This is a genomic window from Hyalangium gracile (genome assembly GCF_020103725.1).
GTDB classification, from domain to species: Bacteria; Myxococcota; Myxococcia; order Myxococcales; family Myxococcaceae; genus Hyalangium; species Hyalangium gracile.
Genome location: NZ_JAHXBG010000030.1, coordinates 55,875 through 113,545, shown reverse-complemented (window position 1 = coordinate 113,545; position 57,671 = coordinate 55,875). Strand labels below are relative to the sequence as shown.

The window sequence follows — 57,671 nt, the reverse complement described above, 5'->3', positions numbered from 1 at the left end:
TCGGCCACCCACGCCTCGGCCTCCTGGATGAGCTGCTGGCGCTCGCCGCCGCTCTGGGCGACCTTCGACGCCGGAGCCTTCTTCGCGCCCTTGCCCTTCTTCGCGCCCGAGCCGTTGCCCGTGGCGGTGTCATAGGCGGCGACGAAGGCCTCGTACGCCTCGGCGGCCTTCTTGAACTCGGCCATCTTCTCGTAGAAGCCGGCCAGCGTGTAGCGGACCTTCAGGTTGAAGACGCTATCCGGATACTCGCGCAGGACGCGCTCGCCGGCCTCGACGCCGCGATCCAGCTCGGCGGCCTCCTGGAAGATGATCATCGCGTAGGTGAGCGCCCGGTCCGCGTTCTCCGACTTGGGGAACTCGGTGACGAACTCCTGGAAGAGCTCGGCGGCCTTCTTCGGGTTCTTCTCCTTGCGGTAGACGACCTCATCCACCCACTTGTACTGGCTGCCCTCCACCACCTTGGCCACGCGGGTGGCGAACTCGGTGCCCGGCTTCGTCAGCTTCTTGTTGGCCATGAACTGGCGCGACAGCTGGTTGAGCTCGTACCACTCCTCGCGGCTCTCGAGCACGAACATGGTCAGGTCCGCCGCGTCCCGCGAGCGCCGCTCCTCCGGGTACTTGACGATGATCTCTCCGAAGCGCCGCGCGGCGTCCACGAAGTGGTTCCGGTCATACAGGATGACCGCCGCCTGGTAGCGCAGGTCCACCTCGTCCGGGTTGTCCGGATAGAGCTTGTTGTAGACGTCGCACGCGGCGACCAGGCGCTCCTCGAAGCGCGTGAGCGGCTGCTCCTGCTGCTCCTTCGCGTCCTTCTTGACGATGCGCTTCTTCTCGACGTCGCCCTTGTACTTGTTCTCGTCGACCTTCTGGCCGTCCTTGAGGTCGCTCTTGGTGAGCTGGCCGCGCTCGATCTTCACCAGCTTGTCGTAGGCCAGCACCGCGGCGAACGAGGCGCTCTTGCGGTAGGACTCGTTGGACACCTCACGCGCCGAGTCGCGGTCCGGGATCTGGAACGCCACCACGGAGTCGTACTGGGCGGCGGCCGCCTCCCACTCCTCGAGCGTCCAGAGGATCTCCGCGTAGAAGAAGCGCAGGTTGAAGGCCGAGTCCGAGATGAACTCCGGATCCTTGCTGGAGGCGAACGTGTCCACGTACTCCTTGTAGATGTCGCGCGCGAGCCGGTAGGTCTCCACCTGGCGCGTCTTCTGCGCCTCCTGGTGGTACTCCGTCACCATCACGCGCATGGCCTCCTCGGTGACGTTGAAGGCGTTGCGCAGCACCGTCTTGTTGCCGGTGTTGGCCTCCCACCACGTCCCGCCCGGCCGGTAGAGCTCCACCATCTTCTTCATCTCGGAGCGCACCTGCGTGCGCTGGCGCAGCCCCTCGTAGGCCCGGACGATGGCCTGCTGGTACTCGGGCGCGCCCGGCCCCATCGGCTTGTCCTCGATGAGCCAGCGGAACATGTGGATCGCGCTGTCGAAGTGGCCGGCGTCCGCCAGCCCCACCGCCGTCTTGGAGATGAGCCGCGCCTGCCGCTTCGTCGGCGCCTTCGCCTTGAAGTAGGCGATGGCCTCCTTGGGCTGATCGAGCTGCACGAAGAAGACGGTCAGGTCATTGAGCGCCTCCGTCTTGAGGTCGCCCAGCTCCTCGCCGCGCGTCTCCGCGAACTGCACCGCCTCCTGCAGCTTCTGGAGGCCCTGCTCGTAGTCACCGCTGTTGTAGTCGCACCAGGCCAGCTTGTAGATGGCGTAGGCGTAGATCTTCGGCACGCCCGTGTCGCGCGCCTTCTCGTAGTTCTGCTTGGCCGGGACGAGCTTGTTGTTCTCGAAGTAGTGGTTGCCCAGCTGGATGTACGCGTCCGGGACGAACTGCGACTTCGGGAAGTCGCGGATCAGCTCCTCGTAGCGCTTCACCGCCTCCGGGCCGCGGTTCAGCTCCTGGAGGTTGTAGGCCTGCGAGAAGAGCACCTCGTCACGCAGCTCGTACTGCGGATAGTCGCGCAGGATGTCCTCGTAGAGGCTCATCGTCTCCGCGCGGTAGCGCTCGCTATCGCGGTGGTCCTCCTTCGGGGCCTCCACCTTCTCGCCGCGCGCCACCGCCGCGTCGTACTTCTTCTCCGCCTCCAGGTACCGGTCCATCTCCAGCCGGTAGAGGTACTTGGACTTCTCCCAGTACAGCTCCGAGAGCCGGTACAAGAGGTCGGCCTTGCGCGAGGTGCCGTCCTGGATCTTCGGGATCAGCCGCTTGAAGCCCTCGATGGCCTCGTCGCGCTTCTTGTCCGCCAGCGCGTCCTTCTTGCTGTCGGCGATGCGCGGCAGATCGGCGAACTTGCCGGCGGCCGGGCTCACCCGCGCGGGGCCGTTGCGCCGCTCCTTCTCCTCGGGCTCACCCGGGATGGCCGACACCGGCCTGGTCGCGGCGTCCTTGGACGCGGACCTGGAGGCCGTGGACTTCTTCGACGTCGCGCCCGCCTTGGCTGCCGCCGCTGGAGGCTTCTTCGCCGCCCTCTTGGAGGCTGCCGCCTCCCCCACCCCGCTCGCGGTGAGCGCTACACCCACCGCCAGCGCACCGAAACGAAGGAACGCCTTCATGCGAACTCCTGCCATCGAAGGGACGACCGAAGGTAGACGCGCACTCCTGGAATGAGAAGTGCTGCAACCGTGCCAACACGACGGAATGCGCCCCGGAGGGCACTACGGCTTTCGACGGCTGAACAGGAAAACGGGGCGGCCACGGCGCGGAACAACGCGCGGGCCTGCCCCGTTACTCCTGACCGCCCGAGTGCTACCCGAGCCTATCGCGCGCCCAGCTCGGAGCGCTCCTGGGCCGGCTTCGCCGGACACCCCCGCTTGAGGGTGTACTGGTAGTAGCCGATCTCGTCGATCCAGAACTCGCCCTGGAACTTCCAGTAGTTCCAGGCGGCCCCGGGCATGGCGGGCCGGTAGAGCGACTGCCGGGTGAGCAGTGCCTTCTGGTCCACGCCGGCCTGGAGCAGATCCTTCTGATCGAGCGCCGTCTGCACGCGGATGATCTCCGCCTGGTCCGAGAAGGTGCGCAGGTTGTCGGCCGCCTCGCGCAGGCGGCTCTTGGCCAGCGTGCCGCCCACCTGGAGCAGCGTGTTGCGCACATCCTCCAGCGCCGCCATCGTCTGCGTCGCCAGCGCGCTACCCTTCCAGGAAGACATCCCAGCGATGGACCGCTTCTCCGCGTCCACGTTGGCCAGCACCCGCATCACCTCGCGGACGCGCTCGTTGTTGCGGATCCACAGGTAGACGGGGCGCGGCAGCCGCCGGTTCTCCGCGGCGGACACCAGGTTGAAGGCCGGGATCAACTCCATGTCCTCGCCCACGAAGGGCTGGAGCTGCTGCGCCATGGGCCCGTACACCTCGTCATACGCGGCCAGCGTCGTCTTCACCTCGTCGAAGAGGCAGCTGTAGTAGTAGACGGTCGCCTTGAGGATCCACGACTCGGGCTGGAAGGCACCGGCGAACTGGGGCGCATGCAGCGCCTGGAGGCTGCCGAGCGCTCCGCCGAAGTCCTCGTTCTGGAAGCGGGAGAAGCCGTTCTCGAAGAGGGCCTGGTCCCAGTAGCGCGAGTAGCGCGGCACGCCCTCGTAGGCGTCGCTCGCCTCCTTGTACTCCCCGCGGCCGTAGTGCAGGCGCCCGAGCCCCAGCATCGCCAGCTCTCGCGTCTCCTTGAGCTCGAGCTGCCGCTCGGCCTGCTCGCCCTTCTGGCTCAGCACCTTCTGGAAGGCGGCCAGCGCGGCCTTGTCCAGCGTCTCGGCCTCGCCCGGACGGCCCGGGAAGCGCGGATCCGCCAGGACGATGCCCAGCAGGTACTGCGCCTTGGCGTAGACGCGGCTCTCGGACGGCACGGCCTCCAGCAGCGAGCGCGCCTCCTCGAAGCGGCCGCGGCGGTGGCTGATGGTGCCCACCAGGTAGTTGATGCGCGCGAGCACCTCGCGGGGCAGCGTCACCCACTGATCCCTCACCTCGTCCGTGTAGGCCTGGTTCAGGAGGCTGGGGATCAGGTTCTGCTCGTCCAGCTGCTGCTGCATGTCGACGAGCCCCTCCACCGCCTTGAGGTACGAGGGGTGCTTGGGGCCTTCCTTGATGATGGCCGCATAGGTGACGAAGGCGCTCACCGGGAGCCCCTTCTTCGCGAAGGTCTGCGCCAGGTAGTACTCGGCCTTGCCCTTCGTCTCCGGATCCGAGCCACCCTCGGAGGCCTCGAAGAAGAGCGGCGCGGCCGTGTCGAGATCCCCCGCGTTGAAGGCGGCGAGCGCGCGGTTGTAGGCGCCCGCGTCCTGGGCGGACGCCGTGAGCGGAACCAGGGCGATGGCGACGAGTGCGAGCAGTCGGGACATGACAGGGGTTTCCATCAGAAGAGGATCGAGAAGCCGGCGTAGAAGCTCACGTTGTTGAGGACGTCCGAGGAGGGCTCGGCCACCAGGTCCCTCCCGAGGATGATGTCCTCGCGGTAGTTCTTCTTCGTCTTGGGGTCCACGCCGTCGAACTTCTGGAACCGGCAGCTGCCGCTGAGCGCCAGCTCGGAGAACGGGGCGTTGCTGGCGCGCGCGGCCTCCATCTTCTCGAAGTCGGCCAGGTTGCAGCCGTCCACCCGATCCACGCGCGCGGTGTAGACGAGATCCTTCACCTCGAAGCGCACGGCGTAGGAGTCGCCGAACTGGATGCGGAAGCCTCCGCCCACCGAGCCCAGGAACTTGGTGCCCGTGTCGCCGAAGCGGGCCGGGACGGTGAACGTCTCGCCCTCCACCTCGTTGTCCACCTCCGGGCGGATCAGGTGCCGCGTGCCGCCGAAGCCCGCGCCGCCGCTGATGATGAGGCTGAACTGCGCCAGGTGGTTGTCGTAGAAGGCGAACTTTCCATAGAACGGCGTCACCTCGACGCCGGCCTGCGCGCCCCAGTTCAGCAGCAGCGAGGAGGCCGCCTGCGCCTGCTCGCGCACCTTGTCGATCAGCTCCAGGTTGAAGCCGCTCTCGTTGGAGTACCAGTTGTACTGGCCCGTGAGCTGGACGGCGAAGTTCTCCTGCAGGTGGTACGTGTAGTTGAGCGCGCTGCCCGCGTGGTTGGTGAAGCGGCCGTTCACCTGCACCGCCACCGGGTAGAGCGCGAACTCGTGCCTGCCCTCGTCCGCGAAGCGCTTCTTCTGGACGATGTGGACCGAGACGTTCGGGTTGTAGAGCGGCGCGCCGTGCACCAGCCGCTGCTGCTCCGGCGTCGTGGTGCGCAGCTCCGTGTCCACGTCCGCCACCGCCACGGGAGCATCCGAGGCGGGCTGCTCCGGAGCGGGCGCGGCGGCCTCGGTGGGCGCCGGGGCCTCGGTCTCCTCGGCCTCGTCGGCGGAGGGAGCTCGGGGCGCGGGGCGGGACTGCTCCGTGGGGACGGTGGTCCCCATCTCGTGCGCGGGCGGCGTCTGAGGACGGGCCACGGGCTCCGAGGGCGCGGACACCGAGGGCGGAATGGAGGTCTCGGCGCCGGGCGCGGGCACCGTGGGCTCGGCCTGCGCGACAGCGGGCTGCGCGCCGGCGACCGTGGACAGAAGCACCGCGAAGGACAGGATCGTTCGCATGGGTTCTTAGAAGAGGAAGGTGTAGCCGATGTCGAACTGGACCAGGTGCGTGAAGCCCGGGCTCGCGGCGGGCGTGCCCGTCTCGCGGCCCGCCTCCCAGTCATCCCGAGACAGCTCCACGCGGTAGGCGTCGCGGAACACCCAGTCCCGCAGCTCGAACTTCACGCCGTGCCGCTCGAAGGCGAAGAACCGGAAGCCCACCGCCGCGCTCACCACCGGAGCCACCCGCGACTCCTTCACCCAGAAGTTCTCGGAGGAGGTGGAGCGATCGAGCGGATCGGTGCGGTCGTCGCAGATGCCCAGGTCCCGGTTCACCACCTGGGAGCACTGGATCAGCGACTGGCGCTGGAACGAGGCCATCCCGCCGCCGCCCCACAGGTACACCTGGAAGTGCGCGGGGACCTCGGCCAGCAGCGAGAGCTTCCCGTACACGGGAGCCCAGCGCACGCCGAAGATGCCGTGGAGGTTCATCCGCCACAGGTCCTGGAGCTCGTCGGTGACCTTCTTGTCGTCGCGGCCGAGGAAGCTCTCGGAGATGGAGCGGGCCAGGCCCGTCTGCCGGCTGAAGGCGTAGCCGGCGCGGCCTTCCACGGCGATGGTGTCGAAGAGGTTGTAGGCCACCCCCACGTCGAGCGTGTAGTGGGCGGTGAGGTAGGTGAGCATCGAGACGCCCACGCTGGGTGAGAACTCCAGGTTGCCCGCGGGCCGGTAGAGGCGGTTGCGGACGACGGCTGGCTCGAGGAGCTGCTCCTGCTGCCCGGCGGCGTTCAGGGCCGTCAGGGCCAGGATCATCGTGGTGAGCACGCGAAGTGAACGGACGGTCAACATAGGGTCCCGGCGCGGCCGTGTGGGGGCAGGCCGCGGTGTACTGTGAGGATCAGCGCCCCCTCGGAGACCGGAGCGTCCCAGCGACGCGCGGCTTCCGTGTTGGCGCATCCAAGTGCACATCCGATGCCCCACGGGCAAGGTGCGGAGTACCCCGGACCGTGCATTTTTTTCACGGGTGAAACCCGCAGCGCACGGTGGATGACGTTTCGGCCACCCTCCGCGCCACGTCGGCGGGGCTCAGGCTGAAGAAACGAACGTCTGGCCAGGAGCGGGGGTCGGGTTCCGGACGGAGAGGGTTTCGGATCAGGTGGGGACGAGCTGGCCCTCCTGGTCCCACACCCACCTACCCTCTGCGATCAGATTGCTCCTCCGATTCGCACGGCGCGAGCGCCCCCTCCTCCACGGCCGTTATGCCAGACTCGGCTTCCTGCGGAGGAAGCATGCGTCTCCTGGTCGTGTCCGTGTCCGCGGTGGCCCTGGCCGCCGTCCTCCTCTCCAGCGCGGCTGTCGCCGGCGGCGATGATGGTCCCCGGTCGAAGGCACCGCCTGCCGATACGTCGCGCCCGCGGAAGAAAGGCGCCGAGGATAAGCGGGCCAAGAGCCTCTCCGAGGCCTGGCACCTGCTGCCCCAGGCGAGCGGACCGCGTTGCGGGGACGACCTTGCGTTCGACTATGGCGACGAAGGGGGCATGCGGAACTTCTTCTGCCGCGCGCTCTCGGTCATCTCCTGGAAGACGTTCCTCTCGCTGGCGCCAGTGAAGCCCTTCCGCTCGGGCCCGCACCAGAACGGCAAGCTCAACCTGCAGAGCTCCAAGGACTTCGGCCGTTACGATCCCGCCTTCGTGAAGTGGGCGACGACGGCGCTGGTCCCCGCCGCGACGGACGAGGCACTGCGCCAGGAGACCCAGGCCGTCTACGACCGCTCCGCGCGCACGCTGGCGCGCACGTACTACCGCGTCTGGCGCGCGCTCTCCGCCAACTCCAGCTGGGTCCAGGCCGAGAGGAAGACGTACCTGAGCGCCGCCCAGCGGGGTGCCACCGATGCGTTCGGCCCGACCCTCGACTTCTACCATGAGGTGCTCGGCACCGCGGACGAGAACTGGGGCGGTCACGATCCGAACCATGTGCGCTCGGCAACGGCGTGGTGGATCCGTCGATCCATCGACGACACCGCGCCGCTCTGGGCTGAGGGGCTCGAGCGGCTGCTCACGACCTATGACGGCGAGTGGCTCTCCGCCGAGAAGAAGGCCATTCCGCGCCCCCTCCCCGCTCGCTCCGCTCGCACCGAGCCCGAGTACAAGTAGTCGTCACCGCTCGCTGGCGTTGGGCAATGGCTCCCGGGCAGTGAGCCAGGCCGAGGGAATGCTCTCGGCACCGCAAGCGAGCACCACGATGCTTCCCACGATGGCGCACGTGGTGTCCCGGTCTCCGCCTCCGCTGACCGTGAGCCAGAGGGCCTGTTCGAAGTCGTCGAGCCGCTCGCCCGCGCACCAGAGCGCGAAGGGCACCGTGTCCTGCGCGGACAGGTTGGTGCCATTGCCGAGCACGCTCACGGCGAAGGGGACGCTGGAGTTCGCGGGCAGATCCCGCGCCTTGCGTAACCGGCTGTGGACATCGCTGGCGGGGACGAAGGGCAGCAGGCGGTCCAGGAAACCGGCGCGGCCAGGCCGCGGACTCTCCAGGCGGCAGTTCCAGGCCAGTGCCGCCGCGACGGCGACGGCGATGGCGCCCGCGAGCGCCTCGGGATGTGCGTGGGTGACTTCGGCGGAGCGGCGAGCCTGCTCGACGACGGCGTGCAGGTCTTCCGCGAAGTAGGCCCCCAAGGGGCCCACACGCATGGCCGCCCCATTGCCCCAGGACCCCTGCCCCGAGAACTCGCGCCGCGTGACCTCCGCCCACGGCTGTCCTTCACGCAGGGCGTTGAGGACCCGGTGCATCGCGGGGCCATAGCCGCGCGAGGGGTCATAGCCACGGGCGAAATCGAGCGCGAGCGGGTCCTGCTCGATTCTCCCGTGCCGCCTCAGCATGGCGACCACCGACAGCGCCATCTCCGTGTCATCCGTGTAGGGCCACGGCCCGGGAGGAGCCATGCGCTCGGCGACGAGCCGTTCCTCCTGCTCCGCGAAGCGGAAGAACTGATCGCCGAAGGCGTCTCCTACGGAGAGGCCCATCAGGGACAGCGCCGCGCGCTCGTTCGCGTCCAGGCTCATGCCCTGGGAGTCTACTCTGACGCTTGACGGCATTCTCCAGGCGGGGATCGAGCCTGGAACGATCCTGGTCAAGCCTTCTCGGCACCCAACGGTGAAGGTTCTTTGCCGCCCTGCGCTTCAGGCAACGTTCAGATCCGGTTCAATGACATGGCGAGTCCACACAGCATGAGAGGACCTGCAAAGGCAAGCACCCATGCTCTCCACCAGCGCAGAGAGAAGAAGATCTGAAGGGCGTGAGCCCTCAGTGTGCCGCACCAGAGCCACAGCACCAAGAACCAGAGGGGCAACGCACCCGCGCAGATGCTCCACAGCCGAGATGGTTGCCAGGTCACGAGCAGGAGCGTCCCGAGCAACGCGAAGACCACGGACGAGATCATCGGGGCACATGCCAGGGCTGTGGCACGCAGGCACGCACGAAAGCTGGCTCGCCGGCCGCGAAGCACGAGCCAGTCCATCCACGGAAGCACACCGAAGCCCCCCAGCATCACGAGGATGGCCAGCACCGGACTGGTCCCCCAGTGCACCATGTCGAGGAAGAACGCGAGTGGCGCGGGAGTGGGGACATCTAGGGTGGTCGTTGGGTTCACGCGAGCCAACAGTGACTCCGCGATGAAATAGACCGAGCACGCCTGCAGTGCGAAGCGTAATGAGCCGCGCGCAGTGGGAGTCGGCGGCGCGAGTCCAAGGGTATGTCGTGGCGCGCGGAGGAGCGCCCAGCACGTCGCGAGGAAGAGGCTCCAGCGCGCATCGGCGCGGTCCCATGGAAGAAGCTCGCGAGCAGGTGGACGAAGGCACCGCTCGCACAACAGCTCAGGCTCCGACCCCTCACGGCGGCAGGCCTCGCACGCGAAGCTGCCACACCGAGCACATGTGAAGACCGATGGATGGCCAGGATGGAAGGCGCATTCAGCATGCATCGGAATGGCCCCTATCACGGCGGACGCTTGACGGCCTTTTCCGCGCGGAAGACTCCTGGCGCGCAGGGGGCGCCCCTTGCAGGCGCGGGGAGCTCCCATGGAACGGTCCGCCCTCCTGCCGGGCGCAACCGGTCCGTACTGGTCTGCTTGTCATACCAGTTGGGCACCGGTCCGCGCACAGGGGCGCCTCCGTGGCCAGGCCGCTCCCTTGGCACAGGCGCCTCCCTCCAGCGCGCAAGAATTTCTTCGGACCCACCTGGACCAGGCGTTGCGGTCATCCTCCCCAGTTCCTCGAGGACAGGGAGCGTACAGCGCCCGCGTCGCATGACGGGAGCGCCTGTGTGATAGGCTCAACCCTGGAGGTTCTGCTTCGTTGACCCGACCCATCACGTGGTTGCTCCTCGTTCCCCTGCTGGCTGCGAGCACCGCCGCCGCCCAGCCTCAGCCCGCGCGGCAGCGCCAGGACCGCCGCGCCTCGCTGCCCTCTACCCCCGCCGACTCCCTCCCCGAGGTGTATGTGGCCGCGGGCAACTCCACCGTCGTGGCCTTCAACGGCCCCCTGGACAAGAACAGCCTCATGGTGGACCGGACCCGCTTCCGGTGGGTGGACGTGGGCGACAACACCCTCGTCCTGGAGCCCATTGCGGACCTGAGTCCCGGCGAGCGGCTCATCCTTCAGGTGGGGTTCAAGGACAAGGCCCTGCCCGCCAAGGCCGTCCTCGCCGTCCTCTCCAAGGCGGACGTCGTGGACGCCAAGGTGGAGGTGGACCGGCGGGCCCATACGCCCGAGGCACTGATCGCTGCCCTCACTCAGAAGGAAGCGGAGTTGGAGGAACTCAAGGCCCGGAGCACGGAGCTGGGGCCCGCCAGCCTCGTCTTCTCCGGGTGGCTCACCGAGGGAGTGCAGAAAAGGGATCTCCACGTGGGCACACCCTCACCGAGTTCCATGGGCTTGATACCCAAGCACGGCTCTGTCTACCGGGGAACCCTCTCGACGCTGGTGGTCATCTCACTCTGGAACCTGCCGGGTCAGCCGCCCTGGACGCCAGGTCAGGCGCGCATCACGGGTCTACCAGGAGCACCCGTCAAGGTGATCTCGGTTCGAATGAAGCCGGAGCAACTGGCTCCTGGTGAGCATGGGTCGCTGGTGGTCGAGGCGGTGCTGCCTCCCTTGGAGAAAACGTCCTTTGCCGTGGAAGTCCTGGACGCCAGTGGCCAGCAGCGCATCTCCTTGAACCTCGAGGCAAAGTAGTGAGGACGCGCTCATGACGACGGAGGCGTTTCACCCCGACCACCTCAAGCCGGGGGACAAGGTGGGCCCCTGGCACATCGTCGCCTCGCTGGGCAGCGGCAGCTTCGGGCATGCATTCAAGGCCGAGTTGGCGGGCGAGTTCTTCACCTTGAAGATGGCGGTGCGCCCAGCCCCCGAGCTCTCCGAGGACACGCGCGAGAAGAACCTGGAAGAGAGTCAGGTGGATGGGCGCATGCGCCACGAGGGCGCCGTCCTCCTGGCCAACAGCAGCGCCGACGGACTGCCTCATGTGCGGGCCATCGGCCGGTGGCCGCATCCCAAGAAGGGCTATCTCTTCATCGTCACCGACTTCGTGCCCGGCGAGCCGTTCCATGACTGGCGTGAGCGCACCCGCCCTACCGCCGCCCAGTTGGCGGACATCTTCATCGCCGTGGTGCGCGTGGTGGCGGGGCTGCACCGCCGCGGCATCCTCATCCGCGACTTCAAGAGCGCGCACGTCCTCGTCCCGGAGGACCAGAAACCGGTGCTGGTGGACATGGGCAGCGCGCGATTGCCGGGCGGCTCCACCCTCACCGTGGGACTGGCTCCCGGCACGCCCCACACCTTTCCGCCCGAGTCCATTGCCTTCCTGCGCGAGGGCTCCTGGAAGAAGGGCGCGCGCTTCACCGCCACGCCGGCCGGCGACCTCTACCAGGTGGGCGTCTTCATGTACGAGGCGCTCACCGACTGCTGGCCCTTCGACGCGCGGATGCCCGCGGACGAGCTGCTCACAGCCATTCAGACCGTCGTCCCGCGTGCGCCCCACCGCCTCAACCCAGCCGTGCCCGAGTCGCTCAGCCGCATCGCCATGCGGCTGCTCGAGAAGCGCCCGGAGGACCGCTACGCGAGCGCCGAGGTGCTGCTGCAGGCGCTGTGGGAGGCCAACAAGCGGCGCTCCACCCAGCAGTGGAAGGCGTCGCTGGCCCTGCCCTCCGGAGGCCCCGCTCCCAGGACCCAGGACGAGGAGGAGGAGCGCCGCCTTCACCAGCAGCAGGCCGAGCACCGGGGCCAGGAGGCTCGGCAGCAGCAGCAGGAGCGCTCCGCCGTGCAGACGCTGGAGCAGTTCTCCGCCGCCATCCAGCAGATGGAGGCGGAGGTTCGCACCCTGGAGGAGAAAGCCGCTCTCCGCAGGAAGCGATGGAGGAGAATCGGCCTGGGGGTGGGGCTGGTTCTGCTGAGCCTCGGCCTCCTCACCGCCGGCTGGGAGTGGTTGGCTCCCGCCTCATCCGAGAAAGGAAGTTCGCTCGTGTCCACCCTCCGCAACTCGTGGCCCGTCAGGACCGTGGCCGCCTGGCTGTGCACCACCTTCAGCGTCGGCTGCGCCGCGCCCCAACTGCGGCCCATTCCCGAGGACTGTCCCCCGGAAACCGTCCAGCGCATGAAAGAGCTGAACCTGTTCAAGAGGGACATGATCGGCAGCAATGTCCTCCCTGTCGTCATCGACATCCACCAGCCCGGCGGGAGGGGACAGCGGCGAGTGGGCGTCTACCACGCGGGAAAAATCGTCAGCCGGGTCGAGCTCCCCGAAGGATGGAAGCACGACTATCCCGTGCCCGACGGGACCCTGCTGTACGGGCAGCTCTGGACGGAAGGCCTCTCTATCGAGGGAAGAGAGGCCGTCTACGGCCGCTACACGGAGATGCTCCTGCCGGACGGGCGTCGCTTCCCGGTGTGCTACACCCTCGGCACGGATGGCTACTCCATCAAGGAACCCGGCTCGAAGCCCAACGAGCCTCTCTTGCATACGGAGAACCTTGCCATCCCTGTCGAGCGATGGCCGTAGATATGAGGCCTGTAGACGGCATTGTTAATTCGATGGTTTTTAACGGTCGTGTCGACCGTCGGAGCGTCTAATTCAAGAAGAATCCGCCAGGTCATGCGCCGGAAGTAGGGAACTCAGGCTCACGATGGAGGGGCACCCGACCGTCATTTTCTTCATCGGATTGCGGCTGCCGTTCACATGAAGAAGTGGTTCGAACTCTGCCCTAGTTGTCGTAAGGCGAGAGACGACATGCAAGGCGGGATTCATGGCTAGACATTGCTCACTAGCCCAGAGGCAAGCCCTCGCTCTGGAGCTGCCTCAGCGACAGGACAGGCATGGGGAGATGGACGAGTAGCGGGGATATGAGTTCCTTATCGAGGACGACGACTCCCTGAACCTTCCATTTCTTCCCCTTCGCTGCGGGCAGCCCGAAAAGCGCCAGAACCGCCTCTCGATGTTTTCGGAGCCATTCCACCCGTTCCATGTGTCGGTCGATAGCTGCGGGACGGTCGCCGCGCGCATGGAACGTGCTCTCAAGTTCGATCGATAACTCAACGGGAGTACGTGCCATAGCGAGGCACTTGGTTTCGACGGCGACAATGTACCAACGGTCCGGGATCGCCACCAACACGTCGATATCGCCCAGATCTTCTCCATTGTCGCGTGCAAACTTGAGAGAGCCGACCTTCGCGACTCTGGGCCGAACCAAGTATCCAGGCATGCCCGCCAGAACCTTCGTCACCGTGTCATTGAACCCGCGACCCCACCGGTTGTTCAAATGTCCGTTGCAGCGCCGCATCTCGGGCGTGCGCGCGCGCAGCTGACCATCCACGCAGATCCGCTGAAGATACTCTCCCGCGACGGTCACGGCCCGGGTGCCCCAGATCACCTCCTCGACGTCGCGCTCACGATACAAAAGCAGCGGCTTGCGGAGATACGAAAGCGCGCGGTTGAATCGCCAGGGGTACACATCCTCACGGCTAAATGGAGCCGGCGGAGACAGGAAGGCCTCCCGTGGAGGTAGCGCGAACAGTTCGAAGGCGAGCCGCACCTTGTCGACCGTCCAGCCCAGCCTCGCCGCCATTTGTGACATGAACCAGCCGAGTTCACAGCGCTTCGGCTCATGTTCCATCTCCAAACCGACGTTCATGACCTCGACTAGAAATGCGAAAAGTTCGGATAAGGTGAAGCCGAACTCCTTCAGAGCCGCGTCATCGATCCTGCGAATGAGCGCGGGCGCTTCGCCCTCGCCAGATGGCTCCTCGACCTCTTCCCAGCGCTCAGGGAACGAGCGAATGCTCGCGTCGATTTGACCTAGCAGGTGGCTCCCGAGGAATTGATCTCGCGCCTTGTCATAGGTCCTCCAATCAATGCCCAATCGACCGGAGCGAAGCATGTCGACCCGAACGTCGCCGAGTTTGTAGTACACCATGTCGCTCGCAAACCCCCAATTGAAGACCATGGACGCCAGCGAGATCAACCGGTCGTAGACGCTGAAGCTCATAGGCCGCAGCCCCTTGGGAGGACACGCTGTCGCAAATTCGATAAGAAACCGACTAGGCAGCCACGTGCTGTTCAACTCCGGAACCTCTTCCACGAGGCGCTGAACCATTGCCGTTTGGGTCGCAAAGCAGGCCATTCGCGTGGCGGCAGAGAAATCCTTGTCGCGCCATTCACGAATGATGCTCTCGTTTTGCGCGACCAACCAGTTCAGCAACTGCACTGGCTGAAGTGTGGAGATCAGCCTCTTCAGCGCATCGAAGTAGTACGCCACGGCATCTCGGAGCACCGCCGACACGATTGATTCCGGAATCGGCCCAACCCGGAGGTTGTACTTCTTGGCTACGACGTTCGCCATGCCATCCAGTAGTTCATCATCGTGCGACCGATGTAGCTTCCGATAGGAAGGCAAGCCATCAGCCATTAGGTCGAAGGCAAGCCTCTTCGGTACGATGACCATCTTTTTCTTCAACCCCAGGGGGGCATGGACGTCGATAACTTGAGCCAACTCCTCGCGCGCCAAACCGGACGCCTCGACACCATTCCTAGCCAGAAGCTTGGCGATTCCCGCCAGAACGGAGATCATGAGGTCGCGCTCGCCCCGATTGTCCGGGCCCGCCATCAGGGTCAGAAGTCCCGCGTACAAGCGGAGAGTAAGCCGCGTCGGTCCGGTGACTTCGCACGTAATCTCATCCTTGGGCAATTGCGACTGCACCCCCTCGTCCGCTCGGAACCAAGTCTCACCGGGCTGAAGGTCGACCTCTATCTGGATTTCTTGGACCGGCGCGCAGCGCTCAAGCATCTTCGCCAACACAGGAGTAAATTGCCAGATCCAGTAAGCGATCGTGTCCGCGAAGTTGAACTGAAGCGAGCGATAGCGTTTGTCCGCCGTCTGCTCCGGTCCAGTCACCCAGATGGGCAGCGGGAGTCCTTCGACTAAGAACATCGCTCGTTCCCTAAGCGGAAATGGGACGTATGTCGGGATGGAGCGATCGTCTGCGGAGAGGGTTACCTCACCGAAGCCGGACGTGCCAGGGAAACGGACACCGTGCACGTCACGTTTCTCTATGACTTGGCGCCGAAGTTCCTCCGCGAACCCCGCCTGTACACTAAGCATGTGGGGCTGCCATTCGTCAGAGGCGTAATAACTGTACTTGTTCTTTCTATACATTGCGAACTCATCGAGCACCCCCCACACGAAGATGTTCGTTCTGCCCCGAGTCCATTCACGTGCACGCACAAAATCATACAGCGCAAGTTGGTGCCCCATCTCCAGTTGGGCGATGATCTCCAGTTCCGCCGCTGACATCAGGAGAATGGGAGCCTCGATAGAGGACACGCCAGAACGAAGCCCCATACTGGCCATGAGCCCAGCGCTGTGAATCACGATCACATGAAGGATCTCGTTGGGTGGTGTCTTCTGTTGCATCACCGACGACTCCACGCAACGGAGCCGCTGCATCACCACATCCTCTAGCGAATCAGGGTTCCATGTGCCAACGATGGGTTGTCCCTCGTAATCAGCTAAAGAATTGGTTGCAAGCATGACAGACAAGATCTTATCGGTATCGAATTGAAAGAGGCGATCCGAAGAGATGAGCCCTCCCTGAGTCGTTGTACTCAACGGAAATGGGGCAGGCCGAGCGCTCATGAACTCGAATGAGTGATCGACAGAATCGAGGATCGCAAGGTGGTAGCGCTTGGCGAGTTCTTCGGAGCATCCTGCCTTGGACGCTTCTGACAAGATGTGATGCCGGAGCGCGGCCAAGAGGGCATGAGGCGCTGCGACCACGATCGTGTCGCCGCAGTCCACAAGCGGCTGTGGAAGCAGAGGATTTAAGGATGGATCAACGGAGTCAAACCGGATTTCTCCCCACTTGGCCATCAGAGGCACCAGGATGGAAACGCCGTCCTCAATGTCGGACAGAAGCTGGCTCAAATCCTCCTGCGTGAAGGCCACGGCACGCCTGAGTTCCTCGAACCGGGCTGATGGCGGAATCGTCACACCCGTCCCCTCATGCGACGCGAAGGTCCCCCGGGTCACTCCCGCTCGTTTGGCGACGCAATCACTGATTCGAAGCACGGCGCCACAGATCTGGCGCATCGAATCAGCGAAAGCGATATCGGGAAAATCTCGCGCGAGAAACATCGCCTTCAACAGGTTTCGAATGATGTAGGCCGATTCGTCAAAGGAGCCAGGAAATACCCTGAATGAGCCTCCGTAGAACACGATCTCCTCGACGAGCGGGTAGGCGAACGGATCTTCGCTGGGCGCCACTGCTGCTACTAGTTTAGAATCGTTCAGCCACGTACCCCAGCGATGTGGCGTCATCCGAGCGCCGTCCCGCTTAGGCGGCATCGAGGCCACGAGAGCTGCCGCAGCCTCCAACCTGAGCACACGATCCACGTTCTCCCGCATCAACTGGAGCCCGGCAGTTCCCGACAGGAGTTCCCAGCCGTTGTATGCGTTCAGCGACTGTGCCCATCGATTCATCTCCACTTCGCTCATGGTCCCCCTCGTCTCGCTTACTGCCACCCGGCCGGGAATCACCGAGCGATTTGGTGGAGAAGATCGCATGTCCGTACCCACCCCATCGAATTCAGTGGCTTTCCACGGCACCCTTCCGAGTTGTCCATAGTTCCCACCTGTCCACCAGCGCCACTTTCGTCTAGGAGTCTGTCAGGGAATCCCAACAACCCACTATAGGATGAGTGGTGCGATCTTTGCATACCGCTATGGATCGTATGTAGGAGCCAATCTCAGGCAATACCCCGACACGCCCCTAACAGGGCGAGCGAGCAGCCTTGCTAGAAGTGCTCGACGTCCGAGGGCTCCAGGTGGATGCTGCCCGACTCACATGCAAAAGACGCTTCGCACCCGTGTCCTTGAGGGAGACCTTAAGGGACCGTCACAGAAGGGCTTCGAGCCAGAGCAGTGGCTCTCCGCGCTTCGTGCCATCCCATCCCCCAGTCTGGAAGATCTGCGTCTGTTCGCGGCAGCACTCTGGTTCGACTCCCAATTTGAGGGGCTACGCGCGTATTTCGAGGCAACCCCCGTGCCCCCAGGCCGTCCCGATCAAATCATCCGGCGCGCGGTTGGACTGGTCAACCGTGAATGCCTGACGGTGGCGGAGACCGTCCAACGAAACCTTGCCGCGACTCGTGGCACGATCACGCAGCGGGATATAGTGGAGAGCAGGATTTCTCTCGCCGGGAATGTGAACGTGGCCCCCGCCGAGGCTACAGTGGAGGGAACCGTGGACGGGCTCCGCTTCGAGCTGGCGGCCTTGACGGCGAGCACTCCGCGCACCTTCGCTAACGAGCTCGACGGGCTGGGACAGCTGCGCCAGATGTTCCTGCGGCTCAATTTCACGATCGCCTATCACGGGCTTGAGGAGGACTGGATGGAGTGTCTTCATCACGATCTGGCGGTGGAGATGCCGGAGGATCAGCCTACCCAGCTGGTTCCTCGTGACCTTGAGCGTGCCAGTGCGCGTGCCCTCGGCTTGGATCGGGAGACCATGCTGGTACAGGAAATGATGCAGCACGGCATCGAGGGACTTCGCAAGTTACCCCGCGTGCTTGACGCCATCCTGCGCCGAAAGGCCATCCGCTTCAGGAAGTTGAGCGGAAAGGTTCACGTCGGAGAGACCACCGAAGACATGGCGGTTCAGATCCACCTCTGGCGGATGGTCGCGAGCGAGCCCGATCTCGACCCACACGCGAAAGAGCCCTTGGAGTCGCTCGGTGGGGTGACGCTCCTCGAGATGCTGGAGGCTTGGGCGGCCCTCGTCCCCCTGACTATGGACATTGCCTCTCGCATGCCCCGAATCCCCCTCACCCACCCAGCGCAGTTCGAGGAGCTTGCCCCACTCATCCCAGTACGAGCGCTGGTTGCCGCACTCGCCAAGGCCACCGGTCTCGCGGACGAGCGGTGCCGCACTATCATCGATGCGCTCACGTGGCGGACAGTCCGTGACAGCCTTTGGTTCAGGCCCCTTGTGAGTGTCGGTCCCGAGCACCGGGTCATCGTGCTTGCCGCGCTCCAATCCCCCAATCTGCGGCGTTCGCTCGAGTACTGGATGAGCGAAGGAGGATGGGATTTGGGAAAACGCGGCACCTCCTACGAAGACCATGTCCGGGCCTCGCTCGCGAAGAAGATAAAGGGCAAGCCGCACTGGAACTTCTCCGGGGTTGTTCCCCACAAACTCCAGCCCCCCGATTCCTCCGTGGGCGACCTCGACCTAGTGGTGTGGATCGGCAACAAGATCCTGGTGGGTGAGATCAAATGCTTCCGGCGGCCGGCCACGTCGCATGAATGGTTCCTGCATGAGGAGCGCATCCGCGACGCCGTCAAGCAGCTTCAGGGCAAGGTGAAGTATGTCCGCGAAAACCCAGCCTGGCTCGCCGACGAGGTGAACAAGGTAGGTGGCAACGTGGATCCGGCGGCGGTCTCGATTGAGTGCTGCGTGGTCTTGAACTCGGCGCTCGGGTCCCTGCAGATCATCGACGAGGTGCCCATCGTGGATACCTACATCCTGAACCGGTACTTCAATGAAGGGCGCGGTGAGATCCTGGTGAGCACGGAGCCGGTGAAGACAAAGACGGTGGCGTTCTACAATTCGCAGGATGAGGCCGCCGAAAAGCTCGGTGACTATCTGCGCCAGCCGCCGCATCTTAGCTTCTACAAGAAGCTGGTCACTCTCGATGAACGCAGGCAGCTTGACTTCACGAAACCAGGGCAATGGGTTTCCAGGCGCTACGCCATCCTTCGCACTATCAGCAAGAGCGGCGGCGGAGCTGGATGAGGAAATCGTCTGGCCCCTAGCTGCTCGTCTCCTCTTTCGGGGAAGGGCACCAGGGCCCATGATGCGCCGCACTTCCGGAAGGTGGAGCAGAGCATGGCATCGTCCCTCCTATTCGTCCGTGTGCTAACTCTCCTAGCGATCAGCGCTCAGCCCCAGGGGTCTGCCACGCCCCTACAGCAGGCGAAAGTGGCAGCCGCAGAGGGCCGGCTGTTCGTCCCTGGGGGGGCTCTGGATATCGTGGGCAGTGCCCAGCCACAAACCGATGAGCTGCTCCAATATAAGGAGGCGCTTGAGGAACTGCGAAGCGGCGAGATGCGCTTCCGCTACATCTATACAACAACCGATGGAACTGGAACTGCGGAACTCTTGGCCCATCTCAAGGCTTCCAAGAAGCTGGAGAACCAGCCGGAACTCCTCGCCCACGTTTACCGGCTCCAGCGTTGGCAAGCGGACCTCGAAGCCCTCCGGAAGGCAGCCAGCGAGGCCCTGAGCCGAGGAGACCTCGCGCAAGCAATGCTGCTGTACGAGCAAGCCCAAGTGCAACCGCTCGCCCAGACGGCCCTCACGCCCAAGCTAAAGGAGGAGATCGAATTCGCGGCCGCAGCCTACAACACGGCTCGTGCGACCTATGCAGCTGGCATGACTGATGCTTGGTTGAAAGGGTTCTCGGAGGTCCGCGCGGCCGCAGCCGCCGGCCGAATGTGGACGGATACTGGTAAGGACGGCAAGCCGGTGGACGGAGCGTCCGAGTTGCTCCAGAAGACCCTGACGGCCACCATGCCCACCCCCGGCAACGCTCCCGCCCGGCTCATCCTAGGCCGGTACCAGGATGCGCTCGCTGAGATCCGGCGGCAGGAGAACCTGATCAAGCTTGCCTACGGCGCGCATCAAAGCATCGCAGAGATGCTGACCACACTGAGGGGTTCCAGCAAGCTCAAGGACTTTCCAGAGCTGATCGCCTACGTCTACCACCTGGAGAAATGGAGCACGGACTACAACGCACTCCGCGCGAAGGTGAAAGCTGCCGTCGACTCCCGAAATTTTGAGGAGGCCAAGAAGCTCTATGCCGAGATGGAGCCTCTCGCGCAGGGCGTACCAACCCTCATCGAGGAGATTGCAAGCGGCAGGGCAATGATCGAGGAGCAGGATCATCTCATCCTATCGCTCTGGCACTGGCTCAAGGAGGTTGTGGCTCCCTTTAAGACCCCAGTGCTCGTGTTGCTCGGGGTCATCGTCCTTCTTCTGCTGGTATCCCTGCTGCTGCAGTGCAAGGCGTGGATCCAGCGCCTCTTCCTGAAACGGCGGGAAGACTCTGAGCTGGTGATCTACGACCTGAGCGACGAGGCGAGGCCCGGTGCGAGTGAGCTGCAGATGGCGAGGCTCAAAGTCTGCTTCCAGGAAGTTGCCCTCCAGCCCACGGTGCCGGTAACCGGACACGAGGCGAACCTCGGCGAGGCGCTGCCCCAGTGGGACTCCACCGCTTATGAGAGCCTCAAGGACTTCGCGCAGTACCTGGGCGATGAGCAGAAGGTAACTGTCGGGCCGCTGTCGGTCCCAGCCAAAGCGCTTTGGAACATCCTCGCGCAGCTTGCTTTTAAGCAGCGGCGCTATCAACTGACGGGGGTCGTCTCCGTGGAAGGCGGGAACATCCGGGTGTTCATCCGGAAGTTCGACAACGCGACCGGGAAGGAAATCGGCCGCTGGACCGCGATAGCCACAGGGATCACTGCTGCCGCCACCAACGACGCCTTCCGGCAGCTTGCACTCAAGCTCGCGCACCAAAAGTTCCCGGCAGACAAGCAGATGACGAAGAGTCCCGATGCCTTCGCCGCGTACTATCAGGCGCTACTCGTGATGGATGGTGTCCTGCCGCAAGATGACCGGGCGCAAGCTCTCAAGAAGGCCCGAGACCTTTTGCAGGCGGCCCTGGCCCATGATCCGCGGATGGCGCACGCCAAGCTGAAGCTGGCGATCGTCATGCGGAAGCTGCGCGAGCCCGAGGTCGCCCGCGCACTGCTGGAAGAGCTGCCCGAAGGGCAGCTCTCGGACGAGAAGAAGTATCACTCCGCACTGCTCCAAGCTCAGGGACGATGGCTCGCCGCGCTCAGGGGCGCACACAAGGTCTTCAAGGAGCTAGCAGCGCACGAGGGAAGGCTCGCGCTGGACGCAAAAGCCTGCCTCTTGGAGGTCTGCGGGAAGATGCGAACGGGGAAGTCCACGCGGCACCAACTCACCGCCGAGGAATCCGCCGATTTGGATGCACAGATCCGGGAGTTGGAGGCCTTCTTCGAGAAGAGCACTCCTCCGAAGGGCGTCACCGAGAAGGAGTTCGCTCCAGTGCGCGGCTACGCACTCTATGTCATGGGCCGGCGACGTCTGGATCAGGCCGAGTTGATGGAGTTCTCTTCCGAGCAGTTGCAAGAGGCACGTTCCAAGTTGGAGAACGAGTTGCCGAGCCTTTCCCCGGAAAAGCTGGACTCGCGAAGCCGGGAAGCGCTCCAGCGGGTGGTCCGAAAAGATAGCGAGGCGCTCATGCAACGCGCGCTCACCTACCTGCCCGACCTCATCGCAGCGCACACCTGCTTGGCGCGAGTGTACCGCCAAGCGAACTGGCCACGCTGGGAGGAGTACGCCGAGCGCGCGCTCAAACGTGCCTCCCAAATCAACCCGGATGACCCGCTGGTGAACGAGGAGTACGGCTTCTACTTCGCCTCTCGAGAGCCAACGGACCACGACCAAGCAGCCGATTACTTCAAGAAAGCGGCGGAACGGCGGCCCTCGTCCCGGTTCGAGTGGGGCAAGATCCTAGCGCGGAAGAACGAGCCGATGGTAGGTATCGAGCGAATGTGGGAGGCCATCCGCATGTTCGACGGCAACGTCCAGCCCTCGTACTTGGGGGATTTGGTTCAGTGCACGCTCCAGGCGGGGCTCGCTCTGCGGAAGGCCGCCGAATCAGGCGTTGCCGGAGGACAGCCCTCGCTCACGAGCGTGGAGGACCCGGCCAAGGCCTTGTTGGAGCAGGCTCGGGAGGCCCAAAACTGGCTCGCAATCAGGGAAGAGAAGCTCAAGAAGGATAATGAGACGCGGCAAAGCCCGACGGTGGCAAAGCTCATCGAGGACTACGCTCGTGTTCGGCAGGAAGTCACCGAGCGCATCCAGCAGGTGGCGCCGTGGCCATCTCCTCATGCATAGGACGGAGCGCACGAAAAGCATTCGACCTGCCTGGGGCTTTGCAATCCAGGATGGGCTGAGTGGCGTCAAGCGAGGAGTGTTCTACCGGCCGATGATCCGGCGCAGTTGATCCTTCTTACCCTGGAATCTGAAGGGTCCGTGCGCACCGCATCCAGTTTGTCGTCATCGAACAAGACCTTCGTCATCAATGGCCGGCAGGTAGCGCCCTGGCGCCAGGATGCCGTGCGGATCCAGCGCTGCCTTGAGCGCTCCCAGCACCCGCGATGAGTCGTCTTCCGCAGTGGCCATGAGCACCGGCGCCTGGATGCCCAGGCGTGCCGGGTAGTAGCCCGCCTCGTTCATCGCCTTCTGGAGCGCCTCGTAGCAGGCCAGGGCTCGCGCATCCTCGCCCTCCACCTTCCGGTCGTACGCCAGGGCCACCACCAGGTACGCGCACCGCGGAACGACCCCCAGCACGCACAGGTTGGGCTCGAAGCCGTACTCGAGCGGCAGCGGCTCGGCGATCGCCAGCGCCCGCTCCACGTGCCCTCCCTTCATCGGCACCGCGCACGACAGCCACACGAACCCGCAGCCATCTCGGTCCGGATCCGGATCCGCTGGCATCGGCGTGCGCTGCCGCCAGTACATCATCCGCAGGTTGCGCGCCGAGGGCACCCTCCGCAGCGCGTCCTGCTCCACCTCTTCCTCCCGGTAGCACGTCAGCGTCGGCAACACTCCCTTGAGCACCGCCTCCGCCCTGCCCCACGCCGCCTGTACCTGCTCCTCGCTCGGCGCCTGCAGCAGGAAGCTCAGGTGCCACGACCCCAGCCCCTGCTCCTCTCGCAGCCTCTGGCGCAGCGTCTCCGGCAGCGGCGTCCGTCCCTCCGTCGCCTCCCACGGGTACTGCCCCAGCACCGAGAACATCTTGAAGTCGTTCCACAGCGAGTACGCCTCGCGCAGCGTCCCCTCCAGCCGCAACAGCCGCAGCCGATCCACCACCTCTCCCAGCTGCGACGCGTCCTCCAGCGCTCCCGAGACGATCCGCACGCTCGTCGCCCGCGGCGCCAGCCAGAACGTCATCCGCGTCACCACCCCCAGGTTCGACTGGCTGAACAGCCCGTCCAGCCCCGGCCCAGGCCCCCAGCGCAGCACCGGCGCCGCGTACGCCTCCGGGTAGCGCCCCAGCCCCGTCCGCAGCAACTCCCCCGTCGGCAGCACCACCTCCAAGTCACAGACGAACTGGAAGATGTCCCCGTGCGGCCCGCCCCCGTCACCCCGCTCCAGCGCGTTGCCGATCAGGCTCGCCTGCGGCGGCCCGCCAATCGTCGCCAGCTGCAGCCACGACTCGCGCTCCTCCAGGAACGCGTGCGCCTGCGCGAACGTCACCCCCGGCTCCACCGTCAGGTAGGCCAGGTCCTCGTCCCAGTCGAGCACCCGGTTCATCCGCCCCAGTTCCAGCACCACGCTCCCCGTCCGCGCCGGCACCCTCGAGCCATACCCGTAGTTGCGCCCCCCACTTACTGGAAAGACGGGCACTCGCATCGTGTGGGCGATGCGCATACATGCCTGCACCTCTTCCCGGCTCCCGGGCCGAAGCACCGCCGGCACCCGCTGGGTGGTGGCGAACGTCGCCCGCTCCACCTCCGCCAGCGTCCCCGCGTCCACCCGCACGTGCTCGGCGCCAATCGCCTGCCTCCAGGCCTCCAGGGCTTCTTCCAGACGCTCCATGCCGCCTCCCACCCCGGCGGCGGGAGAGGGCTCCGAGCGCTCTCCCCCCTCCCGAAAAGTCAGGAGGAAACTTCCCGCCGTGTGCGCGCGATAACTCCATCAGCCCTCACAATTTCCGGCAAGGCCTGTTTTGCCGGACCGACATCGTTGTAAGAATCTCCACCCGCTTCGCGCCTCGGCCCCCCGGCCGCCCAGGAGGCTCCCATGTCCTCGCCCATCGACAGCAACCGTCCTCGTCCGCTCACCCGCGCCAACACCGCTCCCGTTCAGCGCACCGAGCCTCGGCCCCAGGTGCAGCGCACCAACTCCGCTCCGGCCAACCAGGTCCGGCCCCAGCAGGTGCGCGACGGCATGGACACCCGGGCCGCTGGCGCCCGCTCCTCCATCGCCTCCAGCGCGGGCAGCTTCTTCAGCAAGCTGAAGGACGCCGCGAAGAACTGGCACGCGGGCGCCGTCGCCAACGCCACCAAGGAGGCGGTCGCCTCGGGCGTGGGCAAGCTCGGCGTCCTCAAGAGCGCTGGCGGCGTGGCCGGCGGCGTCTTCGGCATCTACAACGGCGTGAAGAACTTCGCCGAGGGCATCAAGAACGGTGACGGCCACCAGATCGCCGGCGGCGCCCTGGCCGCCACCAAGGGCGTGCTCGGCACCGTCAAGGGTGGCCTGGCCACCGCCGCCGCCATCGAGTCCAAGCTGGCCCTCAAGGGCCTCGAGAAGGCCGCCCTGGCGGCCGTCGGCGATGGCTCCAAGCTCACCAAGACGATCGCCAAGTCCGCCGCCGAGGCCGTGCACCTGGGCAAGGACCTGACCAAGCTGGACGTGCTCGGCCACGCCGCCAAGTCCACGGGCTTCCTCGGCAAGCTGGGCACCACGCTCAAGTCCGGCGCCGCGGGCCTGCTGGGCAAGCTGCCCGGGAGCACCGCCGCCAAGCTGGCCGGCAAGCTCAACTCCAACATCATCAAGACCGGCGCGCTGGCGCTCGGCGGCAACGCCAAGGGCGTGGCCACCGCGCTCAAGACGGCGGAGACGGCCACCAAGGCCGCCGGCGCCGCCGCCAAGGGCGCGGGCACCGCCGCCAAGCTGGCCGGCCGCTTCGCCCCCGGCCTCAACGTGGGCATCGCCGCCCTGGACGTCGGCATCGCCATCAAGACGATCACCGACCCCAAGGCGAGCATCGCCTCCAAGGTGACGTCGGGCATCACCGCCCTGGGCTCGGTGGCCGCCGCCACCAACATCCCCATCGTGTCCCAGGTGGGCGCGGCCGTCTCCATCGCCTCCACCGCCGTGGGCGCCGCCATCGAGAACTTCGACGCCATCAAGGAAGGCGCCAAGAAGGTCGGTTCGGCCATCGCCGACGGCGCGAAGAAGGTAGGATCGGCCATCGCCGACGGCGCGAAGAAGATCTTCAGCGGCTGGTAGTCTCTCGGCGCCAGGGAGCGCACTGAATGGATTCCAAGAAGAGCCCGCCCACCACACCCTCCGGCAAGAAGCCCCTCGAAGTTCCCCTGTACGTCCCCCCCGCCAAGCAGGCGGCTCAGGGCAAGGAGGTGCAGCTGCCGGAGGTCGTGAACGCCCCTTCGTTGGAGGGACTGGAGATCAAGGTCCCCGCCCCGGAGGGCTTCACCGCGGAGGAGGTGCAGGAGCGCTTCCTGGAGCTGGCGCGCCCCTTCGCCACCGAGCGTGCACGTCTCCCCACCGAGCAGATCGCTTGGGGGGATGAGGTGCTGCTCAACCTTGCGGGCTACTCCAACGGCAAGCTCATTCCGTTCAGCGTGAAGACGGACGTGTGGATGCCGCTGGAGCCCGAGCCCCTGCTGCCCGGGCTCTACGAGGCCATTGCGGGCCAGGTCCCCACCGAGGGCATCGTCGTGGACATCACCCTGCCGGACGACTACCCCGTGGAGTCGCTGCGCGGCGCCCCCGCGCGCTTCCTGGTGCACATCCAGGCGGCGCGCGAGGTGAAGTACCCGGACCTGGAGAGCCCCGAGTTCCTCGAGGCTTTCGGTCGCGGCAAGACGATCGAAGAGGCCACCCAGAGCGTCGTCCAGCAGATGGCCGACGAGCACGCCCAGCTGCTGCTGCTCCAGGCCCGCCAGATGGTGCTCGGCGAGGTGGCCCGGCGCACCGAGGTGGACGTTCCCCCCGAGCTCATCGACGAGGAGATCCGCCGTCGCTGGGGCGCCACCGAGGGCGCCTCGGTGGCCGAGCTGAACTTCACCGACGAGGAGCAGGAGGAGTCGCTCAACAGCTGGCTCCAGGACGAGGAGATGCGCGCGGAGGTGGAGCTGCGGCTGCGCATCGGCCTGGCGCTCGGCGCCATCGTCAAGCGCGACGGCCTGAAGCTCACCCCCGAGTTCGTGGACAAGGTGCTGCGCGACGAGGCCGAGTCCCAGGGCCTGGCTCCCGCCGACGTGGCCGCCGCGTTCAAGGCCGACGCCCAGGCCCGCGCCCGCCTCGAGCAGGTGGCCATGCACCTCATGGCGGTGGACTACGTCATGAAGCGCGCGAAGATCGAGTTCGAGGGCGCCTGAGTCCGCCCCTCACGCTTCGTCGCACCGCGGCCCCCGCGCATCACCCGCCCGTGAGGGCCGAAGGAGTGCTCTGCGGCCCCATCGGCTCCATCCCCCGCGCTGGCTGGCTCCGCGTTCGTGCGAGGCTGACCGCGAACGTGGCGAGGCTGGCCAGGACCACCAGCGACAGGCTCGCCGCACCGATCGCGTCCCAGTGGATGATGGGCTGGCCGCGCAGGGCCTGGAGCGCGGTCGCCAGCGTCAGGCCGAGGTAGACCACGCCCGAGGCGCGGACCAGCGCCAGCCGAAGCCCCTCGGAGTGCTTCCGCCGACGCCCGAGCAGCACCGCGAGCAGCGGCAGCACCTGCATGCCGTGCAGCCCGAGGAAGTGCGCAGGCCGCATGTCACCCGCGGTGGTGCTCCAGCCCACGACCGGCAGCCCCGGGCCTCCATCCTGGCCACCGATGGTGTGCGAGCCCGCCTCCATCGGCTGCTGCCCTGTCTTCATGTTCTCGATCTGCGCGGGACGCGGCGTCGTCATGAAGAACCCCAGCCCGGCGCCCACCACCCCCACCAGCAGGCCCATGCGCAGCGCCGAGCCCAGCGGGCGATCCGAGAGCTTCGCCCTCAGCAGCGCGACCCCGAGCACCATCATCGTCACCCACAGGACCGTGATGGTGATGCCCATGGACGAGAAGATGAAGCCGTCGAACGGCGTGGCGACGTTGAAGTGGCTGCGCACGCCCCGCGCCGCCTGGAGCGTGATGGCGACCATCTCCAGCACGCCGCACGCGGACAGGATGGCTCCCACGACGCGCACGAACCGGCGGCGCTCGGACAGGAAGCTGAGCAGGTACAGGACGGTGACGTTGTAGATGGCCAGCGAGACGTAGAACTTCGTCGGCTTGAGCCAGAGGGGCTCGCCCAGCAACTGGCGCGAGTCGATCAGCAGGCCGAGCGTGGTGAACACGGCGCCGAGCACCATCACCACCGTGCCCACGGCGAGCGCGGGTGAGAGCGCCCAGGCCTTGCGCCAGAGGCGACCCAGGGAGGAATCGGAAGCGTTCTTGGACATGACGGTTCTCCGGGAAGCGAGCTGGAATCAGTGAGCGGGCTCGGGCAGCGGCGCGACGGCGGGCCGGAAGCGTCGAGACACCAGCCGGACGAGCGCGTAGGCCAGGTAGCCCACCGGCCCGAGCATGAAGGTCAGCAGCAGGCACGGCACGATGAGCAGGTGCGGGATGCCCCGGCGCTGCGCATCCGCGAGCACCACCCGGCCCACCATGAAGTCGAACGCCAGGTAGTGGATCCACCCGGCCAGCAGCATGCCGGGACGCTGCAGCGCCGCCCCGATGTGCTCCAGCGTGTCGAACTCACGCAGCAGGCCCGGCAGGTGGGGCGCCACCAGCACCAGGTAGAGCACGCCGATGCCCAGCGGCAGCGCGTCGCTCTCCAGCACCCACCGCGTCACCCGAGAACGCGGAAACAGCACCATCGCCAGCCACCCCAGCAGCACCGGCACGTTCAGCACCTTCAGGATCAGCTCTTCATTCATGGGCCACCTCGGCAGGGCGCGGGCACTTCGTGTCCGCCCATCATGTTGACGATGTAAACACGTCATGTTTCCACTGTCAACACCCAGGGCGCACTCCGTGCGGCGCAGCGCCGGTCAGCGGGCCTGCGCAGCAAGGGAGCGAATCACGGGAGGGTCGGAAAAAGCGAACGCCCCGCCTGGAACCCTCGAGGGCTCCAGCACGGGGCGTCGGTACCGCGGCGCCGTCAGGGACTAGCGGGCGGCCTTGTGCTGCTCGCGCATCGCAACCTTGATGGCGGGCTTCACGTAGACGATGGCCTCATTGTGGCCGGGGATGGCGCCCTTGACCAGCAGCAGCCCCTTCTCGTCGTCCACGTCGACGATGGTCAGGTTCTGGGTGGTCACCTGCTCCACGCCGTAGTGGCCCGGCATCTTCTTGTTGGGGTAGGTGCGGCCCGGCGTCTTACGCTGACCGATGGCGCCCGGGTGACGCTGATACTCGTGCGTACCGTGCGTCTTCGTCTGCGAGCCCTTGAAGCTCCACCGGCGCATGACGCCCTGGAAGCCGCGGCCCTTGGTGGTGCCCGTCACGTCCACCAGCTGCCCCTTGGTGAACATGCTCGCCTTGACCTGGTCGCCGACGTTGAACGTCGCGGCGTCCTCGGGCGTCACGCGGAACTCCTTCAGGTGCCGGCGCGCAGGGGCGTTGTTCTTCTTGAAGAACCCCTTCTGCGCGTTGGTCAGCACCTTCTCGCGAATCGCGCCGAAGCCCAGCGTCACCGCCGAGTACTGATCCTTCTCCGGCGTCCGCTTGCCAACCACCTGGCAGGTGTTCACGTCGATCACGGTGACCGGGACGAGGTTACCTTCCTCGTTGAACACCTGGGTCATGCCGATCTTCTTGCCAATCAGACCCTTCACGTCATCCTCACTGCGAGCGCCCGTGGCGCAGAAAACCCAATGAAATCCACTGCCTGGCCCATCCCGGGCGGCAGGAAGCGGCGCAATCTAGCAGACACGCCCCTCGCGTCAAGCACCGATAGCAGAACGTGCCCTTACTGGGCGCGATCGAGCCGGGGGTAGAACGGCGCGAGCTGAGCATCCGAGATGCGCTGCTTATAGACATCTTCGCCGAGCAGGAACAACGCCTGATCCAGGTAGTCTTCCGCGGCCTGCAGTTCTTCCTCCTTCTGGGCGATTGCCTGGTCGAGCTCGGCCATGCGCTCCTTGTGGGCGGACTCGCGCTCCTCGCTCTCGTCCTCCATCTCCAGCATGCGCTTGTGCGCCAGGATGCCTTGCGCGCCGGGCTGGCCGGGCAGCGGGGTGAGCGCGTTGTTCAGATCGTCCTGGATGGCCTCGATGTCGCGCTGCTGGCGCATCAGCTTGAGGCGGTTCTTCTTCAGGTTCTCGCGCGCGGTGGCGATGTCCATCGGATCCCGACGCGTCATCTCCATGTCGTGGATCTTCGCCTCCTGCTTCCTGAGGCTGTCGGTGCCGTAGCGCACCTCCGCCTTCTTGGAGGACAGGTTCTTGCGCATGTCCTTCACCTTGCCCTCGATGGCGTCCACGGCCTTCTTGTACTTCTTCACCGTGACGAGGAGCTCGGCGCGCTCCTGCTCCTGCTGGGCGAGGAAGTCCTGGTAGGCCGCGTCCTCGTCGTTCATCTCCTGCTCGAGCGCCGCCAGCTCGTCCCGGCGCGCCACCAGCGCCTCCTCGGCGCGGTAGACGCGGTCCATGGTGCGCGGGCAGTTGGGCTTGCCCGGCAGCCGATCGCGCGCCAGGTCGCCCAGCTGGAAGATGAGATCGTCGTAGCTCTCTGCCTTCGCCATGGGCGCATTTCTACGCCCAAGGCGCGTGGCCTGTCAGCAGGAGTGCGGGCCCAGGCCTAGGAATCGGCCGGAGAGGCGGCCGCCGAGTCCCCGAAGCCCACCGCCGGCAGGGTCCCCTCGGCCAGGGAGAGCAGCTCGCGGGAGCGGTCCTGCTCCTCGGTCCGGTTGAGCTCGCAGACCCAGGCGGAGGACAGGTCCGCGTGCTGGCGGGCCATCTCCGCGGTGGACTCATAGCGCGCCGCGGCGGTGCGGGCGAACGCCCCCTCCCTGCGCAGCTCCAGGGCCAGATCCGAGCCCACCTCCACGTCCTCGGGCGGCACCGGCAGCGGCCCTCGGCCCAGCGCGGCCAGGCGAGCCAGCAGGCGAGAGGCGTGGGCCCGGCAGAACGCCGCGAGCACCATCAGACGCGCCCGCGCACGCGGATCTCCGACGCGCTCGGCCAGCGCCGTCATGCGCCGTGCCGAGACCACCTCGGCCTCCCATGCCGCGGCCAGTGCGGCCGCCAGGCGAGTATGCCTCGCTCCCATCTGCGTCCCCCTTCTCCCTACCTTCGACCTTTCGCGGCAAGTTAGGGATGGGTTCGCGGGGATTCAACCGACGCGCTCCACGAACCACCACGCGCCGGAGCAGAGGATGACGGTGGAGAGCACTCGAACCGTCCAGAGATTGACCGTCGGCCGGCGCTGGATCAGCCGCATGAGCGGCAGCAGGGCCATGACGATGAGGGCCTGCCCCACCTCCACGCCGAGGTTGAAGCCGAGCAGGCCGGACACCACCTGCTCTCCCAGGCCGTAGGAGCTCAGCACGCTGGCGAAGCCGAAGCCGTGCACCAGCCCGAAGAGGAAGGTGATGAGGGCGCGGTGGCGGTGATCGCGCCGCACCAGGTTCTCCACCGCCACATAGATGATGGAGACGGCGATGGCGGCCTCCACCCAGCGGGCCCGCGCCGCGTCCAGCAGGATGAAGCCCAGCGCCGTGGCGCCCAGCGTGAGCGAGTGCGCCACCGTGAAGGCCGTCACCATCCCCAGGATCTGCCGCAGGCGCCCGCCCACCAGCAGGAGCGCCAGCAGGAAGGCCAGGTGATCGATGCCCTCGAAGATGTGCTTCATGCCCAGCTGGACCCAGCCGCCGAAGCCCCGGGTGAGGCCGCGCGAGCTCGAGGCCCCAGGCTCGGGGATGTCCAGGCTCGGCCGGAGGGCATCCGCGAAGAGCTGGCCTCCCTCGCCATAGGCCCCCAGCACCACCCGGTAGTTGGACGGCAGCAGGCTGAGCACCGTGTACGTCTGCCGCAGCGGCCCCGGCGGACAGTGGAAGACGGCGCGCAGCTCCACGAACGTCTCGCGCACCAGCGCCGAGTGCTCCTGGCGCGTGCACGGGGCGCCGCCCGCGGTGAGCGGTAGCGCGTCCCACAGCCCCACCTCCAGCGCGGGGCGACGCGCGTCCAGATCCGCCTGAGAGACGGAGCCATTCCCGTCCGCGTCCGCGGGCAACAGCAGGCTCAGCGTGCTGCCCGTCATGGTCAGCACCGCCCGCACCTCGGGCCCGCTGGCCTGGGAGCGCTGCACCCGCGCGTAGATGATGTCCGCGTCGTGCGCGTGCGCCACGCCCACGGCGAGCACCAGGGCGAGCGGTACCCCGAGTCGAGCCATCCGCATGCGGCGGACAGCCTGCTTCGAGCCGCCGGGCCCCGTCTACTCCTGGATGAACTCCAGGTGGACTTGCTGCCGGCCGCTCAGCCCCCCGTGGTGTGCCCCGCAGCGCGGGCAGTAGAACGGGCCGTCCCAGTCCCACAGCGCCTTCACCTCGTCGCTGCAGCACACCAGGTGGATGGGGCGCAGATCCTCCGGCTCGTCCGGCATGCCCTCCGGCAGCGCCTCGGGCGCCACCGCCACGAAGGTGGGCCGCGGGTTCTGCCCCAGCGTGCGCGAGACGTGCGCCAGCTGCTCGTAGCGCACGTGGTTGGCCAGCCCCCGGGCGAGCGACTCCAGATAGGCCACGTGCTCTCGCACCAGCCACTCGTCCGCGTCGGCCTGGTGGCCGCAGTAGAAGCACGTCCACGCGGGCACCGACTCGTAGCCCTCGTGCGGATTCTCGAAGGGAAAGAGCGTCACCAGCCGCCGGTGCAGCGCTCGCGCGTCGAAGCGGCTGGGCCGCGTCTTGAAGATGCGCTGGCAGCTCGGACACTGCCGGCGGATGAACCCGGAGGAGTCCCTCGGCAGCTCGACCTCCAGACTCTGCGTCGCGCTCATGCCGACAACCGCCGCCCGCGCTGAGCCACCGCCACCGTCAGGGCCACCATCGAGAAGAGCAACAACAGGTGAACCCAGTGTCCCTCCGTGGAGCCGGTCGTCATTCCCAGCGCCCACAACACGAAGAGGATGATGCTCATCGTCCAGAACACGCCGCCCGCCTCCTGGCCACACACGCCCGTCGGATGCCGGCCAAGCTAGGGAGGCTTGCTCGCCACGGCAAGTCCTCGAGACGGGAGCGCCAGTGCTTTCGACAGCCTCGTCGTGGGTAAAGCCCTTCCACATCCGGGCATTTCTACCGCCCTTCCCCGCCCCCTCCCGGCCCTCCATGCCTCCGCGAGTTCCCTGGATCTTAATGACATAGGGACACGCTGGGGACGCTGGCACGCCGGGTGCTTGAGCACGGCGCAGGTGTCGAGGGGCGCGAGTTCGGGGCGCAGGGGGATTGCAACATGAGGCGGTGGATGGTGGCGGTAGCGGCGGTGGGGTTGTTGACGGGGGCGGCGGCGGTCCCCAGCTTCCCGTTCCAGCTCCCGGAGGGGTCGGTGGTGGAGTCGCCGGAGCTCGCGGAGCTGCGCGTGCTGCTGGCCGAGCGGGAGGCGGCGCTGAAGGAGGCGCAGACGCGGCTGCAGGAGTACCAGGACGAGGCCCACTACCAGGAGGCGGTGCGCCTGGGCGTGACGGATGCGGTGAAGGCCTCGGGGCTGCCGGTGCGCCAGCAGCGCCGCGTGGCGGTGGCCATCATCCGCGAGGCCCAGCGCAACAACGTGGACCCCATGCTGGTGATCGCGCTCATCCGCTGCGAGAGCTCGTTCAACAACTACGCGGTGTCTCACGTGGGCGCCATGGGGCTGATGCAGGTGATGCCGGACACGGGCACCTACCTGGCGGACAAGGCCGGCTTCCGGCTGGGCCGCTCCACCAACCTCTTCGACGCGGAGACCAACATCGAGCTGGGCACCGCGTACCTGGCCAACCTCATCGAGCGCTTCGGCTCGCTGGAGCACGCCCTGGTGGCCTACAACGCGGGGCCGGGCATGGCGAAGAAGATCCTCGCCAAGCGCGATGTCCGGAAGAAGTTCATCGCCGGCTACCCGACCAAGGTCGTCCGCGAGTTCCGTAAGCTCAAGGAGCGCCAGGAGCGCGAGCTCACCCTGCGTGCTCAGCAGCAGACGAACCAGACCCAGGGCTGACCGCTGCGCAACACCCCTTCCGATGGATTGCGGACAGTTCGCGCAAATCTTTCCGGGGGGGGCTGCAAAATCTCCTGCTTTGCGCGAATTGTTCCGGCCGCACGGGATTCTTCCTTGGAATTTCCAAGGGTTCGATGGGTCCTGGTCGGCCCGGAAAATGCAGCAAGCACCGTGTCCGTCCGTGGGACGGCACGCTCACCGATTCGGCGACAAGGGGAGATGACAATGATGGCGGGGCTGCAGATCCACCAGGAAGAGCTTGCGGGGCGCATCACCCTCCGGCTCGAGGGGACGCTGGACTGGCGCACGGCGGCGCAGCTGCGTCACTCGCTGGAGGCTCTGGGCCCTCGCGAGGTGATGCTGGACTTCACCCACCTGCGCGAGTTCAAGGACACGGCGGTGGGGGTGCTGACCCAGAGCCTGCCGGCGCACCAGAAGGTGCAGTTCCGCGGGCTGGCGGGGCACCACGAGCGGATGTTCCGGTATTTCGGGGTGAGCACGGGCTCCGCGCCGCGCGCCTACTACACCCCGGAAGAGATTCTGGCCTGAGAGTCGCTCGCCCGGGCAGCGAGCGGGCCTGAAGGCCCCGCTGCCCGGCATGGCGCCCCGCCGAGGGGACGCCTCGGGTAGACTGCGCGGACAGATGAACCAACCCGCCCGCGCACTCGTCTCCGCACCCACTGTCTCCTCCGCGCGCTCGATCCTGGAGCGGATCGCCGCCCACCTCTCGCGCGTGGTGCAGGGCAAGGAGACGCAAGCCCGCCTCACCGTCACCAGCCTGATCGCCGGAGGCCACCTCCTGCTGGAGGACGTGCCTGGTGTCGGAAAGACGACGCTGGCCGAGGCGCTGGCGCGCTCGTGCGGGCTGAGCTTCGCGCGCATCCAGTTCACCGCGGACCTGATGCCCGCCGATATCCTGGGCGCGCAGGTGTTCCACGCCTCCAGCGCGACGTTCAGCTTCCGACAGGGCCCCATCTTCCGGCAGCTCGTGCTGGCCGACGAGCTCAACCGCGCTCCGCCGCGCACCCAGTCCGCGCTGCTGGAGGGCATGGCCCAGGGCCAGGTGTCGCTGGACGGCAACACCCATCCGCTGCCCTCCCCCTTCACGGTGGTGGCCACGCAGAACCCGCTGGATCTCACCGGCACATACCCGCTGCCGGACTCGCAGCTGGATCGCTTCCTCATGCGCCTGTCGCTGGGCCACCCGTCGCCGGAGGTGGAGGCACGGCTGCTCATCACCCGCGGGCGGACGCCGCCGGTGGAGGAGCTGGAGCCGGTGACGGGGCCCGAGGAGCTGCTCGGCCTGCGGGGGCTCGCCTCGGAGCTGCGGATGGACGCGGCCGTGGCGGAGTACGTGGTGCGGCTGGCCAAGGCGACGCGCGAGCACGGGGACATCGAGCGTGGCGCCTCCACCCGCGCGGTGCTGGCGGTGGGAGCGGCGGCGCGGGCCCATGCCCTGTGGGAGGGGCGTGACTTCGTGACGCCGGGGGATGTGCGGGCGGTGCTGGTGCCGTGCCTGGCGCACCGGCTGATGCTGCGCAGCAACGTGCAGGGAGCCGCGGCCCGGGAGGAGGCCTCGCACCTGCTCGAGGAGCTCTCCCGCAAGGTGGCGGCGCCGCGGTGAAGGCGAAGGCCTCATCCTCCTGGGCGCGGCTGCGCGTCCTGCTGCGCCCTCCGCGCACCTTGAAGGTGACGCGCACGGGGCGCACGTACCTGGTGGTGACGTTCGGCGTGGGGCTGGGCGCGCTCAACACGGGCAACAACCTGCTCTACCTGGTGCTGGGCCTGCTGCTGTCCATGGTGGTGGTGTCCGGCGTGCTCTCCGAGCGCTGCCTGCGCCACCTGAGCGTGCGCCGCCTGGGCACCGAGTCCGCCTTCGCCGGCGAGCCCTTCGCCTACCGCTGGGCCATCACCCGCAAGCAGGGCCACGCCTTCGCCCTCACCCTGGCCGAGGTGGACACGCCGCTCACGGGCGAGGGGCGCGTGGGCTACCTGCGCTCGGGCGTGGAGCACGTGGTGCGCGCGGACCTCACCACGCCCCAGCGAGGGCCGCTGCGGCTGAGCGGCGTGCGCGTCACCACCACGTGGCCGCTGGGCCTCTTCGCCAAGACGCGCGTCTTCGAGCTGGAGGGCATCCTGCTCGTCTATCCCCGGCGCGGCTACGCCTGCCACGTGCCCACGGAGGCGCTCCAGGGCGCCTTCGGCGACTCGAGCACCCCGCGCCGCAACGATGGCACCGGGGACGTGGCCGGCCTGCGCGAGCTGGGCCCCACCGAGGACGCTCGGCGCGTGCACTGGCGCAAGAGCGCCGCCATGGGGAAGCTGATCAAGGTGGAGCGCGAGCGCGAGGAGCGCCGCACCTATCAGCTCTCCGTGGACGCCGGCCTCGAGGACGCGGCCCTGGAGCGGCGCTGCGAGGAGGTGGCCGCCCTCTCCCACCAGCTGCTCGAGGCCGGTCACGAGGTGGGGCTGGAGACGCCCACCGAGCGCCTGCGCCCCGCCTCGGGCCATGTGCAGGAGCGCAACATCCTGCGGGCCCTGGCCTGGGTGGGCTTCGAGGAGCTGCGCGAGGAGCGCCAGAAGGAGGAGGCGGCATGAGCGCGCCCTCCCGCCTGCGGCTGGCCCTGCGCGATCTCGGCGCCGGAGCGGCCTTCGGCTCCATGGTCGTGTCCGGCCAGCTCCCGGTATGGACGGTCGCCGCCTTCGCCCTGTCCCTGGTGTTCGCGCTGCTGGGCTGGCGCGTGTTCGCCAAGCGCGCGAAGGCCACCGCGGTGCTGCTGCTGGGCATGGCCGGCCTGCTCGGCTTCTCCGTGTATGTGGGGCAGCTGGATCTGGTGGTGGCCGCGTGCTCGTTCGCGGGCCTCATCGCCGGCCACCGGATGCTGTCCACGCCGGAGGCCCGGACGGATGGCCAGGTGCAGCTGGCCGGCCTGCTGATGGTGGCGGGCGGCGCGGCGCTCTCCGGCGAGCTGATCTTCGCCGTCTTCCTGGTGGCCTTCTGCGTCTTCGCCAGCCTCTCCATGGGGCTGGCGGTGGTGGAGGCCGCCGTCCCCGAGGGCGAGCCGCTGCCGGTGCGCTCGGTGGTGCGGCCGCTCTCGGTGGGCCTGCTCTTCGCGGTGAGCGGCGCGGTGGCCTTCTTCATCCTCTTCCCGCGCCTCAACTGGAACGTGGCCGCGCGGCGCGCCTCGCCGGGCCTGGGAGCCACCACCGGCCTGTCGGACACGGTGCGGCTGGGCGGCGCCGGCACGCTCAAGAGCAACCCGCGCGTGGTGCTGCGCGCCCACATCACCCCGGATCCCGGCGTGGATCAGCTCGGCTCGTACTGGGTGGCTCGCACCTACGACACCTTCGACGGCCAGGAGTGGACGAGCGTCGGCGGCCCCAAGCGCTCGCGCCAGCGGGTGACGCTGCGGCCCGGTGGGGAGAGCTCGCTCCACCAGCGCATCGAGCTGCTGCCCGCGTACGGCGCCCGCACCCTGGTGGCGCTGGAGACGCCCACGCGCATGGGCAACGCGGTGGCGCACACCGCCAGCGGCAACCGGCGCACCTCGCTGATGGAGCTGGGCGGCGGAGAGGTGCGCTTCGTGGATGCCGGCCTGGGCTACTCCTACGAGGCCACCAGCCTTCCGCCGGAGGAGGACGCCTCCACGAAGATGACGGAGGCGGAGCTCGGCCAGCTCCTGGCGCTGCCGGACCGGCTGGATCCCCGCGTGGCGGAGCTGGCCCGCACGGTGCTCGACGGAGAGAAGGAGCCGCTGGCCGCCGCGCGCAAGCTCTCCAGCTGGCTGCAGCGCGAGTACGCGTACACCCTGGAGCTGCAGGGGGACGTGGAGGATCCGCTCGCCGACTTCCTCTTCGTGCGCAAGGCGGGCCACTGCGAGCACTTCGCCACCGCGCTCACCCTCATGCTGCGCACCCAGGGCTTCTCGGCGCGCCTGGCCTCGGGCTTCTTCGGCGGAGAGCGCTCGGACGAGGACTACATCCTCCGGGCCGGAGACGCCCACGCCTGGACGCACGTGCTGGTGCCGGACCGGGGCTTCGTCACCGTGGACGCGACGCCTCCGGGCAACCGGGCCAGCCAGTCCATGGCCGCGCTCCAGCTCCTCACCGGCCTGTACGAGACGCTCGAGTCGCACTGGCGCTCCGCCGTCGTCGACTTCTCCCTGCGAGACCAGATGGATGTGGCGCAGAGGTTCATCCGCCCGCCGCGAGACTCGGGCCGCTCCTCCACCCGGCTGCCGCCGGCGCGCGTCTGGGGCGTGGCGCTGCTGGCGGGCCTCGTCACCTACGGCACGTGGCGCTTCCTCGCGGCGCGGCTGTCCGCGCCCAGGCCCCACACGGCCACCCGGCTGGTGGACACGGTGGAGCGCATGCTGCGCGAGGCCGGCGTGCGCCCCCATGAGGGCGAGACGCTGGAGGACCTCACCGCCCGCCTCGTCCGCGAGCACCACTCCCTGGCCGAGCCCCTGGCGCCCGTCACCCGCCGCTACCTGGAGGCCCGCTTTGGCCAGCGCCCCCTCGAGGCCGGCGAGGCGGAGCGCCTGCTCACGCCCCTGCGCCGCTACCTCGAGGCGCGCCGTGCCCCCGCTCCGTCCTCGGGAGCGGGCTCCCAGCGCAGCGCCTCCTGAGCCGCCCGCTCGGCCCTCGAGCGTTCGAGCACGTAAACGACTCCGGACGACACAAGCCCACCCCGTTACAGGGTTGGAAAGCAGGGACGCACGCACCATCTCATCCCCTGGGCTTGGAGGTGCCTGGCTGAAAATGGCGCAAGTTCTACAGCCCGAGTGGACCGGGGTTTCCGGCGGTGGCCTGTAACGGTTTCCACCCTGTCAATCCGGTCCGCGCAGGCTCCGAGTCAACCCCCCGCTCTTCCTGGGGATTTTTCGCAAACGAGGCTGGCACCGCGGTTGCTCATGGCATGGAGCGTGCGGTCGTCAAGCGGTGCCAACCCACTCCACCGGCCCTCAGAGGCCCCACGTCGGGAGAAATCAACCATGCAGAACACCCACGAGCAGTCGTCCAACTCCGGCTCCCTGGCGATGTACCTCTCGGAGATCAACCAGTACGCCCTGCTCTCCGTGGAGGAGGAGCAGACGCTGGCCCGGAAGTTCATCAAGGGCGACCTGTCCGCGGGCCACCGGTTGGTGACTTCCAACCTGCGCTTCGTCGTGAAGGTGGCCTACGAGTACCGCTCCTACGGCATCAAGATGAGCGATCTCATCCAGGAGGGGAACATCGGCCTGATGAAGGCCGTGCAGAAGTTCGACCCCGACAAGGGCATCCGGCTCATCTCCTACGCGGTGTGGTGGATCCGCGCCTACATCCAGAACTACATCCTCAAGTCGTGGTCGCTGGTGAAGCTCGGCACCACGCAGGCCCAGCGCAAGCTGTTCTTCAGTCTGGCGCGCACGCGCCGCGAGCTGGAGAAGTTCGGCACGCCGGACGGCGCCATCGTCAACGTGGATGACATCGCCAAGAAGCTCCACGTGAAGCCCGGCGAGGTGCGCGAGATGGAGCAGCGCATGGGCGGGCGGGACCTGTCCCTGGACGCCCCCATGGGCGAGGACGGCGGCAACAGCCACGTGGACTTCGTGGTGAGCGCCTCCGCTCCGCAGGACGACGAGTTCGCCGACAAGGAGGAGGCGGGCCTCATCAACACCCGCGTGCGCACCGCCCTCATGCGGCTGGATCCGCGCGAGCGCTTCATCATCGAGCAGCGAGTCATGAACGAGCGCCCCATGACGCTCAAGGAGCTGGGCGAGCACTTCGGCTTCTCGCGCGAGCGCGCCCGCCAGCTGGAGATCCGCGCCAAGGACAAGCTCAAGGCGGAGCTGGCCGCGCTCATGGCCGAGGTGGATCCCGAGACCACCGCCGCCGCCCAGTAGTCGCCTGCTCGGCGAGGGCCCTCACGATGGGTAGGCCCTCGCCCTACATGGCCTGCGGGTAGTTCTTTGGTTACAGGACTCTCCTGAGACGTCCGAGAGAGTAGACTGGGGTTCCCCCCACCCTCTGCTCGGACCGTCCAGGACGCATGGCCTCGCCCCAGAACGCCAAGGAGACAACACAGGAGTCTTCCGCGGATCCAGTGATACGCGAGAAGGTGGACCTTGCACGGAACTTCACGTTCCAGCTCCTCAAAGGCATCAAGCAGATCGGGATGTACCGCCACAACGAGGCGAAGTTCCCGGAGTTCCTCGGCCGGGCGCTGGAGGCCATTGGCGAGTACACGCAGAAGCATGGCCCGCTGTCCTTGAAGATCGAGCAGCAGAACTTCCTGCTGCACGGCGAGCCGCTGTTCTCCGAGTCCACCCCGCTGCCCTACAAGTTCTTCCGCGACGGCATCCGCCAGCTGATCTTCCGGCCGGGGATGACGCTGGAGGAGCTGGTCACCTTCACGCTGATCGCGCTCTCGGAGCCGGAGCGCGGCGCGGACGACGTGCTCGCCCAATTGTGGAAGGCGGGCATGGAGCACGTGGAGTACGTGGTGGTGGAGGGCTTCTCCATGGACGGCGCCTCCGCGGAGGAGGTGCAGGTCGAGGTGGACAAGGTGGTGGGCTACCTCTACGCCCGCCTGAAGACGAACTCGGAGGACTACCTGCGCTTCGCGCGCGTGTCGACGGAGGATCTCGACGCGCAGATGGAAGGCGTGGAGCAGATCCGCGGCGTCGTGGTGGGAGGCACCTACGCCTCGGACACGCTGAAGGCCCGCATCCAGAAGGAGATCGAGGAGGAGGAGGGAGCGCGCCTCTTCCCCAAGCTGGTGAGCGCCATCTTCCAGGTGGTGGAAGGCGGCGTGGAGGACGTGGGGCTGCTGGAGGAGATCTTCGTCCAGCTGCTGGACGCCATGCTCATCCAGGACGACTACGGCACCATCAACCAGATGGTGCTCAAGCTGCGCGCCCTGTCCCAGCGCGAGGACGCGGAGGGCAACCCCATCGCGCGGCTGCTCTCCTACTTCGTGCAGAAGATGGGCGATGAGCAGCGGCTGATCCGGATGGGCGAGTCGCTCAAGTACGCCAAGGCGAGGAACGCGGCGGACATCACCCGCTACCTCCAGGTGCTGGACGAGCCGGCCATCATCCCCCTGCTCACGGTGCTGGAGACGATCGAGGTGCAGGAGAACCGGGTGCTCCTGTGCGACGTGCTGGCGGGGTTCGCCAAGAACCGGCCGGATCCGTTCGTCATCCGGCTGCAGTCGGACCGGCCGCAGACGGTGCGCGACATGGTCTACATCCTGGAGAAGTGCCAGCACCCGGACCGGCTGAAGATGTTCGGGCAGGTGCTCAAGGGGAAGAACCTGGTGGTGAAGCTGGAGGTGATGAACATCGTCGCCCGGGGCCACACCAACGAGGCGCGCAAGCTGATCTCGGACCTGCTCAACGATCCCATCTCGCAGGTGCGGATGCAGGCGGCGAAGCTGCTGCCGGAGTTCGATCACGACAAGGCGTACCTGGACCTGCTGCGCATCATCAAGGACAGCTCCAACTTCGAGAAGAAGACGCCGGACGAGCGCATGGCGTTCTACGCGGCGCTGGGCTCCACGGCGACGCCCAACGCGCTGACGTGGATGACGCAGCTGCTGTCGGTGAAGCCGTCACTGCTGAACAAGAAGAAGGTGATGGACGACAAGCTGCTGGCCATCCAGGGGCTGGCGGCGGCGAGCAACATCCACTCGTACAAGGTGCTGCAGGGCGTGGTGGAGGACAAGTCGCAGCCGACGGAGGTGCTCACCGCGGCGCGCAAGGCGATGTACCAGACGAAGAAGGCGCTGTTCGGAGACGCCGGCGCCGCCGAGGAGGCATGAAGTCATGGCCGAGAACCTGAAGATCACCCAGGGCCAGAGCGAGAACATCGGCGAGTACGGCCGCGCCCACTCGGAGAAGCTGCAGTCGCTGGCGCGCGGCATGGTGTCCGGGCTCTACATGCTGGTGCGGTCCGTGAAGATGTACGATCCGGACAACGCCGTGTTCGAGAAGCCGCTGGTGCAGCTGCAGGACATCATCAACCAGATCATCTCCAAGGAGGGGCGGCTGGAACTGGTGGGGGTGAAGGACTCCTTCTACCTGAACAACATGCTGGTGAAGGTGGACCTGAACTCCATCGAGAACCAGCGCTACCTGCTGACGGAGATGCGGGCCAAGGACGTGGGCGGCATCACCGTCACCAAGCCCATCACCCTGCCGGAGCTGAAGAACTTCGTGTGGATCTTCAGCAAGGAGCAGACGCAGCAGGTGGAGGAGGAGGGGCTGGCGAACCGGAAGCTGCTGAACATGAAGGTCGCCAAGTTCTCCAAGCTGCGCGAGCGGCTGAACAAGGAAGCCGACCGGCTCGAGAACCCGGACGACCAGAAGGTGGACCGGAAGAAGTACGCGATGACGGTGTACGCGCGCGCGGTGTTCTTCCTGCAGAAGTACCTGGAGTCGGTGCGGGCCGGCAAGCCGATGAACTCGTCCAAGGCGCTGCGCATCGTGCAGGATCTGGTGGACATCTCCTTCGACCAGCGGACGCACTTCCTGGGGATGACCACGACGAAGCGCGAGGCGGAGTACCTGGTCTTCCATCAGGTGAACGTGGCGCTGATGAGCATCGTGTTCGGCGCGGAGCTGGGACTGACGAAGCCGCAGCTGCGGGACCTGGGGTACATCGCGCTGTTCCACGACGCGGGGATGACGACGCTGCCGGAGGAGCTGGCGACGAAGCGCGGAGCGCTGACGCCGGAGGAGAAGGCGCAGATCCAGAAGGCGCCGCTGATCTCGGTGCGCAACATCCTGATGGAGAAGGGCTTCTCGCGCTCGACGCTGCTGCGGGTGGTGACGACGTTCGAGCACAAGGCGGACTTCGGGACGGCGGTGCGGGACTCGCGAGGCAACATCCAGATGATCATCCCCAAGACGAACCTGGGGGTGTTCGCGAAGATCATCGCGATCTGCGACGCGTTCGACGCGCTGACGAGCAAGCGGCCGTATCGGGACGCGTACGGGCCCGAGGTGGCGCTGATGCTGATGTGGACGGAGATGCGCAACAAGTTCGACCCGGAGCTGCTCCAGGTGTTCATGCGCGTGATGGCGATCCAGCCGGTGAAGGTGCTCTCGAAGCGCCAGCAGAACGTGTCGCTGGCCGGCGTCTGACCCACGGGTAAGTCCCTCTCCGACGAGGAGTTGCTGCGCGCCATCAAGGCCCAGCAGGCCCAGGACGGGTAGTCGGTCGAACTGGTTCCCAACTGGTATGACAAGCATACCAGTTGATGGCGCTCTCGCCCGACACGGGCACCTCCCTTCCCCCAAACGGGTCAGGTGGGCGACTTGCCATCCTGGAGTGCTGGATCGCACCTTGAGCGGTGGCTTCTCACTCGAAAGCGCCCCCTCGATCGGGGGGCAAGCGGGGGAGTAACGGAGCCGAACTCCTGGCTCGGCAGCGGGAGCTCTACGCCCTGCCCCTCTCGGACTTCACCCGGGCCCGCGACGCTCTCGCCAAGGAACTCGCGTCAAAGGGTCAATCCAAGGACGCGCAGGCCATTCGCAAGCTCAAGCGCCCCGTCGTCACCGCCTGGGTCGTCAATCAGCTGGCCCACCAGCACCCGGATCACATCGAGGAGCTCCTCTCCGCCGCCCGTGACCTCGAGAAGGCTCAGCGCCGGGCCATGTCCGGGCTGGCGGCGGAGCCGCTCAAGGAGGCCAACCGCGCCTTCCAGCGGGCACTCGATGCCTTGATGAAGGACGTCAACGACTCGCTGGCCGCCACGGGCCGCCCACCCTCGGGCGAGCTCATCCGCCAGGTCGACGAGACGCTGCGCACCGCCTCCCTCGGCTCGGAAGAGGAGCGAACCATGCTGACTCAGGGCATGTTGACGCGGCCGCTGCGAAGCTCGGGAGGGTTCGGGGATTTCTCGGCCCTGGAGCTCGTCGGCCCGCTGCCGGAGCGCGCCCCTCGCAGACCCGCAAAGCCGCCCCCGAGTCAGCGCCCGGCGAAGTCCGTGGAGCCTTCGACTCCCGCCGGCGGCAAGGTGCTGCATGGCCCCTGGACGCCTCGTGTTCGCGAGGAGAAAGCCCCAGCGCGTCCGCCGCCACCACCGAAGCGGCCGGCATCTCCGCCCCGCCCCTCCAAGCGCCAGCTCCGTGACGAGGCCAGGGCCGAGACGCGCCGCGAGCGCGAGGTGGAGCTCCGACAGCTCCGGCGGGACGCCAGACAGCAGGCAGCGGAGGCCCAGCGAGCCGAGCGGCTCTCACGCCAGGAGGTGGTGCGCACGAAGGCCGTGCTCAGGACCGCGGAGGCGAAGAGCCGCTACGCACGCGGTGCCCTCGAAGCCGCGGAGGCCCGAGCTCGGCGCGCCCGTGAGGCGCTCGAGACCGCGGAGGAGCAGGCCCGTCAGGCTCGCGAGACGCTGGCGGCGGCTGTGGAGGCTGAACGCGCCCAGGCGGAGGAGGTCTCGCGCGTGGAGCAGCAGGCCCAGGCCACGGAGAAGGCTCTCACCCAGGCACAGCGCCACCTCAAGCAGGTCGAGTCCCGCCTGCCCCGGTAGCGCTCCCCTGCTTCTTCTCGGCCGACTGCTTCCACCACTCCTGCGTGACGTTCAGCACGCCCTCGACTCGCGCTCGCAGGTTGCGCTGCTCGACGTGGCCGGTCGTCGACGCCTCCACGTCGCGAAGCGTGTCGCGGAACTCCACGAGGAGCTTTCGCGCACTCTCCTCCGTGGTGAACTTCCGCGTCGTCCACTCGGCATCCCGGACGTCCCGGTAGGGCTTATAGGCCAGCTCCAGGTCGATGTAGAGCTTCGACCAGCGAGCCAGATCGACCACCCGCTCGATCAGCCGGATGTCGGTGGAGGACGTCTCCAGCAGCTCGTCGATGGCGGCGAGCAGCTTCCCGATGCGTACGTGGACTTCTGCGATGGCCATGGCGAAGCCATCCTACGAACGAATGCGCACGCCCCATCAAGTCGCCGGCGGCGCTTCTGTCCAATGGAATGAGGATGGCTTCGCCCCGCCCCTGGCCTCAGTTCGTACCGCCGGCGCCCTTGTCCGCCGCGAGGGCGTTGCGGCTCCCAGGCCCCAGCAGCCCCTGCATGGAGTCGAAGAGGTTGAGGTTGGAGCCAGTGGGCAGGAACACCACCTTGTCCAGCCCGCCGACGACCGCCGCCTGCGCCTGGGCCGCCACCGCCTTGACGAAGTTCTCTCCGCCCCCGAGCGCCTCCACTCGCTTGCGGAACTGATCGGCCTCCACCGCGGCGAGCCGCGCCTGCCGGTCCACCTCGAGATCGTTCATCCGCTTCTGCCGCTCCAGCGCCACCTCGCTCATCAGCCGCTCGCGCTCCAGCTCCGCCTCGGTGCGGATGCGGGACGCCCGGGCCTCTGCCTCCGCGCGGGCCAGCGCCTCCTCGCTCTCCACCCGAGCCTTCTCGAGCTGCGCCTCCGCCTCCACCTTGGCGTGGCTCAGCGTGGCCAGCTGGTGGTTCTTGTTCTGCAGCTCGATGAGCGACTGCCGCTCGGCCTCCGACTTCCGGTGGCTGGAGATGTCCGCCAGCTGCTTCTCCTCCTCGCTCCGGATGCGCTTGAGCTCCGCCGACGCCTGCGCCTCCTGCTTCGAGGCATCCAGCTGGATCTGGATGTTCGTGTCGATGGCCTCGCGCAGCTTGAGCGCCGTCTTGTCATCGACCGGAGCGATGTCCTTGATGTCGATGTCGATGATGCGCAGCTGGTTCTCGGAGAACAGCCGATCCTTGCGCGCCTTGCCGGCCTCATCCACGCCGAAGATGGCCCGGCGGATGAGCACGCTCGCGTTCTTGTGGAACGTCTCGAAGTCGTTCTCCGCCGCCACCTGGCGGATGCGCGACGCGAGGTTCTCGCACACGTACCCGATGAAGTCGTTCACCCGGAAGATGGCCTTGTCCTTCTCCGAGTCCCCCTCCACGTCGAACTGCCACTTGTACGAGAGCTTGATGCGCAGCCGGGCGTGATCCCTCGTCGCCACCTCGAACAAGTCCGTGGCGAAGTCCGGCCCCAGCCGCAGCATGAGCACCTTGAGCTGCCTGGGGCGCTTGGGCGTCCCGCCGGACAGATCCAGCACCGTCACGTCCTCGTACGGGCGCAGCATCACCTTCGCCGGGCCGAACTCCACCCGGGCGTGGTTGGTCTCGAAGTCGTTGATCAGCACCGCCGTGTTGTCCTCGATGCGCAGGACGATGGCTCGCGTGCGGTCGATCCGCTCCGCGGACGCGGCTGCCGGGCGTGGCGCCTTGGCGTCCTTCCCATCCACGGCGGCCAGGTGCGCGCCCTGCTGCGCCGGAGCCAGCCCCAGCAGCGCCTCGGCGTCGGCAGAGAGCCGCTTCTCGTGCAGCTCCTGGTGGGCCTCGGGCATGAACTGGCACGGGCCCTGGACCAGCGACACCTTGCCGGAGCGCAGATCCCTCACGTACAGGCCCTCGCCCTGCCCCAGCGAGAGCGCGACGATCTCCTTGTGGATCAGCACCCGCTCGTTGGGCACGTAGGTCCGCGGGCCCCGGACGATCCAGGTGTCACCCGCCTTGCGCGTCCGAAGCTCCCCGCCCTCCTCCGTCTCGGAGAAGTCATCGAGCGCCTGGAGCTTGAGCCCCTGCATCTCGGACAGCACGTGCTTGCGGCGGACGTCTCCCTCCAGCGCCTCGCCCGGCTCCAGGAAGAAGACGTCCGGGCCGGAGATGACCTTGCGGCGGCCCTCCTGGATCTTCCCCGTGGTCCGGTCCACCGGGTTCAGCACGACGCAGTACTCCGTCTCCTTGAGGACGCGCGCCTTCTCCGCGGAGACGACGATCACCGCCGCGCTGGGCACGTAGCGTCCGGGCCCTCGGACCAGCCACTCGTCACCGGCCTCGCGCGTGCGCGGCCCACCCGGAGCCCGCTCATCGCTGAAGGCCGTGAGGGCCCGCAGGCGCAGCGCGTCGTAGACGCCGAGCACGTACTCGGGGGTGATCTCTCCCTCCAGCTCCTCGCCCGGGTAGAGCGGGAACACCTGGGGACCGACGCGGACCTCGCGATCGCCCACGGCGATGCGGGCCTGGCCGAAGTCGTCGAGCGACACCTTGCCACCCTCGCGCACCACCGGGTTGCGCACGACGCACCAGCTGCCCGTGCCCAGCTCGATCATCCGGCTCTTGGTCACGAGCGTGAGGTGGGCCTCCAGCGTCAGGACCTTGGGGCCGATCTCCACCAGCACGACGCCGCGGTTCGCGTCCTCGATGTAAGCGTACTCGCGGTTCTTCAGGGAGATGCGCTGGATGGCTTCGCTGCTGTTGTTCGAGGGGGGGCACAGGGATACCTGCTCGGTGAGAGTTCACCGCCCCTCAATGCCAGCCGCGTGCCCACGCCGTTTCAGACGGGAGCCGCTCGAAAACGGAGGAATTCCCGCCCAGTTTGGATCTCTCGCCTGCTCCAGACTGAGCCAGGTTGCTCCATCCTGGAGCACCTCGCGCGACGGCTACTCGACGGGCTCGCAGACGACCGTGACCTCGAGCCGCTCGATGCTGCCGCCCACGTAGATGGTGCCCGAGGTGGGCGTCGCGTCCCGGTGCGTCCGCCCCGTGGCCACGCGCACGTGGTTCGTCTGCGTGAGCACGCCGTTGGTGGGATCGAAGCCCCTCCAGCCTCGCTCGGGCAGGTACACCTGCGCCCACGCGTGCGAGGCCTCCGCCTGCTGCGTGTTGGCGTGCTTGGGGCCCGTATAGATGTAGCCGCAGGTGTAGCGCGCCGGCAGCCCCAGCAGCCGCGCCAGGCACAGGAACAGGTTGGTGAAGTCCTGGCACACGCCGCGCCGCGCCGAGTACACCTCGAACGCCGACGTGTTCAGGTGCGTCACCCCCTGGATGTACTGGTACTCCTTGTAGATGCTGAAGTTGAGGTCCAGCAGCGTGTCCAGCAGATCGAAGTCGTTGCGGCGCGCGAAGCTCATCGCGTACTCGAGCAGCTCCTCCAGCTCGCTGTCCGGCAGCGGCGGCGGCTGGAGGTACGGCTGGAGCATCACCTGCTGCGACGGCATCCACAGCACCGGGAACGTCGTGCGGATGTGGGGCGCGCGGTGGCCGAGCGGATCCGTGTCCCGCAGCTCCACCCGCGAGTTCGCCTCGATGACCAGCTCCGTGTAGGGCGTCTCGATGAGCGCCTTGCGCACATGGTTGCCGAAGACGTCCTCGTACTCGCTCTGCAGCACCCCCGGCGACATCCGCAGCTCGTGCGAGCGCAGGCTCTGCAGCCGGTCATGCACCGGCGTCAGCCGAAGCACGTGGGCGCTGCGCTCCACGGGCCGCTCGTAGCGGTAGACCGTGCGGTGCCGCACGTCCATGACTCGCACCGGCGCGACGGGAGGCCGCCTCAGGGTGCCGCGCGCGGCCAGCTCGGCGGCGGTGCTGGTGTCCTTACCCGGCTCGCGCTTCACGCCAGGCGGCAGCACCTCGGCGCGGATGGCGCCCTGCCGCACCATCACCAGCCCTCCGGGGACGATGGGCGTCCAGTTCGCCTTCACCTCCGCCGTGCGGGACTCGATGGGCTGGGTGCTGAAGATGACGCCCTTGCGGCTCTTGGCCCCGCGCTTCGTCAGGTCCACCTCGACGTCGTCATCGCCGATGACCAGCCGCTCGTAGGGCGGCGCCACCCGCCACATCCACGCCTTCGTGGACTGCTCCCGGTCCGCGTAGATGCAGAGATCGTGTCCGTCCGTGAAGACCACGGTGAGCGGCCCCAGGCCGTTCATCTCCTCGAGCCAGGCCCGCAGGCGCTCCAGATCCACGTCTCCCAGCCGCTTCCAGCCAGAGGCCTGGATCCAGCTCAGCAGCGCGCAGAAGACGCTCTCCGAGTCGCTGGAGCCCACCGGCTCGAAGGCCGGGTCCACGGGCAGCTGCACGGCCTGACGCAGGGTGCCGCTGTGTCCGAACAGCCAGTCCCGCCCCGCGTAGCTGCGGCAGAACGGCTGGGTGTTGGCGTCGGTGATGGCGCCCCAGCTCGCCGTGCGGATGTGCAGCAGGAGCAGGGAGGACTCCAGGTGCTCCCAGGCCTTCACCAGCTCGCTGCGGATGCTGCCCCCCGGAGGCGGCCGAGGCTCCTTGAGCACCGCCGCGGCGGGCTCGCTGCCCGGGTAGTAGCCCACGCCCCAGCCGTCCGGAGGCTTGTTGCCGGGAGCCAGGCACCGCAGGTCCAGGCTGGGCGCGAGCTCTCCCTCGAAGGACATGGCGAGGAGGTTGGGCATGGCCGCGGGACTCTACTGGGCCATCGCCTGTGAGCCCAGCGCTCTTGCCGCCCCGAAGAACTCAGCGGCCAGAATGTCACAGAGCGCGCCGGTGTCCTCGACCACCTGTGTGAGCAGCCCGTGCACGGTGGCTCCGGGAGCCGAGAGCGCCGTCGGCTGGAGCCGCTCCAGCAGCCGCGTGCTCAGGGCCACCGTCTCGGCGCCGGGCAGCCCCTGCGTGCCAGGCGGGTGGAACTCGATCAGGTACTTGTGGGCCGACTTCAGGCAGTAGCGCAGCGAGCGCGGGAACTCCTGCTCGAAGAGCAGGAACGCCGCCACCGCGTTGCCCGTGACGCGGCCCTGGTGGCGCTTCATGAAGGGCTCGAAGCCCGAGCACGCCCGCAGCAGCGAGAGCCAGAGCGACGTCTCCACCACCTGGTGGCCGCTCGGAAGCTGCGAGAAGGCGTGGTGGTGCACATCCAGCACGCGCGCCGTCTGCCCCGCCCGCTCCAGCAGCACGCCCGTCCAGATGAAGTCCAGGGGCGTGTCGTGCAGCATGGTGCTGCGCAACAGCCCCAGGCACAGCTGCACCGAGCGGCGGACGTGCCGGTAGAAGCCGTAGCGGTGGTGGGCGTACTCCTCCTTCGCCTCCTCGCCGCGCATCCACAGGAACAGCTCGTTGATGACCTCCCAGCACTCGATGCTCACCACCTCGCGGATGGCGCGCGCGTTCTCCCGGGCCGCGGCCACCGAGGCCTGGATGCTGGAGGGGTTGTCCTCATCCCAGACCATGAAGCGCTGGACCTGCTCGCCGTCGTCCTCGGCCGCGCTGGCGCCTCGCGAGGCGAAGCGCAGCCGCTCGCCGAAGACGGCCAGCACCGGCCGCCAGCACTGCTCGGGGGCCAGCCCCGCATCCAGCGCCAGCGTCCCCGTCACCTGGAGCACCCGGGCCGTGCTCTCGGCGCGCTCCAGGTAGCGCCCGAGCCAGAAGCAAAGCTCCGCCACTCGCGCGATCATGCGACCTCCCGCTGCACCCAGGTGTCCTTCGAGCCACCCCCCTGGCTGGAGTTCACGACGTATGAGCCCTCGCGCAGCGCCACCCGGCTCAGCCCGCCGGGGAGCACCCACGGGCCCTGCGGCCCGGTGAGGATGTAGGGCCGCAGATCCACCCGGCGCGGCGCCACCCTGCCCTTCCCCGCGTCCCACGTGGGACAGGTGGACAGCTCCACACGCGGCTGGGCCACGTACTTGCGCGGCTCGGCGAGGATGCGGGCGCGGAACTCCTCGCGCGCCTCGGGCGTGGACTGCGGGCCCATCAGCATCCCGTAGCCACCGGCCTCGTCCACCGCCTTCACCACCAGTTGCTCCAGGTGATCCACCACGTAGTCGCGCTCCTGCCTGCGCGCGCAGACGTAGGTGGGCACCTGCTCCAGCAGCGGCTCCTCGGAGAGGTAGAAGCGGATCATCTCCGGCACGAAGGCGTACACGGCCTTGTCGTCCGCCACCCCGTTGCCCGGCGCGTTGGCCAGCGCCACGTTGCCCGCGGCGTACGCCCGCATCAGCCCGCGCACGCCCAGCAGGCTGTCCGGGCGGAAGGCCTCGGGATCCAGGAAGGCGTCATCGATGCGCCGGTAGATGACGTGCACGCGGCGCGGCCCCCGGGTGGTGCGCACGAACACCTGATCGCGCTCCACGAAGAGATCGGCCGGCTGCACCAGCTCCACGCCCATGGTGCGCGCCAGGAACGAGTGCTCGAAGTAGGCGGAGTTGTAGGGCCCGGGCGTGAGCACCACCAGCGTGGAGTGCTCGGGATCCTCGGGCGAGACGGCGCGCAGCGTCTCCGCCAGCCGCGCGGGGTAGTGGTCCACCTGGCGGATCCGCGCCTGCTCGAAGATCTCCGGCATCACCCGCTTGGAGATGATGCGGTTCTCCATCACGTAGGAGACACCCGACGGGGTGCGCAGGTTGTCCTCGAGCACCCGGAAGGTGCCGCGCTCGTCCCGGATGAGATCGATGCCCGCCACGTGGATGCGCACGCCGCCTGGGGGCCGCACGTGGCGCAGCTGGGGCAGGTACAGCTTCGTGCCCAGGACGATGTCTCGCAGCTCGGGCCGCTCCGCGAGCATCCGCTGCGGGCCGTAGACGTCATCCAGGAAGAGGCCCAGCGCCCGGGTGCGCTGCTCCAGCCCGCGCTCCAGACGCATCCAGTCCACGCTCGAGACGATGCGGGGGATGAGGCAGAAGGGGAAGATCTTCTCGGTGCCCCGCGAGTCCGAGTACACCGAGAAGGTGACGCCCTGGTTCAGCAGGGCCCGCTCGGCCAGCGCCTGGATGCGGGCGAACTCCTCGGCGCTGCGCCCCGCCAGCATGGCGAACATGCGGAGGAAGTGGGAGCGGGCGGTACCACTGGCCTCGAACAGCTCATCGAAGGTCCCGGGCGCGACGGCATAGTCGTCGAACAGCCCCGGGACGAGCATCCTTCTCATCGAGATCCTCCGCATCACGGCTGCGGGGATCATCATGACACGCCGCGTTGGTTCGGCGATACTGGGGGTCAAATCCGGGAGCGGCCGGGCGAGATTTCCCCCTCATTTGAGGAACTTGCGCCGGCTCGCCTCGAGGATCTCGTCGGAGAGCTCCGGGTCGGCCTCGGCCACCGCGCGGGCCAGTACCACCGCGCCCACCACCTCGCTCATCATCTGGATGGCGCGCTCGCGCGTCGAGGCCTCCGTCCCCTTGCGCTTGTCGGGAGCCGCCGTGGACAGGTGCTCCTGGGCCAGCGCGAAGACCTTCTCGAGCCCCTCGGAGAAGCTCTCCTGGACCTCCTTGCCCTGCCGCCCCGCGTCGGCCGCCAGCGCGGCAAGGGTACACCCCTGCCCGGGATCATCGCGGTGCTCGGGTGAGAGGTAGTGCTCCAGGAAGTCCCTCCAGGCGCGGGCCGGTGCCTGCTCGAGCTCACACGCCAGCTTCGAGGCCGATCGCTCGAAGGCTCCCGAGCAGGCCTCCGCGGCCAGCGCCTGCTTGGACGGGAAGTGGTTGTAGAAGCCCCCGTGCGTGAAGCCCGCGGCCTTCATCAGGTCCGCGACCCCCACTCCATCGAACCCGCGCTCCCGAAAGAGCCGCCCCGCGGTCTCGAGGATCTTCCGGCGGTTCTCCGCCGCCTGCTCCTGGGTGAGTCGCATCGTTCCTCCTCCTTCCGCCCGAGAGCGGAGCAGGTTCGGTTGACAACTAAAATGACGGTCATCATTAAAGAGCCGCAACCAATGATGGTGACCGTCATCAATAGATGTAGAGCCGGGCGGAAGCGAAGGCAAGCCGGGCTCGGCGGTCGAAAGGACGGAAGGTCATGAGCAAGCACCAAGGGAAGGTGGCTGTCGTCACGGGTGGTACCTCGGGCATCGGCTTCGCCGCGGCACAGCGCCTGGCCAACGAGGGAGCGCGGGTGTTCATCACGGGCCGGCGTCAGGGCGAGCTGGACGCGGCGGTGAAGCGGATTGGAAAGAACGCCATCGGCGTGCAGGGCGACACCTCCAAGCTCGCCGATCTGGACCGGCTGTACGCCACGGTGAAGCGGGAGGCCGGGCACATCGACATCCTCTTCACCAACGCCGGCGGCGGCGAGTTCCTCCCGCTGAGCGACATCACCGAGGAGCACTTCGACGCCACCTTCGACAGCAACGTGAAGGGGGTGGTCTTCACCGTGCAGAAGGCGCTCCCGCTGCTGCGCGAGGGCGGCTCGATCATCCTCAATGCCTCGAACGTCTCCATCAAGGGCGTCGCGGCCTTCAGCGTGTACGCCGCGACCAAGGCCGCCGTGCGATCCTTCGCCCGCTCGTGGATCCTCGAGCTGAAGGAGCGAAAGCTCCGCGTCAACGTCGTCAGCCCCGGGCCGATCGACACCCCGGGACTCGACTCGCTGGCGAAGACGCCGGAGCAGAAGGCGCAGCTCAAGGCCCAGCTGCTGTCCACCATTCCCCTGGGGCGGCTGGGTCAGCCGGACGAGATCGCCAAGGTGGTGTCCTTCCTCGCCTCGGACGACAGCAGCTTCATCAACGGCGTCGAGCTGTTCGCCGATGGCGGCTCGGCGCAGATCTGACCGGCTTCGTCAGGCGCCTCGCAGGCAAGCGATGGCGGACTCGAAGTCCCCGGGCAGGGGCGCCTCCAGCTTCAGCGCCTTGCCCGTCCTGGGGTGCGTGAAGGCCAGCCGCCACGCGTGCAGCGCCTGACGCCCCAGCGCCTCCTGCGCCTCGGCCACCCTGCCCTTCGCCTTGCGCCCCGCGCCGTACAGCGCGTCGCACAGCAGCGGGTGGCCGGACTCGGACAGGTGCACCCGGATCTGGTGCGTGCGGCCCGTCAGCAGATCCACCTCCACCAGCGCCGCGCCCTCGAAGAGCTCCCGCGTCCGGAACACCGTGATGGCCGGCTTGCCCTCCTTCACCTTGCCCGTGAACTTCTGCCGGTGCACCGGGTGCCGCCCGTACAGCGTCTCGATGCGCCCCTCCGGCTTCGGGTGCCCGTGCACCAGCGCCAGGTACGTCTTCTCCACCGCGCGCGTCTTGAAGGCCTTCTGCAGCGCGACGAGCGTCTTCTCGTTCTTCGCCACGACGAGGCACCCCGTCGTGTCCTTGTCCAGGCGGTGGACGATCCCCGGGCGCAGCTCTCCGCCCACTCCGGCGAGATCCTTCACCCGGTGCAGCAGCGCGTTCACCAGCGTCCCGGACGCGTGCCCCGCTCCCGGGTGCACCACCATGCCCGCCGCCTTGTTCACCACCACCAGGTCCCGATCCTCGTGCAGCACCTCCAGCGGCAGCTCCTCCGCCAGCGGCACGGCCGCCACGGGCGCGGGGATGTGCACGCAGAGCAGCTCCCCACCCCGCAGGCGCAGCGCCGCCTTCGCGGGGCGACCGTCCGCCAGCACGTGGCCGGCTTCGATCAGCCCCTGGATGCGGGAGCGGGTGAGATCGGGGAACGTGCGCGCGAGGTGCTGATCCAGCCGCTCGCCTCGGGCCTCGGGCGGGGCTCGGTGCTCGCGCGCCTCGGCGGCTACCAAATCTTCGACTTCACGTGCGCCTTCGAGCGCAGCACGATGTCGTTGATGGCCCGCTCGAAGAAGTTGGCCCGGGTGAAGATCTCGGAGCTCACGCGGCTCTTGTAGAGCTCGCGCCCCTCGTCCAGCTCGTCCTTCAGGATCTCGAAGAGGTTGTCCTGCTCGATGCCCTTGATGATCTTCTGCTCGTTGTAGAGCGAGATATCCGAGGCGATCGCGCGGGCGAGCCGCATCGCTTTGACCTTTTCTTCTTCTGTCATTGCACTTCTTTCATATGCACGGCAATGCGGGGAGTCAACATTGCTTCCACGTCCTACTTCACCGCAGGTGTGGGCGTCTCACTTCTTCTTCGGATCCGCGGCCAGGGCCAGATAACTCCTCGACACTCGGAGCGGATCCAGCCCGAGCTCACGCGCGATGTTCATGAGGATGCCGCGCAGGTACACCGTGGCCGGGAGCGCGGCGTAGCGGTCGGCTTCCACGTTCTCCAGGTGCTTGGAGGAGATGCGCGTGCGCTCGGCCAGCTGGGCGAGGGACAGGTTGCGGCTCTCGCGCACCCGCCGCAGCAGCTCGCCGTTGAACTCGGTGTTGGGCGGCAGCTCGACGGGCTTGGGCCTGGGCTCGCGCGCCTTCGCCGCCACCTGGGCGAGCGCGGCCTCGGCCGTCGCGATCGCGGACTCCTGGGCGAGCTGCTGGGCTTCATCCAGGCTCGTGCCCGCGGCATGCGCCGGGCGAGCACTCCCCTTGCCTGCGTCAGCGGCCGTGGCCGCCGGCGGCTCCGTGGGCGACGGGCGGTGGGAACGGCGGCCTCCCAGAGGCAGCGGCGGAGGCGTGACGAAGGTTCTGCCGGGCCGCCCCGGCTGGGCGTGCGGCGCAGTGGCCGGCCTGGCGGCGGACGGGCCCTCTCCAGGCTTCGGCATCGGCGCGCGCATGCCGGAGACCTCGTCGTCGTCGTGGTGCACGACCACGGGAGCAGACGGCTCGGGGGCGGCCTGCGCGGGCGGGGGCGTGGGCTCCGGAGCGCGCGGAGGCTCGGCGGCCGCCTGCGCGGGCGGGACGGGCAGGGGCTCCGCCGCGGCGGCAGGAGCCGAGGGGGCCGGGGAAGGCTCGGCGATAGGAGCGCTGGCCACGGGCGCGGCAACGCTCGGGGTCCGAGGAGCGGCCTCGGCCGGCTCGGTGGCAGGCGTCGGAGCCTGGGAGGCAGGGGCCTCTGGAGCGGGTGGCGCGGCAGGAGCCGATGGCGCGGCAGCCTTCGCCTGAGCCACCTCCGGCGCGGGCGGAGGCGCCTCCGTCTGCGCCGGGGGCGAGAACGGAGAGAAGAACGCGGAGCCCGTGGACAGCGAAGGCGCAGGCACCAGGACCGGCACGTAGGAGATGGCGTAGCTGCGGAACGCCGCGTGGATCTGGCTCGGCGTCACCCCGCCCGGGAGCACGAACTGCCCGGGAGGCGCGATGGGCATGGCGGGGGGTGGCTCGGCCTCCGTGCCCTTCTGGGCGGGGGCGGGCTCCGCGGGAGTCGCCGTGGGGGCCGCCGCCGGCGGGGGCGCGGCCGGTTCCGGCGCCTGGGTGACGGTGGGAGCGGTCGCCGGGGACGCAGCCGCTGGAGCGGGAGCGGTCGGAGCCTCGGGCGCGGCAGCAGCCACCGCCGGAGCAGACGGCTCGGGCGCGGCAGGCGCTGGAGCAGGCACCGGCGCCGCGGCCGTAGGAACCGACTCAGCGCGCGCCTCGCTCGAGGGAGGCGTCGCCGCGGGAGCGGAAGCCGGCGCGCTCGCGGGGGCTTTGGAGGAGGACTTGGATGGGGCCGAGTCCTGGGGCGAGGAGGCCTGGGCGGCCGCCGCCAGCGCGGGCGCCAGGGTCACCACGGCGCTCGCGCCGGAGCTCACGCCGATCATCCGATCGTACTCGGCGCGCAGGTCCGGCTCGGTGAGGATCTCCATCGCCTCGGTGAGGCGGGCGCGCAGGGCGTCGATCTGCCCCGGGTCCACCAGCGTGTACACCGCGACGGAGTCGGGCGAGTACGTCTCGATCGCGCGCGCATAGGCCGCGCGGATCTCCGCCTCCGGTGCGGTGACGGGGATCTCGAGGAGCTCGTAGTAGGTCTGCTGCTCGAAGGGCTTCATGGTGTGGAGGAACCGCTGCCGTTACCGTCGATGGTCAGGATACGCCCGGCGATGCGCTGGAGGCTCAGGGCGGCGGGCGAGTCGGGCCGCTCCAGGAGCACGGGCCGGCGCTTGCGCACCGCGCGCCACGCCTCGTCGTCGTAACGAATGGCCCCCAGATCATCCATCTCCAGGCCGAAGAACTTCTTCCACGCGGACACCACGGCGGTGCCCACGTTCATGTCCGCGTCCGTGCGGGCCTGGTTCACCACCAGGCGGATGCGGAACGACTGCAGATCCCGCTCCAGCCGCGCCCCCGCCGCCGGATCCTGCTGGCGCACCTGGGCGATGAAGTCGTGCGGCGTGCGCAGCGCTCCCTCGCGCGTGGTGAGGGCGCTCTCCACGAGATCCTCGATGCCGTACTGGGCCTCCACCTGCTGGAGCCGGCGGAAGAAGGCCGCCTTCACGAAGCGGTACGCGTTCTCCACCGCGGTGGGCTCCGGCAGCACCACCAGCACGCCGTGGTCCGCCACCAGGAAGAAGTCCAGGGTGTTGAAGCTGGTGCCGGCGCCCAGATCCAGCAGCAGGTAGTCCACCGGCTGGGCCAGCAGCGTGCGCAGCAGCTTCTGCTTCTGCGCGTACTTGATGTTGGCCGCGTCCAGCACGTCCTGCGCGCCGGCGATCAGCGACAGCTGCGGCACGCCCGTGGGGATGATGATGTTCTCGATGGCCACCTTGCTGTTGCGGACGAAGTCCGACAGCGTGGCGCTGGGCTGACCTACCCCGAGGCAGGTGTGCAGGTTGGCCCCGCCCAGATCGGCATCCACCAGCAGCACGCGCATGCCGGCCTGGGCCAGGGCCACCCCGAGGTTGGCCGAGACGAGCGTCTTGCCGATCCCCCCCTTGCCGCCGCCCACGGCGATGACTCGCCGCGGACGGGCGCGCTTGGAGAGTCCGGGCGGACCGGCACTCGGAGAGGGAACAGGGGTGATCGACGCGGTGGCGGAAGGTGCGGGCTTCAAAGCGCCCGCATCAAAACCCGTCCTGCCCTCCGCGTCGACTCCCTGACCCCGCTACAGGATGATCACCGTGCAGACACAGGGCTCCGAGCCATTACACGTATTGCCGGTGTTCTCTCCCAGGCAGTTCAGCCCGGCGCAGCAGGGGCTGGTGGTGGAGCACGCCTGGCCGCTGGCCGAGCAGGTAGCGCCCGGCTGGCAGGAGCCCGTGGTGGCCCCGTTGGGCACCTCGCAGCGCAGGCCCTGGCAGCAGTCCGCCCCCGAGGTGCAGGCCCCGCTCTGCGGCTGGCACAGGGAGGGCGGCTTGCACAGACCGCCCGTGCAGATGCCCGAGCAGCACTGGGAGGGCGAGGTGCAGGCCGTCTCGTTGGCCTTGCACGTCGGCCCCGCGTCCGGCGTCCCCGAGCCGCCATCCGGGCCGGCCGTGCCGCCATCCGTGCCCCCGGTGGGCGGCCTGGGCGCCTGGCAGGCGAAGTTGACCTCGTCCGTCGCCCGGCACTCCGTGCCGGCGCAGCACGCCGAGCCCCCGTCCGCGCCCTTCTGGCAGGACGAGCCCAGCGGAGAGCACGTTGGCCGCTGGCAGGACAGCGTCCCGCTGCCGTTGGGCAGGCACAGGGCGCCGTTGCAGCACTGATCGGAGAACTGGCACGTCTGGTTGTCCTGGATGCAGCACGGCGGCGTCCCGGTGTAGCCCTCGTTGCAGCCCGTGATCTGGCCGCCGCCGAAGCAGCGCGGCACGCCGGACGAGTCCACCTTGCACACGGCCTTCTTGCCGTCGCAGCAGTTCTGCGAGGCGTTGATGTCCGTGGTGCCACCGTCAGGCAGCTTGCCGGAGCCACAGATGTTGCCCACGCCGTTGCAGGCGCTGCCGTTGTCGCACCGGCCGCCGGCGCACCTCACCGAGCCGTTGGGGTTCACGCCGCCGCCGCAGCAGTCGTCGTTGTCGCCGCAAAAGTTGCCGGTGAGCTTGCAGCCACCCACGGGCTGGCAGACCGTTGCGCCGTAGCCCAGATCCACGCAGGTGCGCGAGCAGCACGTGGACGGATCCGAGCACGGGTTGCCGTCCTGCCGGCACCCGCCACCGCCACCGCCGGTGACGAACTCGCAGCGGCCCACGCCGCCCGGAGGCGCCGAGCACGCGTTGCCGCAGCACTCCGCGTTGGTCTGGCACACGTCCCCGTAGCCCTTGCAGGTATAG

The 57,671-nt window shown here is 67.7% G+C and carries 44 protein-coding genes (2 of these 44 cut by a window edge); 17 read left to right on the top strand and 27 right to left on the bottom strand.

Annotated features, from left to right (window positions below; translation table 11 throughout):
• The 4 genes from KY572_RS39830 to KY572_RS39815 all read right to left on the bottom strand — a co-directional run.
• On the bottom strand, positions 1 to 2,591 hold the 5' portion of the coding sequence (locus KY572_RS39830; protein WP_224248967.1) for a tetratricopeptide repeat protein. 1,033 nt of this gene lie to the left of the window's left edge; only the first 2,591 of its 3,624 coding nucleotides appear in the window; it begins with the start codon at positions 2,589 to 2,591; its stop codon lies beyond the left edge, outside the window.
• A gap of 203 nt (positions 2,592 to 2,794) precedes the next feature.
• Positions 2,795 to 4,366: a tetratricopeptide repeat protein gene (locus KY572_RS39825; protein ID WP_224248966.1), complete on the bottom strand. Its 1,572-nt coding sequence runs from the start codon at positions 4,364 to 4,366 to the stop codon at positions 2,795 to 2,797.
• Between the two features lie 14 nt (positions 4,367 to 4,380).
• Complete coding sequence (locus KY572_RS39820) at positions 4,381 to 5,592, bottom strand: outer membrane beta-barrel domain-containing protein (RefSeq protein WP_224248965.1); 1,212 nt, start codon at positions 5,590 to 5,592, stop codon at positions 4,381 to 4,383.
• Positions 5,593 to 5,598: 6 nt separating this feature from the next.
• The gene (locus KY572_RS39815; RefSeq protein WP_224248964.1) at positions 5,599 to 6,420 is read right to left on the bottom strand and encodes an outer membrane beta-barrel domain-containing protein; all 822 of its coding nucleotides are present in this window, start codon (positions 6,418 to 6,420) and stop codon (positions 5,599 to 5,601) included.
• Positions 6,421 to 6,860: 440 nt separating this feature from the next.
• On the opposite strand from KY572_RS39815, the gene KY572_RS39810 reads away from it, so the two are divergent.
• Positions 6,861 to 7,724: a hypothetical protein gene (locus tag KY572_RS39810; protein ID WP_224248963.1), complete on the top strand. Its 864-nt coding sequence runs from the start codon at positions 6,861 to 6,863 to the stop codon at positions 7,722 to 7,724.
• Positions 7,725 to 7,727: 3 nt separating this feature from the next.
• Here KY572_RS39810 and KY572_RS39805 read toward each other — a convergent pair whose 3' ends face one another.
• Together KY572_RS39805 and KY572_RS39800 are read right to left on the bottom strand one after the other, a co-directional pair.
• Positions 7,728 to 8,630: an ADP-ribosylglycohydrolase family protein gene (locus tag KY572_RS39805; RefSeq protein ID WP_224248962.1), complete on the bottom strand. Its 903-nt coding sequence runs from the start codon at positions 8,628 to 8,630 to the stop codon at positions 7,728 to 7,730.
• 128 nt (positions 8,631 to 8,758) lie between these two features.
• The gene (locus tag KY572_RS39800) at positions 8,759 to 9,217 is read right to left on the bottom strand and encodes a hypothetical protein (RefSeq protein WP_224248961.1); all 459 of its coding nucleotides are present in this window, start codon (positions 9,215 to 9,217) and stop codon (positions 8,759 to 8,761) included.
• 703 nt (positions 9,218 to 9,920) lie between these two features.
• Between KY572_RS39800 and KY572_RS39795 the strand changes: the two genes are divergently transcribed.
• Together KY572_RS39795 and KY572_RS39790 are read left to right on the top strand one after the other, a co-directional pair.
• Positions 9,921 to 10,799, top strand: coding sequence for a DUF2381 family protein (locus tag KY572_RS39795; RefSeq protein ID WP_224248960.1), 879 nt, complete (start codon positions 9,921 to 9,923; stop codon positions 10,797 to 10,799).
• 13 nt (positions 10,800 to 10,812) lie between these two features.
• Positions 10,813 to 12,621 carry a serine/threonine protein kinase gene (locus KY572_RS39790; RefSeq protein ID WP_224248959.1) on the top strand — a complete coding sequence of 603 codons (1,809 nt, stop codon included), beginning with the start codon at positions 10,813 to 10,815 and terminating at the stop codon, positions 12,619 to 12,621.
• Between the two features lie 262 nt (positions 12,622 to 12,883).
• Here KY572_RS39790 and KY572_RS39785 read toward each other — a convergent pair whose 3' ends face one another.
• Entirely contained in the window at positions 12,884 to 16,609 is a 3,726-nt protein-coding gene (locus KY572_RS39785; protein WP_224248958.1) for a hypothetical protein, read from the bottom strand.
• A 349-nt stretch (positions 16,610 to 16,958) separates the two neighbouring features.
• Between KY572_RS39785 and KY572_RS39780 the strand changes: the two genes are divergently transcribed.
• Positions 16,959 to 18,908, top strand: coding sequence for a hypothetical protein (locus KY572_RS39780; RefSeq protein ID WP_224248957.1), 1,950 nt, complete (start codon positions 16,959 to 16,961; stop codon positions 18,906 to 18,908).
• 93 nt (positions 18,909 to 19,001) lie between these two features.
• A complete protein-coding gene (locus KY572_RS39775; RefSeq protein WP_224248956.1) occupies positions 19,002 to 22,100 on the top strand; it encodes a tetratricopeptide repeat protein in 3,099 nt (1,032 codons plus the stop codon).
• Positions 22,101 to 22,262: 162 nt separating this feature from the next.
• Here KY572_RS39775 and KY572_RS39770 read toward each other — a convergent pair whose 3' ends face one another.
• Entirely contained in the window at positions 22,263 to 23,807 is a 1,545-nt protein-coding gene (locus KY572_RS39770) for an FAD-binding oxidoreductase (protein ID WP_224248955.1), read from the bottom strand.
• A 204-nt stretch (positions 23,808 to 24,011) separates the two neighbouring features.
• Here KY572_RS39770 and KY572_RS39765 point away from each other — a divergent pair, with 204 nt between their 5' ends.
• Together KY572_RS39765 and KY572_RS39760 are read left to right on the top strand one after the other, a co-directional pair.
• Entirely contained in the window at positions 24,012 to 25,223 is a 1,212-nt protein-coding gene (locus KY572_RS39765) for a hypothetical protein (RefSeq protein ID WP_224248954.1), read from the top strand.
• 26 nt (positions 25,224 to 25,249) lie between these two features.
• Complete coding sequence (locus tag KY572_RS39760) at positions 25,250 to 26,335, top strand: trigger factor (protein WP_224248953.1); 1,086 nt, start codon at positions 25,250 to 25,252, stop codon at positions 26,333 to 26,335.
• Between the two features lie 40 nt (positions 26,336 to 26,375).
• Here the strand turns inward: KY572_RS39760 and KY572_RS39755 are convergent, their stop codons facing one another.
• From KY572_RS39755 to KY572_RS39720, 8 genes are all read right to left on the bottom strand, one after another.
• Positions 26,376 to 27,389 carry a hypothetical protein gene (locus KY572_RS39755; RefSeq protein WP_224248952.1) on the bottom strand — a complete coding sequence of 338 codons (1,014 nt, stop codon included), beginning with the start codon at positions 27,387 to 27,389 and terminating at the stop codon, positions 26,376 to 26,378.
• Between the two features lie 27 nt (positions 27,390 to 27,416).
• Positions 27,417 to 27,869, bottom strand: a complete 453-nt coding sequence (locus KY572_RS39750; protein ID WP_224248951.1) for an ABA4-like family protein — start codon at positions 27,867 to 27,869, stop codon at positions 27,417 to 27,419.
• A gap of 231 nt (positions 27,870 to 28,100) precedes the next feature.
• The gene (rplC, locus tag KY572_RS39745; protein ID WP_224248950.1) at positions 28,101 to 28,769 is read right to left on the bottom strand and encodes a 50S ribosomal protein L3; all 669 of its coding nucleotides are present in this window, start codon (positions 28,767 to 28,769) and stop codon (positions 28,101 to 28,103) included.
• A 134-nt stretch (positions 28,770 to 28,903) separates the two neighbouring features.
• Positions 28,904 to 29,677, bottom strand: a complete 774-nt coding sequence (locus tag KY572_RS39740; RefSeq protein ID WP_224248949.1) for a coiled-coil domain-containing protein — start codon at positions 29,675 to 29,677, stop codon at positions 28,904 to 28,906.
• A gap of 56 nt (positions 29,678 to 29,733) precedes the next feature.
• Positions 29,734 to 30,204 (bottom strand): hypothetical protein, encoded by a 471-nt coding sequence (locus KY572_RS39735; protein ID WP_224248948.1) that lies wholly within the window; start codon positions 30,202 to 30,204, stop codon positions 29,734 to 29,736.
• Between the two features lie 63 nt (positions 30,205 to 30,267).
• Entirely contained in the window at positions 30,268 to 31,332 is a 1,065-nt protein-coding gene (locus KY572_RS39730) for a HupE/UreJ family protein (protein ID WP_224248947.1), read from the bottom strand.
• Between the two features lie 36 nt (positions 31,333 to 31,368).
• Positions 31,369 to 31,926 (bottom strand): hypothetical protein, encoded by a 558-nt coding sequence (locus tag KY572_RS39725; protein ID WP_224248946.1) that lies wholly within the window; start codon positions 31,924 to 31,926, stop codon positions 31,369 to 31,371.
• A complete protein-coding gene (locus KY572_RS39720) occupies positions 31,923 to 32,078 on the bottom strand; it encodes a lmo0937 family membrane protein (RefSeq protein WP_224248945.1) in 156 nt (51 codons plus the stop codon). The genes KY572_RS39725 and KY572_RS39720 overlap by 4 nt, the downstream gene beginning before the upstream one ends.
• 300 nt (positions 32,079 to 32,378) lie before the next feature.
• On the opposite strand from KY572_RS39720, the gene KY572_RS39715 reads away from it, so the two are divergent.
• The 9 genes from KY572_RS39715 to KY572_RS39675 all read left to right on the top strand — a co-directional run bounded on the left by KY572_RS39715 (position 32,379) and on the right by KY572_RS39675 (position 43,638).
• Positions 32,379 to 33,119 carry a lytic transglycosylase domain-containing protein gene (locus tag KY572_RS39715; protein ID WP_224248944.1) on the top strand — a complete coding sequence of 247 codons (741 nt, stop codon included), beginning with the start codon at positions 32,379 to 32,381 and terminating at the stop codon, positions 33,117 to 33,119.
• Between the two features lie 219 nt (positions 33,120 to 33,338).
• Positions 33,339 to 33,668: an STAS domain-containing protein gene (locus KY572_RS39710; protein WP_317987962.1), complete on the top strand. Its 330-nt coding sequence runs from the start codon at positions 33,339 to 33,341 to the stop codon at positions 33,666 to 33,668.
• Positions 33,669 to 33,762: 94 nt separating this feature from the next.
• On the top strand, positions 33,763 to 34,743 hold the full coding sequence (locus tag KY572_RS39705; protein WP_224248943.1) for an AAA family ATPase: 981 nt from the start codon (positions 33,763 to 33,765) through the stop codon (positions 34,741 to 34,743).
• Entirely contained in the window at positions 34,740 to 35,717 is a 978-nt protein-coding gene (locus tag KY572_RS39700) for a DUF58 domain-containing protein (protein WP_224248942.1), read from the top strand. The genes KY572_RS39705 and KY572_RS39700 overlap by 4 nt, the downstream gene beginning before the upstream one ends.
• The gene (locus tag KY572_RS39695; RefSeq protein WP_224248941.1) at positions 35,714 to 37,747 is read left to right on the top strand and encodes a transglutaminase TgpA family protein; all 2,034 of its coding nucleotides are present in this window, start codon (positions 35,714 to 35,716) and stop codon (positions 37,745 to 37,747) included. Before KY572_RS39700 ends, KY572_RS39695 begins: the two co-directional genes overlap by 4 nt.
• Positions 37,748 to 38,113: 366 nt before the next feature.
• Positions 38,114 to 39,004: an RNA polymerase factor sigma-32 gene (locus KY572_RS39690; RefSeq protein ID WP_224248940.1), complete on the top strand. Its 891-nt coding sequence runs from the start codon at positions 38,114 to 38,116 to the stop codon at positions 39,002 to 39,004.
• A 146-nt stretch (positions 39,005 to 39,150) separates the two neighbouring features.
• On the top strand, positions 39,151 to 40,923 hold the full coding sequence (locus tag KY572_RS39685; RefSeq protein WP_224248939.1) for a HEAT repeat domain-containing protein: 1,773 nt from the start codon (positions 39,151 to 39,153) through the stop codon (positions 40,921 to 40,923).
• Between the two features lie 4 nt (positions 40,924 to 40,927).
• The gene (locus tag KY572_RS39680) at positions 40,928 to 42,247 is read left to right on the top strand and encodes an HD-GYP domain-containing protein (RefSeq protein WP_224248938.1); all 1,320 of its coding nucleotides are present in this window, start codon (positions 40,928 to 40,930) and stop codon (positions 42,245 to 42,247) included.
• Between the two features lie 209 nt (positions 42,248 to 42,456).
• A complete protein-coding gene (locus tag KY572_RS39675) occupies positions 42,457 to 43,638 on the top strand; it encodes a hypothetical protein (protein ID WP_224248937.1) in 1,182 nt (393 codons plus the stop codon).
• Here the strand turns inward: KY572_RS39675 and KY572_RS39670 are convergent.
• The 6 genes from KY572_RS39670 to KY572_RS39645 form a co-directional block, all read right to left on the bottom strand.
• Entirely contained in the window at positions 43,607 to 44,014 is a 408-nt protein-coding gene (locus tag KY572_RS39670; protein WP_224248936.1) for a hypothetical protein, read from the bottom strand. The genes KY572_RS39675 and KY572_RS39670 overlap by 32 nt on opposite strands.
• Positions 44,015 to 44,111: 97 nt before the next feature.
• Positions 44,112 to 46,307, bottom strand: coding sequence for a hypothetical protein (locus tag KY572_RS39665; RefSeq protein WP_224248935.1), 2,196 nt, complete (start codon positions 46,305 to 46,307; stop codon positions 44,112 to 44,114).
• A gap of 261 nt (positions 46,308 to 46,568) precedes the next feature.
• Complete coding sequence (locus KY572_RS39660; protein ID WP_224248934.1) at positions 46,569 to 48,329, bottom strand: class II glutamine amidotransferase; 1,761 nt, start codon at positions 48,327 to 48,329, stop codon at positions 46,569 to 46,571.
• A gap of 12 nt (positions 48,330 to 48,341) precedes the next feature.
• Positions 48,342 to 49,325: an alpha-E domain-containing protein gene (locus KY572_RS39655; RefSeq protein ID WP_224248933.1), complete on the bottom strand. Its 984-nt coding sequence runs from the start codon at positions 49,323 to 49,325 to the stop codon at positions 48,342 to 48,344.
• The gene (locus KY572_RS39650; RefSeq protein WP_224248932.1) at positions 49,322 to 50,794 is read right to left on the bottom strand and encodes a circularly permuted type 2 ATP-grasp protein; all 1,473 of its coding nucleotides are present in this window, start codon (positions 50,792 to 50,794) and stop codon (positions 49,322 to 49,324) included. Before KY572_RS39650 ends, KY572_RS39655 begins: the two co-directional genes overlap by 4 nt.
• Before the next feature lie 102 nt (positions 50,795 to 50,896).
• Positions 50,897 to 51,490: a TetR/AcrR family transcriptional regulator gene (locus KY572_RS39645; protein ID WP_224248931.1), complete on the bottom strand. Its 594-nt coding sequence runs from the start codon at positions 51,488 to 51,490 to the stop codon at positions 50,897 to 50,899.
• A 164-nt stretch (positions 51,491 to 51,654) separates the two neighbouring features.
• On the opposite strand from KY572_RS39645, the gene KY572_RS39640 reads away from it, so the two are divergent.
• Positions 51,655 to 52,404, top strand: a complete 750-nt coding sequence (locus KY572_RS39640) for an SDR family NAD(P)-dependent oxidoreductase (protein ID WP_224248930.1) — start codon at positions 51,655 to 51,657, stop codon at positions 52,402 to 52,404.
• Between the two features lie 9 nt (positions 52,405 to 52,413).
• Here the strand turns inward: KY572_RS39640 and KY572_RS39635 are convergent, their stop codons facing one another.
• The 5 genes from KY572_RS39635 to KY572_RS39615 all read right to left on the bottom strand — a co-directional run.
• Complete coding sequence (locus KY572_RS39635) at positions 52,414 to 53,358, bottom strand: RluA family pseudouridine synthase (protein ID WP_224248929.1); 945 nt, start codon at positions 53,356 to 53,358, stop codon at positions 52,414 to 52,416.
• Positions 53,352 to 53,615, bottom strand: a complete 264-nt coding sequence (locus KY572_RS39630; protein WP_224248928.1) for a hypothetical protein — start codon at positions 53,613 to 53,615, stop codon at positions 53,352 to 53,354. The genes KY572_RS39635 and KY572_RS39630 overlap by 7 nt, the downstream gene beginning before the upstream one ends.
• A 78-nt stretch (positions 53,616 to 53,693) precedes the next feature.
• Positions 53,694 to 55,475: a helix-turn-helix domain-containing protein gene (locus KY572_RS39625; RefSeq protein ID WP_224248927.1), complete on the bottom strand. Its 1,782-nt coding sequence runs from the start codon at positions 55,473 to 55,475 to the stop codon at positions 53,694 to 53,696.
• Complete coding sequence (locus KY572_RS39620) at positions 55,472 to 56,476, bottom strand: P-loop NTPase (protein WP_224248926.1); 1,005 nt, start codon at positions 56,474 to 56,476, stop codon at positions 55,472 to 55,474. The genes KY572_RS39625 and KY572_RS39620 overlap by 4 nt, the downstream gene beginning before the upstream one ends.
• 51 nt (positions 56,477 to 56,527) lie before the next feature.
• Positions 56,528 to 57,671: the 3' portion of a hypothetical protein gene (locus KY572_RS39615; RefSeq protein ID WP_224248925.1), read on the bottom strand. The gene runs 530 nt beyond the window's last position; only the last 1,144 of its 1,674 coding nucleotides appear in the window; its start codon lies off the right edge, out of view — the gene reads right to left on this strand; it ends in the stop codon at positions 56,528 to 56,530.

What these genes read in the sequence shown, in the direction of transcription:
- KY572_RS39825 (WP_224248966.1), bottom strand. Translation starts at nt 4,366, where the DNA reads ATGTCCCGACTGCTCGCACTCGTCGCCATCGCCCTGGTTCCGCTCACG.
- KY572_RS39820 (WP_224248965.1), bottom strand. Translation starts at nt 5,592, where the DNA reads ATGCGAACGATCCTGTCCTTCGCGGTGCTTCTGTCCACGGTCGCCGGC.
- KY572_RS39815 (WP_224248964.1), bottom strand. Translation starts at nt 6,420, where the DNA reads ATGTTGACCGTCCGTTCACTTCGCGTGCTCACCACGATGATCCTGGCC.
- KY572_RS39810 (WP_224248963.1), top strand. Translation starts at nt 6,861, where the DNA reads ATGCGTCTCCTGGTCGTGTCCGTGTCCGCGGTGGCCCTGGCCGCCGTC.
- KY572_RS39805 (WP_224248962.1), bottom strand. Translation starts at nt 8,630, where the DNA reads ATGAGCCTGGACGCGAACGAGCGCGCGGCGCTGTCCCTGATGGGCCTC.
- KY572_RS39790 (WP_224248959.1), top strand. Translation starts at nt 10,813, where the DNA reads ATGACGACGGAGGCGTTTCACCCCGACCACCTCAAGCCGGGGGACAAG.
- KY572_RS39785 (WP_224248958.1), bottom strand. Translation starts at nt 16,609, where the DNA reads ATGAGCGAAGTGGAGATGAATCGATGGGCACAGTCGCTGAACGCATAC.
- KY572_RS39780 (WP_224248957.1), top strand. Translation starts at nt 16,959, where the DNA reads ATGCAAAAGACGCTTCGCACCCGTGTCCTTGAGGGAGACCTTAAGGGA.
- KY572_RS39775 (WP_224248956.1), top strand. Translation starts at nt 19,002, where the DNA reads ATGGCATCGTCCCTCCTATTCGTCCGTGTGCTAACTCTCCTAGCGATC.
- KY572_RS39770 (WP_224248955.1), bottom strand. Translation starts at nt 23,807, where the DNA reads ATGGAGCGTCTGGAAGAAGCCCTGGAGGCCTGGAGGCAGGCGATTGGC.
- KY572_RS39765 (WP_224248954.1), top strand. Translation starts at nt 24,012, where the DNA reads ATGTCCTCGCCCATCGACAGCAACCGTCCTCGTCCGCTCACCCGCGCC.
- KY572_RS39760 (WP_224248953.1), top strand. Translation starts at nt 25,250, where the DNA reads ATGGATTCCAAGAAGAGCCCGCCCACCACACCCTCCGGCAAGAAGCCC.
- KY572_RS39755 (WP_224248952.1), bottom strand. Translation starts at nt 27,389, where the DNA reads ATGTCCAAGAACGCTTCCGATTCCTCCCTGGGTCGCCTCTGGCGCAAG.
- KY572_RS39750 (WP_224248951.1), bottom strand. Translation starts at nt 27,869, where the DNA reads ATGAATGAAGAGCTGATCCTGAAGGTGCTGAACGTGCCGGTGCTGCTG.
- KY572_RS39740 (WP_224248949.1), bottom strand. Translation starts at nt 29,677, where the DNA reads ATGGCGAAGGCAGAGAGCTACGACGATCTCATCTTCCAGCTGGGCGAC.
- KY572_RS39735 (WP_224248948.1), bottom strand. Translation starts at nt 30,204, where the DNA reads ATGGGAGCGAGGCATACTCGCCTGGCGGCCGCACTGGCCGCGGCATGG.
- KY572_RS39730 (WP_224248947.1), bottom strand. Translation starts at nt 31,332, where the DNA reads ATGCGGATGGCTCGACTCGGGGTACCGCTCGCCCTGGTGCTCGCCGTG.
- KY572_RS39725 (WP_224248946.1), bottom strand. Translation starts at nt 31,926, where the DNA reads ATGAGCGCGACGCAGAGTCTGGAGGTCGAGCTGCCGAGGGACTCCTCC.
- KY572_RS39715 (WP_224248944.1), top strand. Translation starts at nt 32,379, where the DNA reads ATGAGGCGGTGGATGGTGGCGGTAGCGGCGGTGGGGTTGTTGACGGGG.
- KY572_RS39710 (WP_317987962.1), top strand. Translation starts at nt 33,339, where the DNA reads ATGACAATGATGGCGGGGCTGCAGATCCACCAGGAAGAGCTTGCGGGG.
- KY572_RS39705 (WP_224248943.1), top strand. Translation starts at nt 33,763, where the DNA reads ATGAACCAACCCGCCCGCGCACTCGTCTCCGCACCCACTGTCTCCTCC.
- KY572_RS39695 (WP_224248941.1), top strand. Translation starts at nt 35,714, where the DNA reads ATGAGCGCGCCCTCCCGCCTGCGGCTGGCCCTGCGCGATCTCGGCGCC.
- KY572_RS39690 (WP_224248940.1), top strand. Translation starts at nt 38,114, where the DNA reads ATGCAGAACACCCACGAGCAGTCGTCCAACTCCGGCTCCCTGGCGATG.
- KY572_RS39685 (WP_224248939.1), top strand. Translation starts at nt 39,151, where the DNA reads ATGGCCTCGCCCCAGAACGCCAAGGAGACAACACAGGAGTCTTCCGCG.
- KY572_RS39680 (WP_224248938.1), top strand. Translation starts at nt 40,928, where the DNA reads ATGGCCGAGAACCTGAAGATCACCCAGGGCCAGAGCGAGAACATCGGC.
- KY572_RS39670 (WP_224248936.1), bottom strand. Translation starts at nt 44,014, where the DNA reads ATGGCCATCGCAGAAGTCCACGTACGCATCGGGAAGCTGCTCGCCGCC.
- KY572_RS39660 (WP_224248934.1), bottom strand. Translation starts at nt 48,329, where the DNA reads ATGCCCAACCTCCTCGCCATGTCCTTCGAGGGAGAGCTCGCGCCCAGC.
- KY572_RS39655 (WP_224248933.1), bottom strand. Translation starts at nt 49,325, where the DNA reads ATGATCGCGCGAGTGGCGGAGCTTTGCTTCTGGCTCGGGCGCTACCTG.
- KY572_RS39650 (WP_224248932.1), bottom strand. Translation starts at nt 50,794, where the DNA reads ATGAGAAGGATGCTCGTCCCGGGGCTGTTCGACGACTATGCCGTCGCG.
- KY572_RS39645 (WP_224248931.1), bottom strand. Translation starts at nt 51,490, where the DNA reads ATGCGACTCACCCAGGAGCAGGCGGCGGAGAACCGCCGGAAGATCCTC.
- KY572_RS39640 (WP_224248930.1), top strand. Translation starts at nt 51,655, where the DNA reads ATGAGCAAGCACCAAGGGAAGGTGGCTGTCGTCACGGGTGGTACCTCG.
- KY572_RS39630 (WP_224248928.1), bottom strand. Translation starts at nt 53,615, where the DNA reads ATGACAGAAGAAGAAAAGGTCAAAGCGATGCGGCTCGCCCGCGCGATC.
- KY572_RS39625 (WP_224248927.1), bottom strand. Translation starts at nt 55,475, where the DNA reads ATGAAGCCCTTCGAGCAGCAGACCTACTACGAGCTCCTCGAGATCCCC.